At 72.5% G+C, this 56,563-nt stretch carries 51 protein-coding genes and 1 pseudogene; 29 read left to right on the top strand and 23 right to left on the bottom strand.

Annotated features, from left to right (window positions below):
• Positions 1-245 precede the first annotated feature (245 nt).
• The 3 genes from ACH4F2_RS13730 to ACH4F2_RS13720 are packed head-to-tail and all read left to right on the top strand — an operon-like array spanning position 246 to position 3,814.
• The gene (locus ACH4F2_RS13730; RefSeq protein ID WP_398132915.1) at positions 246-527 is read left to right on the top strand and encodes a hypothetical protein; all 282 of its coding nucleotides are present in this window, start codon (positions 246-248) and stop codon (positions 525-527) included.
• Complete coding sequence (locus tag ACH4F2_RS13725) at positions 524-1,276, top strand: ABC transporter ATP-binding protein (RefSeq protein ID WP_398132914.1); 753 nt, start codon at positions 524-526, stop codon at positions 1,274-1,276. The genes ACH4F2_RS13730 and ACH4F2_RS13725 overlap by 4 nt, the downstream gene beginning before the upstream one ends.
• A 3-nt stretch (positions 1,277-1,279) precedes the next feature.
• Complete coding sequence (locus tag ACH4F2_RS13720) at positions 1,280-3,814, top strand: FtsX-like permease family protein (RefSeq protein ID WP_398132913.1); 2,535 nt, start codon at positions 1,280-1,282, stop codon at positions 3,812-3,814.
• 192 nt (positions 3,815-4,006) lie between these two features.
• On the opposite strand, the gene ACH4F2_RS13715 is transcribed toward ACH4F2_RS13720, so the two are convergent.
• The 4 genes from ACH4F2_RS13715 to ACH4F2_RS13700 all read right to left on the bottom strand — a co-directional run bounded on the left by ACH4F2_RS13715 (position 4,007) and on the right by ACH4F2_RS13700 (position 7,720).
• A complete protein-coding gene (locus tag ACH4F2_RS13715) occupies positions 4,007-4,606 on the bottom strand; it encodes a hypothetical protein (RefSeq protein ID WP_398132912.1) in 600 nt (199 codons plus the stop codon).
• 155 nt (positions 4,607-4,761) lie between these two features.
• The gene (locus ACH4F2_RS13710) at positions 4,762-5,271 is read right to left on the bottom strand and encodes a hypothetical protein (RefSeq protein ID WP_398132911.1); all 510 of its coding nucleotides are present in this window, start codon (positions 5,269-5,271) and stop codon (positions 4,762-4,764) included.
• Positions 5,272-5,357: 86 nt separating this feature from the next.
• Positions 5,358-6,380, bottom strand: coding sequence for a hemolysin family protein (locus tag ACH4F2_RS13705; RefSeq protein WP_398132910.1), 1,023 nt, complete (start codon positions 6,378-6,380; stop codon positions 5,358-5,360).
• Complete coding sequence (locus tag ACH4F2_RS13700) at positions 6,377-7,720, bottom strand: hemolysin family protein (protein WP_398132909.1); 1,344 nt, start codon at positions 7,718-7,720, stop codon at positions 6,377-6,379. The genes ACH4F2_RS13705 and ACH4F2_RS13700 overlap by 4 nt, the downstream gene beginning before the upstream one ends.
• Positions 7,721-8,072: 352 nt before the next feature.
• Here ACH4F2_RS13700 and ACH4F2_RS13695 point away from each other — a divergent pair, with 352 nt between their 5' ends.
• Positions 8,073-8,558 (top strand): tellurite resistance TerB family protein, encoded by a 486-nt coding sequence (locus tag ACH4F2_RS13695; protein ID WP_398132908.1) that lies wholly within the window; start codon positions 8,073-8,075, stop codon positions 8,556-8,558.
• Between the two features lie 83 nt (positions 8,559-8,641).
• Positions 8,642-8,908, top strand: a complete 267-nt coding sequence (locus ACH4F2_RS13690) for a twin-arginine translocase TatA/TatE family subunit (protein WP_398132907.1) — start codon at positions 8,642-8,644, stop codon at positions 8,906-8,908.
• A 36-nt stretch (positions 8,909-8,944) separates the two neighbouring features.
• Here the strand turns inward: ACH4F2_RS13690 and ACH4F2_RS13685 are convergent, their stop codons facing one another.
• Positions 8,945-10,678, bottom strand: a complete 1,734-nt coding sequence (locus ACH4F2_RS13685; RefSeq protein WP_398132906.1) for a right-handed parallel beta-helix repeat-containing protein — start codon at positions 10,676-10,678, stop codon at positions 8,945-8,947.
• A gap of 191 nt (positions 10,679-10,869) precedes the next feature.
• Between ACH4F2_RS13685 and ACH4F2_RS13680 the strand changes: the two genes are divergently transcribed.
• Complete coding sequence (locus ACH4F2_RS13680; protein WP_398132905.1) at positions 10,870-11,241, top strand: DUF6479 family protein; 372 nt, start codon at positions 10,870-10,872, stop codon at positions 11,239-11,241.
• Positions 11,242-11,457: 216 nt separating this feature from the next.
• Here the strand turns inward: ACH4F2_RS13680 and ACH4F2_RS13675 are convergent, their stop codons facing one another.
• Complete coding sequence (locus tag ACH4F2_RS13675; RefSeq protein WP_398132904.1) at positions 11,458-13,128, bottom strand: glycoside hydrolase family 13 protein; 1,671 nt, start codon at positions 13,126-13,128, stop codon at positions 11,458-11,460.
• A 91-nt stretch (positions 13,129-13,219) separates the two neighbouring features.
• Positions 13,220-14,200, bottom strand: coding sequence for a nucleoside hydrolase (locus tag ACH4F2_RS13670; RefSeq protein ID WP_398132903.1), 981 nt, complete (start codon positions 14,198-14,200; stop codon positions 13,220-13,222).
• A gap of 609 nt (positions 14,201-14,809) precedes the next feature.
• Between ACH4F2_RS13670 and ACH4F2_RS13665 the strand changes: the two genes are divergently transcribed.
• Positions 14,810-15,580, top strand: a complete 771-nt coding sequence (locus tag ACH4F2_RS13665; protein WP_398132902.1) for a hypothetical protein — start codon at positions 14,810-14,812, stop codon at positions 15,578-15,580.
• 33 nt (positions 15,581-15,613) lie between these two features.
• Here ACH4F2_RS13665 and ACH4F2_RS13660 read toward each other — a convergent pair whose 3' ends face one another.
• Together ACH4F2_RS13660 and ACH4F2_RS13655 are read right to left on the bottom strand one after the other, a co-directional pair.
• Entirely contained in the window at positions 15,614-16,333 is a 720-nt protein-coding gene (locus tag ACH4F2_RS13660) for a GAF and ANTAR domain-containing protein (RefSeq protein WP_398132901.1), read from the bottom strand.
• Between the two features lie 98 nt (positions 16,334-16,431).
• Complete coding sequence (locus tag ACH4F2_RS13655) at positions 16,432-17,790, bottom strand: helix-turn-helix domain-containing protein (RefSeq protein WP_398132900.1); 1,359 nt, start codon at positions 17,788-17,790, stop codon at positions 16,432-16,434.
• A 134-nt stretch (positions 17,791-17,924) separates the two neighbouring features.
• On the opposite strand from ACH4F2_RS13655, the gene ACH4F2_RS13650 reads away from it, so the two are divergent.
• Entirely contained in the window at positions 17,925-18,131 is a 207-nt protein-coding gene (locus ACH4F2_RS13650) for a hypothetical protein (protein WP_398132899.1), read from the top strand.
• Between the two features lie 249 nt (positions 18,132-18,380).
• On the opposite strand, the gene ACH4F2_RS13645 is transcribed toward ACH4F2_RS13650, so the two are convergent.
• Positions 18,381-19,457: a hypothetical protein gene (locus ACH4F2_RS13645; protein WP_398132898.1), complete on the bottom strand. Its 1,077-nt coding sequence runs from the start codon at positions 19,455-19,457 to the stop codon at positions 18,381-18,383.
• A gap of 63 nt (positions 19,458-19,520) precedes the next feature.
• On the bottom strand, positions 19,521-20,702 hold the full coding sequence (locus ACH4F2_RS13640; protein WP_398133087.1) for a PP2C family protein-serine/threonine phosphatase: 1,182 nt from the start codon (positions 20,700-20,702) through the stop codon (positions 19,521-19,523).
• 127 nt (positions 20,703-20,829) lie between these two features.
• Here ACH4F2_RS13640 and ACH4F2_RS13635 point away from each other — a divergent pair, with 127 nt between their 5' ends.
• The 3 genes from ACH4F2_RS13635 (at position 20,830) to ACH4F2_RS13625 (ending at position 23,543) form a co-directional block, all read left to right on the top strand.
• On the top strand, positions 20,830-21,297 hold the full coding sequence (locus tag ACH4F2_RS13635; RefSeq protein ID WP_398132897.1) for a hypothetical protein: 468 nt from the start codon (positions 20,830-20,832) through the stop codon (positions 21,295-21,297).
• Positions 21,298-21,434: 137 nt separating this feature from the next.
• Entirely contained in the window at positions 21,435-22,361 is a 927-nt protein-coding gene (locus ACH4F2_RS13630; RefSeq protein ID WP_398132896.1) for a hypothetical protein, read from the top strand.
• A 168-nt stretch (positions 22,362-22,529) separates the two neighbouring features.
• On the top strand, positions 22,530-23,543 hold the full coding sequence (locus ACH4F2_RS13625; protein WP_398132895.1) for an endonuclease/exonuclease/phosphatase family protein: 1,014 nt from the start codon (positions 22,530-22,532) through the stop codon (positions 23,541-23,543).
• Between the two features lie 25 nt (positions 23,544-23,568).
• Here ACH4F2_RS13625 and ACH4F2_RS13620 read toward each other — a convergent pair whose 3' ends face one another.
• Complete coding sequence (locus tag ACH4F2_RS13620; protein ID WP_398132894.1) at positions 23,569-25,659, bottom strand: PhoX family protein; 2,091 nt, start codon at positions 25,657-25,659, stop codon at positions 23,569-23,571.
• Between the two features lie 265 nt (positions 25,660-25,924).
• On the opposite strand from ACH4F2_RS13620, the gene ACH4F2_RS13615 reads away from it, so the two are divergent.
• The 4 genes from ACH4F2_RS13615 to ACH4F2_RS13600 all read left to right on the top strand — a co-directional run bounded on the left by ACH4F2_RS13615 (position 25,925) and on the right by ACH4F2_RS13600 (position 30,667).
• Positions 25,925-27,394: a VWA domain-containing protein gene (locus tag ACH4F2_RS13615; protein WP_398132893.1), complete on the top strand. Its 1,470-nt coding sequence runs from the start codon at positions 25,925-25,927 to the stop codon at positions 27,392-27,394.
• Between the two features lie 133 nt (positions 27,395-27,527).
• On the top strand, positions 27,528-29,144 hold the full coding sequence (metG, locus tag ACH4F2_RS13610; protein ID WP_398132892.1) for a methionine--tRNA ligase: 1,617 nt from the start codon (positions 27,528-27,530) through the stop codon (positions 29,142-29,144).
• Between the two features lie 106 nt (positions 29,145-29,250).
• Entirely contained in the window at positions 29,251-29,616 is a 366-nt protein-coding gene (locus ACH4F2_RS13605) for a PH domain-containing protein (protein WP_398132891.1), read from the top strand.
• Positions 29,617-29,719: 103 nt separating this feature from the next.
• On the top strand, positions 29,720-30,667 hold the full coding sequence (locus tag ACH4F2_RS13600; RefSeq protein WP_398132890.1) for a hypothetical protein: 948 nt from the start codon (positions 29,720-29,722) through the stop codon (positions 30,665-30,667).
• Positions 30,668-30,706: 39 nt separating this feature from the next.
• Here the strand turns inward: ACH4F2_RS13600 and ACH4F2_RS13595 are convergent, their stop codons facing one another.
• Both ACH4F2_RS13595 and ACH4F2_RS13590 read right to left on the bottom strand, forming a co-directional pair.
• Positions 30,707-30,919, bottom strand: coding sequence for a DUF397 domain-containing protein (locus ACH4F2_RS13595; protein ID WP_398132889.1), 213 nt, complete (start codon positions 30,917-30,919; stop codon positions 30,707-30,709).
• A pseudogene (locus ACH4F2_RS13590) lies at positions 30,916-31,101 on the bottom strand (Scr1 family TA system antitoxin-like transcriptional regulator); the annotation flags it as partial. The gene ACH4F2_RS13595 and the pseudogene ACH4F2_RS13590, both read right to left, overlap by 4 nt.
• 185 nt (positions 31,102-31,286) lie before the next feature.
• Here ACH4F2_RS13590 and ACH4F2_RS13585 point away from each other — a divergent pair.
• Complete coding sequence (locus ACH4F2_RS13585; protein ID WP_398132888.1) at positions 31,287-31,892, top strand: Uma2 family endonuclease; 606 nt, start codon at positions 31,287-31,289, stop codon at positions 31,890-31,892.
• Positions 31,893-31,958: 66 nt separating this feature from the next.
• Here the strand turns inward: ACH4F2_RS13585 and aspS are convergent, their stop codons facing one another.
• Positions 31,959-33,722: an aspartate--tRNA ligase gene (gene aspS, locus ACH4F2_RS13580; protein WP_398132887.1), complete on the bottom strand. Its 1,764-nt coding sequence runs from the start codon at positions 33,720-33,722 to the stop codon at positions 31,959-31,961.
• A gap of 180 nt (positions 33,723-33,902) precedes the next feature.
• On the opposite strand from aspS, the gene ACH4F2_RS13575 reads away from it, so the two are divergent.
• The gene (locus ACH4F2_RS13575) at positions 33,903-36,071 is read left to right on the top strand and encodes a SpoIIE family protein phosphatase (RefSeq protein WP_398132886.1); all 2,169 of its coding nucleotides are present in this window, start codon (positions 33,903-33,905) and stop codon (positions 36,069-36,071) included.
• Here the strand turns inward: ACH4F2_RS13575 and ACH4F2_RS13570 are convergent.
• Positions 35,999-37,087 (bottom strand): AI-2E family transporter, encoded by a 1,089-nt coding sequence (locus tag ACH4F2_RS13570; protein ID WP_398132885.1) that lies wholly within the window; start codon positions 37,085-37,087, stop codon positions 35,999-36,001. The genes ACH4F2_RS13575 and ACH4F2_RS13570 overlap by 73 nt on opposite strands.
• 209 nt (positions 37,088-37,296) lie before the next feature.
• Between ACH4F2_RS13570 and ACH4F2_RS13565 the strand changes: the two genes are divergently transcribed.
• Genes ACH4F2_RS13565 through ACH4F2_RS13555 form a run of 3 tightly spaced genes read left to right on the top strand, consistent with a single transcriptional unit; the run spans position 37,297 to position 39,636 of the window.
• Positions 37,297-37,734 carry a GntR family transcriptional regulator gene (locus ACH4F2_RS13565; protein WP_398132884.1) on the top strand — a complete coding sequence of 146 codons (438 nt, stop codon included), beginning with the start codon at positions 37,297-37,299 and terminating at the stop codon, positions 37,732-37,734.
• Positions 37,735-37,738: 4 nt separating this feature from the next.
• Positions 37,739-38,668, top strand: a complete 930-nt coding sequence (locus ACH4F2_RS13560; RefSeq protein WP_398133086.1) for an ABC transporter ATP-binding protein — start codon at positions 37,739-37,741, stop codon at positions 38,666-38,668.
• Positions 38,665-39,636: an ABC transporter permease gene (locus ACH4F2_RS13555; protein ID WP_398132883.1), complete on the top strand. Its 972-nt coding sequence runs from the start codon at positions 38,665-38,667 to the stop codon at positions 39,634-39,636. The genes ACH4F2_RS13560 and ACH4F2_RS13555 overlap by 4 nt, the downstream gene beginning before the upstream one ends.
• A 299-nt stretch (positions 39,637-39,935) precedes the next feature.
• Here ACH4F2_RS13555 and ACH4F2_RS13550 read toward each other — a convergent pair whose 3' ends face one another.
• Together ACH4F2_RS13550 and ACH4F2_RS13545 are read right to left on the bottom strand one after the other, a co-directional pair.
• Positions 39,936-40,907 carry a pirin family protein gene (locus tag ACH4F2_RS13550; protein WP_398132882.1) on the bottom strand — a complete coding sequence of 324 codons (972 nt, stop codon included), beginning with the start codon at positions 40,905-40,907 and terminating at the stop codon, positions 39,936-39,938.
• Between the two features lie 146 nt (positions 40,908-41,053).
• Entirely contained in the window at positions 41,054-41,521 is a 468-nt protein-coding gene (locus tag ACH4F2_RS13545) for an SseB family protein (protein WP_053134171.1), read from the bottom strand.
• Between the two features lie 162 nt (positions 41,522-41,683).
• On the opposite strand from ACH4F2_RS13545, the gene ACH4F2_RS13540 reads away from it, so the two are divergent.
• From ACH4F2_RS13540 to ACH4F2_RS13520, 5 genes are all read left to right on the top strand, one after another.
• Complete coding sequence (locus ACH4F2_RS13540; protein WP_398132881.1) at positions 41,684-43,510, top strand: acyl-CoA dehydrogenase; 1,827 nt, start codon at positions 41,684-41,686, stop codon at positions 43,508-43,510.
• A gap of 98 nt (positions 43,511-43,608) precedes the next feature.
• The gene (locus ACH4F2_RS13535; protein ID WP_398132880.1) at positions 43,609-44,907 is read left to right on the top strand and encodes a M18 family aminopeptidase; all 1,299 of its coding nucleotides are present in this window, start codon (positions 43,609-43,611) and stop codon (positions 44,905-44,907) included.
• A gap of 124 nt (positions 44,908-45,031) precedes the next feature.
• Positions 45,032-45,283, top strand: a complete 252-nt coding sequence (locus tag ACH4F2_RS13530) for a DUF6458 family protein (protein WP_398132879.1) — start codon at positions 45,032-45,034, stop codon at positions 45,281-45,283.
• Positions 45,284-45,435: 152 nt separating this feature from the next.
• Entirely contained in the window at positions 45,436-45,930 is a 495-nt protein-coding gene (locus ACH4F2_RS13525) for an LURP-one-related/scramblase family protein (RefSeq protein WP_398132878.1), read from the top strand.
• Between the two features lie 216 nt (positions 45,931-46,146).
• The gene (locus ACH4F2_RS13520) at positions 46,147-48,744 is read left to right on the top strand and encodes a peptidoglycan recognition protein (RefSeq protein WP_398132877.1); all 2,598 of its coding nucleotides are present in this window, start codon (positions 46,147-46,149) and stop codon (positions 48,742-48,744) included.
• A gap of 102 nt (positions 48,745-48,846) precedes the next feature.
• Here the strand turns inward: ACH4F2_RS13520 and ACH4F2_RS13515 are convergent, their stop codons facing one another.
• Positions 48,847-49,641 (bottom strand): carbon-nitrogen family hydrolase, encoded by a 795-nt coding sequence (locus ACH4F2_RS13515; protein ID WP_398132876.1) that lies wholly within the window; start codon positions 49,639-49,641, stop codon positions 48,847-48,849.
• 196 nt (positions 49,642-49,837) lie between these two features.
• Between ACH4F2_RS13515 and ACH4F2_RS13510 the strand changes: the two genes are divergently transcribed.
• Positions 49,838-50,662, top strand: coding sequence for a maleylpyruvate isomerase family mycothiol-dependent enzyme (locus tag ACH4F2_RS13510; RefSeq protein WP_398132875.1), 825 nt, complete (start codon positions 49,838-49,840; stop codon positions 50,660-50,662).
• 106 nt (positions 50,663-50,768) lie between these two features.
• Here the strand turns inward: ACH4F2_RS13510 and ACH4F2_RS13505 are convergent, their stop codons facing one another.
• Positions 50,769-52,097, bottom strand: a complete 1,329-nt coding sequence (locus ACH4F2_RS13505) for a nitrate/nitrite transporter (protein ID WP_398132874.1) — start codon at positions 52,095-52,097, stop codon at positions 50,769-50,771.
• Positions 52,094-52,744 carry a GntR family transcriptional regulator gene (locus tag ACH4F2_RS13500; RefSeq protein WP_398132873.1) on the bottom strand — a complete coding sequence of 217 codons (651 nt, stop codon included), beginning with the start codon at positions 52,742-52,744 and terminating at the stop codon, positions 52,094-52,096. The genes ACH4F2_RS13505 and ACH4F2_RS13500 overlap by 4 nt, the downstream gene beginning before the upstream one ends.
• Positions 52,745-52,953: 209 nt before the next feature.
• Here ACH4F2_RS13500 and ACH4F2_RS13495 point away from each other — a divergent pair, with 209 nt between their 5' ends.
• The 3 genes from ACH4F2_RS13495 (at position 52,954) to ACH4F2_RS13485 (ending at position 55,408) form a co-directional block, all read left to right on the top strand.
• Entirely contained in the window at positions 52,954-53,898 is a 945-nt protein-coding gene (locus tag ACH4F2_RS13495; RefSeq protein WP_398132872.1) for a D-alanyl-D-alanine carboxypeptidase family protein, read from the top strand.
• Between the two features lie 176 nt (positions 53,899-54,074).
• Positions 54,075-54,422 carry a GntR family transcriptional regulator gene (locus ACH4F2_RS13490; protein WP_398132871.1) on the top strand — a complete coding sequence of 116 codons (348 nt, stop codon included), beginning with the start codon at positions 54,075-54,077 and terminating at the stop codon, positions 54,420-54,422.
• Positions 54,419-55,408: a DUF1648 domain-containing protein gene (locus ACH4F2_RS13485; protein ID WP_398132870.1), complete on the top strand. Its 990-nt coding sequence runs from the start codon at positions 54,419-54,421 to the stop codon at positions 55,406-55,408. The genes ACH4F2_RS13490 and ACH4F2_RS13485 overlap by 4 nt, the downstream gene beginning before the upstream one ends.
• Before the next feature lie 66 nt (positions 55,409-55,474).
• Here ACH4F2_RS13485 and ACH4F2_RS13480 read toward each other — a convergent pair whose 3' ends face one another.
• Both ACH4F2_RS13480 and ACH4F2_RS13475 read right to left on the bottom strand, forming a co-directional pair.
• Positions 55,475-56,104, bottom strand: coding sequence for a hypothetical protein (locus ACH4F2_RS13480; RefSeq protein WP_398132869.1), 630 nt, complete (start codon positions 56,102-56,104; stop codon positions 55,475-55,477).
• 201 nt (positions 56,105-56,305) lie between these two features.
• A partial coding sequence (locus ACH4F2_RS13475) for a 2-oxo acid dehydrogenase subunit E2 (protein WP_398132868.1) occupies positions 56,306-56,563 on the bottom strand: 258 nt, incomplete at its 5' end.

Below are 56,563 nucleotides of genomic sequence, written 5' to 3'. Positions count from 1 at the left end.
CCGGCCCGGTCGGCCGGAGGCGGAACGGGCCGCCGGAGGAGGACGCCCGGGAGAGGGGGAAGAGGAGGGACCGGCCGGGCGGGGCGCGGCAGGACGGGCGGGGCGGGCAAGGACGGGCCGGACCGGGCAAGGCGGGACGGGACCAGCAGGACCGGGCAGGGCGCGGGACGGAAGGTACAGCCTGCTGTACCTCGAACCGGGCGGCCCACGGGATCGGCCGGAGGGTGCCGGGGTCCCTAGCGTCGGTGACGTACCGAGCGAAGCCCACGGAGGACGCCGCGATGACGCACCAGGACCCGTACCGCCTGAGCACACCCCCGCCCCGCACGCCCGAGCGGGGCCCGGACGCCGTCTCCCGCGGGGAGGTCCTCCGTACGCTGCTGTGGGCCGTCGTCGTGGTCAGCGCGGTCGCCAACATGGCCGCCTCCCTGGCCGGTGCCCCCACCGCGGTGCACCTGGCCAGCGGTGTGGTCACCGTCCTCGCCGCCGGAACGCTCGTCGTGCGCGGTCTGCGGGGGCGTCGATGAGCACCGCGGTCACGACGGCCACCGCGCGCCGGGCGCCCGCCATCGCGCTGGCGAACGTCGCCAGAACGTTCCCGGGGGACGTACGGGCCCTCGACGACGTGTCGCTCACCGTGGAGCACGGCACGTTCCTCGCCGTGATGGGGCCCTCGGGGTCCGGCAAGAGCACCCTGATGCACTGCGCCGCCGGGCTGGACTCCCCCACGTCGGGCAGTGTCCGCATCGACGGGCGGGAGATCTCCGGGCTGGACGAGACCCGCCGCACCGAACTGCGCCGCGAGCACGTCGGCTTCGTCTTCCAGGCGTACAACCTGATCCCCTCGCTCAGCGTCGAGGACAACATCACGCTGCCGCTGCGCCTGGCCGGCCGGCGCCCTGACCGGGACTGGCTGCGCTCGCTGACCGAGCGGGTCGGGCTCGCCGACCGGCTGTCGCACCGGCCGGCGGAGCTGTCCGGCGGGCAGCAGCAGCGGGCCGCCGTCGTACGGGCGCTGGTGGCGAGGCCCGCCGTCGTGTTCGCCGACGAGCCGACCGGCGCGCTGGACCTGCGCAGCGCCCACCAGGTGCTTGACCTGCTGCGCGCACTCGTCGACGACCTGGGCCAGACGGTGGTGATGGTCACCCACGACCCGGCCGCCGCGGCCCGCGCGCACCGGGCGCTGGTGATGGCCGACGGCCGGGTGGTGGAGGCGATGGAGCGTCCGACCGCGCCGCGACTGGCCGAGCGGCTCGTCGCGTTGGCGGAGCGGTAGACCATGCTGCACCTTGCCTGGCGGATGGCCGCCCACCGGATCACCGCGCTGCTCGCCGTGGCGTGCGCGGTTCTGGGCGGCGCGGCGCTGATCACCACCACCGGTGTGCTGGCCGAGTCGGGGCTCCGCTCCCAGCTGCCGCCCGGGCGGCTCGGTGGCGCGGACGTCGTGGTCGCGGCCGATCAGGAGTTCCACCCGAGCGGGGACCTGCCGATCGCGCTGCCCGAGCGCGCCACGGTCCCGGACCGGCTCGTCGACCGGCTGGCCGCCCTGCCCGGAGTCACCGCGGCCGTCGGTGACATCGGCTTCCCGGCGGCGCTGGTCGACGCGCGCGGACAGGTCGTGGCGTCCGCCGAGGACCCGAGGACGGCGGGTCACGGCTGGTCGACGACGAAGCTGCTGGCGGACCCGCGCGTGGCGGGCCGGGCGCCCTCGGCCACGGACGAGGTAGCCGTGGACGCGGCGGCGGGCGTCGCGGTGGGCGAGTGGGTCCAGGTCGTGGCGAACGGCCGCCCCGCCGCCCCGTACCGGGTCTCCGCGCTGGTCGACGCCCCTGGTGCGGGCGTCTACTTCGCGGACGGGACGGCCGCGCGCCTGGCCGGGCGGGACGGTGAGGGCGACGGACCGCGCGCCGGGACCGTCGACCTGATCGGCCTGCGCGTCGACGACGGTGCCGGGGAGCGGGTCGCCTCGGCGGCCCGCGAAGCGGTGTCGGGCACCGGGCTGGAGGTCGTCACCGGCGCGGACCGGGGGGAGGCCGTGTCGCCCGGCGTGGGTTCGGCGCGCTCGCTGCTGATCCTGCTCGCCGGGTCGCTCGCCGGGATCGTGCTGCTGATCACCGGGTTCGTCGTCGCGGGCGCGCTGGGCGTGACGATCGCCGGACAGCGCCGCGACCTGGCGCTGATGCGGGCGGTCGGGGCGACCCCGAAGCAGATCCGCCGCCTGGCCGCCGCGCAGACGACGGTCGTCGCGGCGGTGGCCCTGGTGCCGGGCGTCGCGGTCGGCTACCTGCTGGCGGACCGGTTCCGGCAGGTACTGGCGGAACGCGGGGTACTGCCGCAGGAGCTCCCCCTCACGGTCGGCCCGCTGCCCGCGCTCGCCACCCTCCTCCTGATGGCCGGGGCGGTGCGGCTCTCGGCCCGCTGCGCGGCCTGGCGCACCTCCCGCATGCCGGCCACCGAGGCGGTCGCCGAGTCGCGCAGCGAGCCGCGCACCCCGTCACCGGTGCGGACCCGCGCCGGTCTGCTGCTGATGCTCGGCGCGGGCGTGATGTCCGCGGCACCGCTGCTGTCCCGGACCGTCATCGGGGCCTCGGCCACGTCCATCGCGGGCATCCTCGCCGCGATCGGCCTGGCGCTGTCCGGCCCCGCGCTGGTGAAGCGCGCGGGCGAGGCGGCCGTACGGCAGCTGCGGCCCGGGGTCGCGGCCCCGACCTGGCTGGCGCTGTCCAACGTACGCGCCTACGCCTTGCGCCTGTCAGGCGTGGTCAGCCCGCTGGCCATGGCGGTCGTGTTCGTCCTGACGTACACGTTCGCGCAGACGACGGTGCTGGCCGCGACCTCCGAGGACACCCGCACCGGCACGCTCTCCCAGTACGAGGTGAGCGCGCCGGGCCTGGGCGGGCTGCCCGAGGGCACGCCGGCCGCCGTGCGGGACGTGCCGGGCGTGCGGGCGGCGGCGCCCGTCGGGACGACCACGGTGGTGTGGGAGTACGAGCAGTTCGGCGAGCCCGCGGCCGAGTCCGCCTCGGCGATGATCCTCACCCCGGACGCCCGGGACGTCGTCGACCTCGGCGTCACGGACGGCGGCCTCGACCGGCTCACCGGTGCCACGGTCGCCGTCAGCGGCGAGGCGGCGCGCGCCCGCGGTACCGGGGTCGGGGAGCGGGTGCGGCTGGTGCTCGGCGACGGGGCGCGGGTCGACGCCGAGGTCGTCGCCGTGTACGACCGGGGCCTGGGCTTCGGCCCGGTCGTCCTCTCCCGTGAGCTGGCCGCCGGACACACCACGACCGGCCTCGACCAGAGCGTCCTGGTCCGCACCGACGGCACGTCCGCGGCCGGGCAGGGCCTGACCGCGCTGGCCGCCGACCGTACGGGCCTCGTCGTGTCGGGCACCGGCCCGGACGCCACCGGTGCGGACACGCCTCCCGAGGTGTGGGTCAACCTGGCCACCATCGTGGTGCTGCTCGGCTATCTGCTGCTGAGCATCGCCAACAAGCTGGTCGCCGCCACCGCCCAGCGCCGCGCCGAGATCGCCGCCCTGCGCCTGGTCGGCACGACGCCACGCCAGATCCGCGCGATGATGCGCCGAGAGGCCGCCGTCATCGCCGCCGCGGCGCTCGTCTGCGGGCTGCTCCTGTCCGCCCTCCCCCTCGCCCTCCTGGGCCAGGGCTTCCTCGGCCGCCCCTGGCCGGCGGGCCCCGCCTGGCTGCTCCCGGCGGTGGCGGCCACGGTCACGCTGACGTCCTTCCTCACCGTCGAACTGCCCACCCGGCACGCCCTGCGCACCCCGCCGGCGGACGCGCTGCGGGCGGCCTGAGGGAGGGAAGGCGGAACGGCCGGTGACGCGGGCCCATCACCGTGGTCGGGGCCGGTGACGCGGACCACCACCGTGGCCGGGGCCGGAGACGCGGACCACCACCGTGGTCGGGGCCGGTGACGCCGGCCCTCACCGTGGTCGCGGGGCGGGTCCGGGCCGCCCGTGGGGCCGCTGCGGCGGCCGGAGGAGCGGTCAGATGCAGGACCCCTCCTTCTCCACGGTGTCGGGCCGGATGCAGGACGTCCCGGCGGCGTACTCGCCGCTGCGGTCGTAGACCTGGAGGACCGCCGTCTCGTCGATCTCCCACCAGGCCGCGAGCGCCTCGGCCACGTACTGGCTCTGCTTTTCCAGACCCAGCATCTTGTCCCGCTCCGCCGGGTCGCCGCTGTCGATGGCCTCGTAGTCGACGGTCGGGTGGTCGGAGCCGGCCTCCAGGGCCGGATAGGCCAGTTTGCGCTCGTAGCCCCGCCACCCCTTGAGGTGCCGGACGGCGTTCTTCTGCTCGGTGGTCCCGTGCTCGGTGACGAACTCCTTGAACTGCTCGAAGGTGCCGGGGGTGTCGGCGATCTCCGCGAGCGACAGGGTGACCTTCCGCGGCTCGGGGCCGGATGTCTCCTCGGTGACGGGCTTCGGTGAGCCGGCCGAGGCGGACGCGGTCGCGCTGGGGCCGGCCGTCGAAGCGGCCTCCGGAGAGGGGGTGCCGTCACCACACCCGCCCAGCATCGCGACGAGTGCGCTCACCACGACGACGCCGCGTACGGGCGTCGCCCCGTTCTTCCTCCTGCTGCTCACGTACACAACCTCCGCTGAGTGCCGGAGGGCTTGCCGACAGGCGTCACCGCAGGCAGGGCACCCTCACGTGAATGACGCGTGATCGTACCTGCGGGCACGCCGAGCGGGAGCCGCCAGGGCCACGGGGACACGGGCACCGGGCACCGGGCACCGGGTCAGTCGGTGGCCGCCGTCCACCGGCGGAGCAGTGCCAGTCGCTGGTCCCTGGTCGGGGCGACGTCCTCGGGCTCGTCGCGGCGCCAGGTGAGCAGTTCGTCGACGGGGGTGGCGCCGGAGGTGAGGCGGGTGAGGAGGGTGCGGGAGAGGTCGTACTCGTCGGGGGTGTGGATGCCGCCGGGGGCGGCGGCCAGGGCGGTCGCCTCGACCGTGCCGTCGCCCTCGGTCTCCACCCGTACGGTGAAGGCCGGGGGGAGTTCGCCGTCGCCCGTCACCATGGCGTAGACCGAGTCGAACGCCATCGAGGCCAGCCGCCGCGCGGTGGACCGCACGGCGACGTCCTGGACGTCGAGCCCGCGGACGTCGTCCCAGGCCCAGAAGCGGCCCTGGCCGAGCCCGAGGGTCTCGACCCCGTCCTTGGTCAGGCGCACTCCGGACGCCGTGCCGGTGGGCTCGGCACCCACGTACACGGCGTCCTCGGTGATCCAGAACAGGCCGACCATGGCCATGAGCGCCTCCCGCAGCGGTGTCGGTGCCGGTGCCGGCGCCGTTGTCGCTGTGGGAGACGCCCGTGGTCGTGCGGGAGTTCCCGGGATCAGGCCACCGGTGTCGTCGGCCCCACCAGTTCCGTCAGGACGTCCTCCATCGTCACGAAGCCCAGGACGGCGCCCGTCTCGCCGGTGACGGCGGCCAGGTGGCTGTCCTCGGTGCGCAGGGCGGTGAGGGTGTCGTCGAGCGGGGTGTCGATGCGGACCCGCGTGACCCGGTGCAGGGCCGCGCGCGGGAAGGGGCGGTCGCGGTCGGTCAGGCCCAGCGTGTCCTTGATGTGCAGGTAGCCCAGCACGGTGCCGCCGGGGCCGGTGACCGGGAAGCGGGAGTAGCCCGCCTCGGCGGCCACGCGCTCCAGTTCCGCCGGGGTGACGGTGTGGCTGACGGTGCGCATCTTCTGGGCCGGTACCAGGATCTCGCCGACCGGGCGGGTGCCCAGTTCCAGCGCGTCGCGCAGCCGTTCGCCGTCGGCCGGGGTGAGGAGTCCGGCCTCGCTTGCGTCGACGACCATGCGGGCCAGCTGGTCGTCGGTGAAGACGGCCTCCACCTCGTCCTTCGGCTCCACCCGCAGCAGCTTGAGGAGCGTGTTGGCGAAGGCGTTGATGCCGAAGACGAACGGCTTCAGGGCCCGGGTGAGGGCGACCAGCGGCGGGCCGAGGACCAGCGCGGTGGTCGCCGGGGCGGCCAGCGCGATGTTCTTCGGGATCATCTCGCCGATCAGCATGTGGAGGTAGGTGGCGAGTGCCAGCGCGATCGCGAAGGCGATCGGGTGGACCAGCGCGTGCGGCATGTGGACCGCCTCGAACGCCGGCTCCATCAGGTGCGCGATGGCCGGTTCCGCGACCGCGCCGAGCACCAGCGAGGAGACGGTGATGCCGAGCTGGGCCGTGGCCATCATCGCGGAGATGTGTTCCAGGCCCCACAGGGTCATCCGGGCGCGCTTGTCGCCCGTCTTCGCGCGCGGCTCGATCTGGCTGCGGCGTACGGAGATCATGGCGAACTCGGCGCCGACGAAGAACGCGTTGGTCAACAGCGTCAGGGCGCCGATGAGGAGCTGTACGGCGGTCATCGGGCCACCTCCGGCGTCCGGCCGGCGGCGGACGGGACCGGCGCGGGCGCGGTGACCCGCAGGCGGTCGGCGCGGTGGTGGTCGACGTCGAGGACGTCCAGGCGCCAGCCGTCCAGGTCGACGACGTCGCCCTTGGCGGGGATGCGCGCCAGGTGGGTGGCGACCAGGCCGGCCAGGGTCTCGTACGGTCCGTCCGGCGCGCTCAGGCCGATGCGCTCCAGGTGGTCCAGGCGGAGCGAGCCGTCGGCCTCCCAGGCCGCGCGGCCGTCGGCCCCGGCGGGGGCGGGCAGCAGGTCCGGTATCTCGACCGGGTCGTGCTCGTCGCGCACCTCGCCGACGACCTCCTCCACGATGTCCTCGACGGTCGCCACGCCCGCCGTACCGCCGTACTCGTCGATGACGACGGCCATGGTGCGCGTGGCGCGCATGCGCTCCAGCAGCCGGTCGGCGGGCAGGCTGTCCGGCACCAGGAGCGGCGCGGTGGCCAGCTCGGTGACGGGGGTGGACCTGCGCCGGTCCGGCTCCAGGGCCAGGACGTCGCGGATGTGCACGGTGCCGATGACCTCGTCCAGGCTGTCCTGGTAGACCGGGAAGCGGGAGAGGCCGGTGGCGTGCGAGAGGTTCGCGGCGTCGGCGGCGGTGGCCTGGGCCTCCAGGGCCTTGACGTCCACGCGCGGGGTCATGACGTTCTCCGCGGTCAGCTCGCTCAGGTGCAGGGTGCGGACGAACAGCTCGGCCGAGTCGGCCTCCAGGGCGCCCTCGGCGGCCGAGTGCTGGGCCAGGGCGACCAGTTCCTCGGCGCTGCGGGCGGACGCCAGCTCCTCGGCCGGTTCCAGGCCGAAGCGGCGTACGAATCGGTTCGCCGTGTCGTTCAGGTGCCGGATGAAGGGGCCGAACGCGGTGGTGAAGCCGCGCTGCGGTCCCGCGACGACCTTCGACACGGCCAGCGGGCGGGAGATCGCCCAGTTCTTGGGAACCAGCTCGCCGACGACCATCAGGACGACGGTGGAGACGACCACGCCGAGCACGGTCGCCACCGTCGGGGCGGCACCGCCCAGGCCGATCGCCCGCAGCGGGCCGCGCAGCAGCACCGCGAGGGACGGCTCGGCCAGCATGCCGATGACCAGCGAGGTGACGGTGATGCCGAGCTGGGCGCCGGAGAGCTGGAGGGTCAGGGACCGTACGGCCTTCAGGGCGCCGTCGGCGCCGCGCTCGCCGGACTCGGCGGCACGTTCCAGGTCACCGCGCTCGACGGTGGTGAGGGAGAACTCGGCCGCGACGAAGAGGGCGCAGGCCAGGGTGAGGAGGAGGGCCAGCAGGAGCAGCAGGACCTCGGTCACCGTGCCACCCCGCTTCCCTCACGCACATGCGGCTCACGCGCATACAGGGGGGACTGCGGGCCGGCCATGGCACGGCCGGTACTGGGAGGCTCCATTACGGAACGGGACTCCTTAACGGGGTCGGCGGGCGCCGGTACCAGCCGGCCGCCCGGGGTTTTCCCTCTCATGGTAAAGGACGGGCAAAAGCATGGGGAGTCCTCGATCGCTCTTTGACCCCCGAGCCTCTACTCGCCTGTAGAGAACGGCCGGACAGCTCCGGTTGTTCCCCGTGCGAACGCGAAGCCGGACGGCAGGCCTGATAACTTCTACATGAGTGTAGAAGTTGCACTCTCCCGACCCGTACGGAGTGTTCATGGCCCTGTGGGACCGCTTCAAGGAGTCCGCGTCGCAGATGCAGACGCAGCTCGTGGCGAAGAAGAACGACCTCAAGAGCGGCGCCTTCCGCGACGCGAGCATGGCCATGTGCGCACTGGTCGCCGCTGCCGGGGGCACCTCCCACGCATCAAGCAGCGGGGGAGGGACCGTGGACGCGGCGGAGCGCCGGCGCGTGGCCCAGCTGATCGGGACCAACGAGGTGCTGCGGAACTTCCCCGCCGACGACCTGCGCCGCCGCTTCGAGGCCAACCTGGACAAGCTGACCGCCGACTTCGCCTTCGGCAAGGTCAGCGTCCTCCAGGAGATCGCCAAGGCGAGGAAGAAGCCCGCCGAGGCCCGGGCCGTGGTGCAGATCGGCATCGTGATCGGCGGCGCCGACGGGGACTTCGACAAGGACGAGCGGGCCGTCGTCCGCGAGGCGTGCTTCACCCTGGATCTGCCGCCCCAGGAGTTCGACCTCTGATCCCTTCGCCGCCACCGGCCATGCCGTAGATTCCGTGCGGGCCCGTGCCGCGGGCTCGCACCGTACGTTCACCAGGGAGCGCCGTGTTCGGACTGAGCGAACTCGCGATCATTCTCATCGTCGTCATTGCCGTCCTCGCCGCCAGGAAGCTCCCCGAGCTGACCCGCTCGGCCGGCAAGTCGGCCCGCATCCTCAAGGCCGAGGCCCGCGCGATGAAGGACGAGGAGCGTACGCCGCCCGAGGACCGGAAGGCCCCCCGGATCATCCAGGGCGAGGCGGTCCGCCGCGAGGACACCGGGGACGGCGGCCTCCGCACGGCTCCCGGCGCCCGGGGCGCCTCCCAGGACTGACGGCGCTTCGTCGGTCTCCCGCGCAGGCAGCTGAAGTCAGCCGTCGTTGTCCCGCCAGCGCCCGCCGCTCGGGGCCGAGTCGAAGCGGGTCGCCGCCGAGGCGTTGCCGCTGAAGTCGTTTCCGGAGACCCGGCCGCCGGTCCAGGTGGCCTCGTGCGCGATCCACAGGGCGTGGGTCTGGGTGCGCGGGTGCCCGTCGTCCCGGACACGGTTGCCGTGCACGTACGGGTGGGCCACCGCGGCGGCGGCGGTGAGGCCGGTGCGCGGCGCCGGGCGGTCCGGGAGGCGGTAGGCGGCGCCGGGCGCGGGGGTGCCGTCGGGCCACGCCGTTTCCGCGCCGGGGCGTGCGGGGGCGAGGGTGAGCTCGGTGGCGGTGTTGTCGGTGACCACGGCGGTGAGCACTGTCGTCACTGCCGTGCCGTCCTCGGCCGTGACCACGCCCCTGTCCTCGGCCGTGACACCGCCCGCACCCTCAGCCGTGACCACGCCCGCACCCTCGGCCGTGTCCTCGGTGTTCGGGTCGCCGATCGTCAGCTTCTTGCCGCGGTGGCCGCCGGGAAGCCAGTCGGCGTTCTCGTCGGTCAGGGACAGCGGCCCGCAGTGAACGCCCTCGCCGCTGCCGCGCGCCCAGGGCGCGGCGCGGCGGCCGTTGCCGCGGATCCGGTTGCCGAAGATCGCCGGCTCGTGCAGCGGGGCGTCGACGCGGATGCCGTCCAGGGCGTTGTCGTGGACGTCGTTGGACTCCAGGACGATGTCCGTGGCGGGCTCCTGGTCGCCGCCGGCCAGGTTGTGCTGCCAGTACCCGTACCGCCCGTTGTTGCTGACGCGGTTGCCGCGGAAGGCGTACGGACCCGGGGTGTTGCCGAGCGCGATCCCGTCGCCCACGTTGCCGTCGATCACGCACCCGGTGACGATGCCGCCGCGCCCGCCGACGCTCGTCGTGCCCTGCGCCGACACGTCGAACCCGGCGACGTGGTTGCCGAGCATCGTGCAGCCGGTGACCAGCAGGCCGTCGGCGCCCCAGTCGGAGATGCCGTAGCGGTTGCCCTCGGTGTGGCAGGCGGTGACGCGGATGCCGCGGGGCGGAACCCAGTCGTCCTGCTGGAGTTCGAGGAAGATGCCGTTGGTGCCGTTGCCGTTGGCGGTGCAGTCGGTGACCGCCGTGCGTTCGACCGGGCCCCAGCCGCCCACTCCGATCCCGATGCCCGCGCCGCCCATCTCCTCGCCGGGGTCCTGCCGTCCGCACCGCTCGGCCAGCACGCCCTCGACGACGGTGTCCTGGAGGAAGTCGCACCCGAAGCCGGTGGCGGCGGTGTCGTGGATGTACAGGTCGGTGAAGCGCCCGCGCAGCACGTACTGGAGGCCGAGGCCCTTGGCCAGCACCTCGTACTCCTCGGTCTCCACCCGGGAGCCGTCGATCTCGAAGTGGGCGAAGGTGACGTCGGCGATGTGGTTGTCCCGCCCGGCGCCGTGCTGGGCGGTGGTGAACCAGGCCAGCGGCACCGGCCGGGTCGGGGCGCCCGGGTTGCACAGCACGAAGCAGGTGGCGCCGCGTCCGGCGCCGATCAGTGAGACGCCGCTGCGCCAGAGCACGGGCCGGTCCCGGACGACGTACCGCCCGGCGGGCACGCGCACGGTGCGCGGCCGCCCGTCGGCGGCGGTGGCGTCGCCCAGGGCGTCCACCAGCTTCTGCAGTGCCGGCCGGTCGTCGGCGGTGCCGTCCCCGACCAGGCCGTACTCGTGGGCGTCGGCCGTCAACGGCACGGTCATGGGAGTGCTCCTTCCACCGGTGACGCGGGGCCGTGTGCGGGCGGCGGGCCGGGCGCCGGCGCCGCCGCGCTGCCGGACGGGTACCAGGCACCGGCTCCTCTCAATCAGGACGGGCCCACTCGCGGAGCCTCCAGAAGGACCACTCGGACATTCCTGGCGCTTTATCTCATTTGGGGGTACATAATCAGAACATGAGTACGGCAACGTATGAACTGCTGGCCGCGTCCTCGCACGCGCTCAACGTGACGATCGCCTTCATCGGCGGGCTGGTCATCGCCGGCGCGCTGATCTGGGCCGTACGCATGGGCATGCGGGTCATGGAACGTGAACCCGAACGCCCCCACGCCGACGAGCACGGCAAACTTCCCGCAACCGGCGCCGTCCACGAGGAACGGGAGATGCGGGAACCCGACGAGATCCCGCTGAACACGGACGGAAGCCCACGGCTCATGCCGTACGAACTCCACCACTCGGGCAGCCGCCGGGGCCAGGACCAGGTCCGCCGCCGCTGGCTGCCGGGGTCGAGCGGCTCCTTCGGCGGCGGCGGACCCGGGCACGTCTGACCCGGGCACGTCTGACCCGGGCGGCCCCCGCACCGGGCCCGGCATCGGGCCCGGCATCCACCTCCCCGACCGTTTCGGCGTCCGCATCGAGGCCGTCGTGACCTGCACGGAGGACGGGGGCCGCCGGTTCGGCACCGCCTCGCGGGAACTGGCGGTCGTGAACCGGCCCCCTCCCCTCCGGCCCCACACAATCCCCCGTGCGCTTCCTCCTACCGCCTACAGCGCCAGCCACACCGTCGTGTCCGGGCCCAGACGGCCGTCGTCCAGCGGTGCGCTGCTCAGCAGCACCTCCCCGGCCGGCAGGTCGACCGTCGAGCCGGAGAGGTTGGTGACACACCGCCAGCCGTCGGAGCGGTCGAACCGCAGGACCCCGGCCGGGACATCGTCCGACCAGGTCAGCGACTCGCCGTCGAGCAGCTTGCGGCGCAGGCGCAGGGCCGTGCGGTACAGCTCCAGCGTCGAGCCCGCCACCCCGTCCTGGGCCTCGACGGCGTACGCCGCGAAGTCCGGCGGCTGCGGCAGCCACGCCGCGCCCGCCCCGAAACCGTACGACGGCCCGTCCGTCGCCCACGGCAACGGCACCCGGCATCCGTCGCGGCCCTTGCGGACGTGCCCGGTCTGCTCCCAGATCGGGTCCTGGAGGACCTCGGTGGGCAGGTCGGCCACCTCGGGCAGGCCCAGCTCCTCGCCCTGGTAGACGTACGCCGAGCCGGGCAGCGCCAGCATCAGCAGCGTCGCCGCGCGCGCCCGGCGCAGGCCGGCCCGCACGTCGACGGCCGGGGCGTGCCCGCCGGACAGCAGCCAGGCGTCGGTGTCGGTGCCCGGCGGGAGGGCCAGGCGGGTGGCGTGCCGGACCACGTCGTGGTTGGACAGCACCCAGGTCGCCGAGGCGCCGGCGGCGTGGGCGTCTGCCAGTGAGCCGGTGATGACCTCGCGCAGCTCCGCCGCGTCCCAGCCTGCCTGGAGGTACTCGAAGTTGAAGGCCTGGCCCAGCTCGTCCGGGCGGGCGTACAGCGCGCGCCGGGCGCCCGGGACCCAGGCCTCGGCCACCGCCATCCGGGGCGGGGTGTAGGCGTCGAGGATCTTGCGCCAGTCGCGGTAGACCTCGTGGACGTCGTCGCGGTCGTAGAACGGGTGGGTGCCGGGGGCGAACTCCGCGAGCGCCGCCTCGCTGCTCAGCTCGGGGGAGCCGAGGTCGCGCAGCGGCTCGGTCAGGTCCTTGACCAGCGCGTGCGCCACGTCGACGCGGAAGCCGTCGACGCCCCGGTCGCACCAGAACTTCAGCGTGGTGCGGAAGTCGGTGCGGACCTGCTCGTTCTCCCAGTTCAGGTCGGGCTGCTCGGGGGTGAAGAGGTGGAGGTACCACTGCCCGTCGGGCACCCGCCGCCAGGCGCTGCCGCCGAAGACGGACTGCCAGTCGGTGGGCGGTAGCTCGCCCTGCGCGCCGCGGCCGTCGCGGAAGACGTAGCGGTCGCGGGCGGCGGAGCCCGGGCCCGCGGTCAGGGCCTCCTGGAACCACGCGTGGCGGTGCGAGGTGTGGTTGGGGACCAGGTCGACGATGACCTTGAGACCCAGGCGGTGGGCCTCGGCTGCCATGGCGTCGAAGTCGTCCAGGGTGCCCAGGCGCGGGTCGACGTCGCGGTAGTCGTCGACGTCGTAGCCGCCGTCGGCCAGCTCGGACGGGTAGAACGGGCTGAGCCACAGGGCGTCCACGCCGAGCGCGGCCAGGTGCGTCAGGCGCTGGGTGATGCCGCGCAGGTCACCGAGCCCGTCGCCGTCGGCGTCGGCGAAGCTGCGGGGGTAGATCTGGTAGATGACGGCCTGCCGCCACCAGTTGGGGTCCTTGGACGACAGGTCGGGCGTGCGGGTGGTGCTGCGTACGGTCACGCGGTCTCCTTCGCGATGCGTGCGGGCGACACGAACAGATCTGTCCACATCACCCGAAAAGCGAACCCGTACGCCCGCGACGCGCCGGTGGCTACACGCCCGTGCGCTCGACCGCCCCCAGGTACAGCCGCACGTACCGGGCCACGTCCACGTCCAGAGCCACGTCCACCAGCGGCTGTTCCCGCAGGTCCCCGTGGAGCTCGGACTCGCCGACGCGGGCCCGCCGGTCGACCAGGGTCTGGCCGCGGGCCGGGCCGGGGGCCAGGGACACCTCGACGGGCAGCCGGTGCGTGGTCAGGCCCGCCGGGTCGATCACCGCGCAGACCGCGCCCGCGTCGCCGAGGCCGCCGCCGGGGTCGGACTCGTCGGTGGCCGGGCCGCGGTGGGCGAGCAGCTCACCGGCGAGCCGGGTGCCGGGCTCGGTGCTCGCGCGCAGACGGCGTACGTCCGGACCGGGGACGATCACCCGCTCGAAGACGTCGAGCCCGTACATGGTGACCGGGACCCCGGCGGTGAGCAGGATCGCCGCCGCCTCCGGGTCGTGCCAGACGTTGAACTCGGCGACCGGCGTCGCGTTCCCGGTGGCCACCGCGCCGCCCATGAACACGATCCGCTCGATGTTCCGGGTGACCTCCGGGTGGGTGCGCAGCAGCAGCGCGATGTTGGTCGCCGGAGCGGTGGGGACCAGGGTGACCGGGCGCGGGGAGGCGAGGATCTCCCGGCGCAGCAGCGTCACCGCGTCCACGTCGACGGGGGCGCGGGTGGGGGCGGGCAGGCCGAGGTCGCCCATGCCGTCGTGCCCGTGCACGTGCCGGGCGGTGCGCACGCCCTCGATCAGCGGACGCTCTGCGCCCCGGGCCACGGGGACGTCCGGGGCGCCGGCCTGCTCCAGCACGGTCAGGGTGTTCCGTACGACGCCCTCCACGTCGGTGTTCCCGGCCACGCAGGTGACCGCGCGCAGGTCCAGCGCCGGGTGGCGGACCGCCAGCAGCAGAGCCAGCGCGTCATCGATACCGGTGTCGCAGTCGATGATCACCGGGATGGGCTGCTGCGGGTCGGACGCGGTCGTCACGCGGGGCTCCTCGGGCTCGGTGGGGGGCGCGGACTCCGGCGACCCTACGCGGGCCCACACGCACTCCACAGCCCGGGACCACACGCCCGGACCCGGCCGGCGATCCGCCGATCGCCGCCGCAGCTCCGGGCCGCCGGCCGTGCCCACAGACGTACGTCCCACAGGCCTGTGTCCACCCGGTCGCCGCCCGCCTCCAGCGCGCCGGCCACCGCCGGGGACGTCGCCATCCGCGTCGCCCGGCCGCGGGCTCCGAGGCCCGCCCGCTCCGGCCCAGCAACCCCGACAGCCCGCGCTCCAGCCCGGCGGCCCCGGCAGCACAACCCGCGCTCCAGCCCGGCGACCCCGGCAGCACAACCCGCGCTCCAGCCCGGCGACCCCGGCAGCACAACCCGCGCTCCGGCCCGGCGACCCCGACGCGCAGCCGTGATCGACGGCCCGACGCACGAGGCCGTGCGGGTCCGGTCCCCCGTGCCTCACCTCCCGCGCCACACCCGCCGGGCCTCACCCGGACGGCCCCGCAAGCTGGTGGTGGGGCGGGGGCGGTGGTGCCGTGGAGGGTGCGACCGGACCCGCACGCACCGGTCGCCCGGCCTTCAGGAGGCACCCCGGATGCAGCACGCCGCCCCCGCCGCCCGCCCCGTACTCGCCGCCGCGCTCTCGGCGGCGCTGACGCTGACGGCGGCGGCCTGCTCCGCCGGCGGGCGGGGGACGGACCGGCCGGCCGGCCCCGTGCCGGCGACCGCGCAGTCCCCGGCCGCGCTTCCGTCGCCCGCCGTGCCGCCCGCGCTCACCCGGGGGCAGGCGCGGGCCGCCCTGATCACGGAGGCCGACCTGGGGGACGGGTGGGAGCCGACGCGGGGTGCCGCGACCTGGCGGGACGAGGTGCTCAAGGCCACCGCCGAGCCGCCCGACTGCCGACGGCTGCTGGACGTCCTCTACACCGAGGAACTGTTCGGCACCACCGTCGGCCCGCGCGCCACCGCCGCCCTGGACGACGCGGCCGGCGGAGCCCAGCTGCACTACCGGATCAGCTCGCACCGCGCGGCCGACATCGACCGGGCGCTGGCCTGGCTCGCGACGCTGCCGGACACCTGCGGGCGGTTCACGGCCCGGGCCGCGCGCGGTGCCACCCGGGACGTCCGGGTCACCGGCGGGACGCCGCCGGAGGCGGGGGACGCCCGGCAGGGCCTGCGGGTGACGGTGAGCGCCGGGGCTGCCGTCCTCACCCTGGACATCGTCGCCGTACGCGTCGGCGACGACGCGATCAGCCTCACCAGCGGCGGCCTCGGCGAACCGGCCGACGACGCCACCCGGGCGGCCGTCGAGGCGGGAACGCGGCGGCTGACGGAGGTCCGGCGGCAGGGGCGGGCGCTGGTCTGACCGACGGACGGGGCGCGGGGCGGGCGATGAGCCCTAGTGGTCGCGGTCGAGGCGTCGCCGGTGCGTGAGTACGTCGCAGGCCACGTCGTGGGCGGTGCGGTCGCGGGCGAACGCGTCGGCGCGCAGCCGGGCCAGGGCCTCGTCGGCACCGACCCCCAGCTGGGCCATGATCATGCCGACGGCCTGGTAGACCTCGTCATGGTCACCGGCCAGCTCGTCCAGCCAGGTCTCCTCCCCGCGCGGCAGCGCCATCAGCGCCACCGTCATGACGCCGGCCACGAGCCTCGCCGCGTGCAGCTGCGGGCCGGTCAGCCCGCCGGGGGTTTCCCGGTAGAGGTCGAGGGTGCCCAGGCACACGGCGTCGCTGCCCAGCGGCAGGGCGTAGACCGCCCGTACGCCTACGGCCGTGGCCTGCTGGGCGAAGACGGGCCACCGGCCGGCGTCCGCGCCCGCCGTCAGGTCGCAGGCGAGCACCGGAGCGCCCGACTCGGCGGCACTCACGCAGGGACCGTCACCCAGCGTGGTCTGGATCTCCGCCAGGTACGACGCCCGGTCACCGCTGGCACACAGCCGTACCGGCACGCCGTCGCAGCGCAGCGACGCGCTCGCGCCGGTCACCGGCAGCAGCCGGACGGCCGTGTCGCACAGCCGCCCCGGCACCTCGCCCGGCGGGGCGCCCCGCACTTCCCCGGCGATCACCTCGGCGGCGCCCGCCCCCTCGGAGAACCACCCGGGTTCGTCGCTGGGCCGCACGCGCACCGCCTCCTTCACTCACGCGGGCGGAGGCTCGACTACCCGTGCCCGACCGGGGGAAACCCGGGCTGCCGCCTCAGTGCGCTGCCCGGGATCCGCTACAGCGGCGGCTGTGCGGGCGCCGGTCCCAGGGTGGTCGTGCCGGGTGCCGTGCGGTGCCCGAGGCCGGTGCGGTAGGCGTCGAGGGCCGCCTCCACCCGGCCGGTGCGGCGCAGCAGGTCGCCCAGGAGCCGGCACAGGTCGGCCAGGTCGCCGGCGGCTCCGGCCCGTTCCAGCAGACTCAGGGCGCGGACGTAGTGCTCCTCGGCGGCCTCGGTGTCCCGGGCGTCCTCGGCGATGATGCCGAGCAGCCGGTGCGCGCCCGCCGAGTGCACGGCGCCGCGTTCGGAGGAGAGGTCGTCCAGGACGCCGTGCAGCAGTTCGGCGGCCTCGGCGGACTTGCCGCGTCGGTGCAGTACGTCGGCCAGTTCGACGGCGACCTGGCTGCTGTACAGGGCGGCGCGGGTGGCGGAGAGCATGCCGAGGGCCTTGCGCATCTCCTCCTCGGCGCGCGGGAGTTCGCCGTTCTGGGCGCAGACGTAGCCGCGCATCCAGTGGCAGTTGGCCAGCTCGGTGCGGAGTTGCAGCGTGCGGTAGAGCTCGGCCGCCTTGGCGAGCGAGGCGTCGGCCTCGGCGAGGCGGCCGTCGGCGAGCAGGGTGCGGGCGACGGAGCGGTGCATTCGGGCCACCAGGGCGGGGTCGCCGGCGCTGGGGGCGAGGGAGAGGGCGAGTTCGGCGGCCTGGGCGGCGCGCGCGTGCGCGCCCATGTCCATGTACGGGCCGATGGCGCTGGCGTAGAGCAGCAGCAGTGCGTCGGGGTCGTGCAGGCCACCGCGGTTCAGCTCGTCGAGGGTGGACTCGAGGAGGTAGACGGCGTAACGGAGTTCACCGGCGAGGTAGTGGGCGAGGGCGCGGCCGCGCAGGGCGGGGACCCGGGCGGGCAGCGGAGCCCCCGCGTCGGCGAGGCACTCCTCGGCCCGCTCGAAGTACCGGCGTCCGGTGACCAGTTCGCCGGTCTCCACCGCGCACTCCCCGAGGCCGAGCAGCGCGGCGGCCCGCTCCTCGGCCAGTTCGTACTCCTCGGCCTCGGCGAGCAGCTCGGCGTACTGTCCGGCCGCCTCTTCGGCGCCCTCGGTGGCGAGCGCGCGCCGCGCCTCGGTGAGCCTGAGCCGCAGGTCGGTGGCGAGCCGTGCCGGGCGTCCGGTGGCCAGCTCCTCGTAGCCGACGCCGAGCCGCTCGGCGAGATGCCGCAGCGCCTCGTCGGAGGGGCGGACGCGGCCGGCCTCCAGGGTGGAGATGTAGGCGGGTGTGTACGCCGGTTCCGCGAGCTGACGCTGGGTCATGCCGCGTTCGGCCCGCAGCCGCTGCACCCGGCGTCCGATGGTCACCCGGTCGTCACGGTCGTCGCGGTCGCCCACTGCCGACTCCCCCTGTGGCTCTTGCCGTTCGACTCCGACGGCTCTAGGTTAATCCGCGGATTAAGCGCGCTTAACAGCGCTGACAGCGCTGACAGCGCTCGGCGCAGTCCCCGTACGATTCCGCAGAGGACACCGTGCCCGTACGCACCCGCACCGCCGAACGTTACGCCAGAGCCCTCGCCGCCGCTGTCGCCGCCGTGGCCTGCCTGCTGCTGGCCGCGAACGCGGGACCGACGGACACGGCGCACTCACCGGCGCCGGCGCCGGTACCGGAGCCGGTCGGGGACACGGTGGGGGACACCGCCCCGGTCATGGGCTCACTGGCCACGGTGGACCGCTAGCGGCGCGGACCGGTCGCGAACCCGTCGCGATCCGGGAACGGGACTGCCGCGCGTGCACGGGCTGCCGCGCGCCCGAGGCGACCGCGCACGCCCGAAGCCACCACACGTCCCCGAAGCCACCACACGTGCCCGAAGCGACCGCGCACGCCCGAAGCCACCGCGCGCATGCCCGAAGCCACTGCCAGGTGCACGAGGTGGCCGTCAGCCCTGTGCACGAGACGGCCGTCAGCCCTGTGCACGAGGTGGCCGTCAGCCCTGGGTCTGCAACCGGCTCAGCTCCCGCTGCACATGGTCCAGCGCGCCCTCGCGCGGGCCGGGCACCCGGCCACGCAGCGCGACGAGCGCCGCGCCCAGTTCGCGGGCCGGCCCGGCGTCGCGGACCTGCCCCCACTGGTGATGGGCCCGGTCGACGGCCGCCTCCACGGCGGGCGCCTGCGGCGGCTGCCCGGCGACCAGCCGGGCCTCGGCCACCGTCAGCCAGGCCCGGCAGCTGCGCGCCGGGTCCCCCGCGAACATCGCCAGGTCGGCCCGGACCTCCGTCCAGTGCAGCGCGTCCTCGGACACGGGCCCGTGCGCGTGGGCGGCGGCGCGCTCGTGCCGGGCGGCGAGCGCGTCGGCGTCCGCGTGCCGCCCGGACTGCACGGCGGCGGCGATGACCGCGTGCGGGTCGCCCGCCACCGGCCCGGGCGCCGCCAGCACCAGGTCCGCACCGGCGGGCCCGCCGCCCACGCCCTCGGCCGCGCCGCGGGCCAGTGCCTGCTCGTGCAGCTGGTCCGGGGGCGGCCGGTGCCCGCTGCGCAGGATCGTCGCGACGGCCCGCATGTACGCCGGGGTGGCCACCGTCCGCCGCGAGGGCGGCGGCGCGACGCGGCCGTAGACGGCGTTGTTGCGCCCGGAGTCCAGCGGATTGGCCCGCAGCCACTGCCAGGTCTCCTGGTCGGCGTGCAGGTCGAGCAGGAGCGTCGTCGCGCCGCTCGGCCGCAGCCGCAGTTCCTCGCGGATCCAGTGCCAGGGCAGGGCGGTGTAGCGGACGGTCGCCGGTGTGGTGCGGGCCAGCGCCAGATGCGGCAGGCGCTGGCGGCGGTCCAGCTGGAGCTGGCCCGCGACGTAGACGGTCAGCGGTCCGGGGGCGGCCGCGGCGGCACGCAGCCGGGTCAGGACGGCCTGCGGCTCCAGCGGGTCGGCGAGTTCGACCACGTTCGCGGTGTCGGTGCCGGAGAGCACGGCGGGCGGCACGGCCGCGAGCACGGGGAGCACGGAGGCGGCGTCCACCAGGCACCCCCGGCCCACGGGCGACGCCGCGAGCAGCAGCACGGTTCCGGGCATGTCCCTCCCCCTGTCGATCACGTACGGCAGCACCGTAACCGGTGCGGCTGCGAAGCGGGGCACTCAGCCGCCCGTGGGCTCTCCCCGCCGCCTCACCGCGAAGACCGTGGTGTCGTCGACGAGCCGCCCCAGGCAGTGCCGCAGCGTGCCGTCCCGTACGAGCGTCACCAGCCGCGACGGCGCGGCGTTCGAGGGGTCGGCGGCGACGGCGCGGGCGATGTCGTCGGCGTGCCGGTAGAAGCATCCGTCGGGATCGCGGGCCTCCGTCACCCCGTCGGTGACCAGCAGGAGCGTCTCGTCGGCGGTGAGGGCCAGCCGGCGCACCGGCGGCCCCGGTGAACCGGGGAGGAGGTCGCTCATGCCCAGCGGCAGTCCGCCGACGGCCGGCAGGGCCCGTACGCCGCCGGGTCCGACCGCCAGCGGGGGTTCGTGGCCGAAGACGACGGCGTCCACGGCGTCGGGCAGGTCCTCGGAGAAGCCGATCAGCACGGCGGTGGCGAAGCGGTCGCCGTCGGACCGGCCGAGGGCCGCGGTGTGCGTGCGGTGGCGCCGCATACGGGTCTCCAGGTGCTCGGCGACCGTCCCGAGGTCCGGCTCGTGGTAGGCGGCCTCACGGAAGCTGCCGAGCAGCGCGGCCGCCGCCTCCACCGCGCCCAGACCCTTGCCCTGCACGTCGCCGACCAGGACGCGGGTGCCGTTCGGGCCGGGCTGGATGTCGTAGAAGTCGCCGCCGACGCGGGCGTCGGAGTCCGCGGAGAGGTAGACGGCGGCGTGGTCGAGGCCGCCGAAGCCCACCGGCAGGGGCCGCAGCACGGTGCGCCGGGTGGTGTCGGCGATGTCCCGCATGTGCAGCATGCGCTGCTCGCCGCCGACCCGGAGAGCGGCGGCCACCACGGCGATGGATCCGCCGAGGGCGACGAGGATCAGGCCGGGCACCCCGGTCTCGGCGCGGTGCTGCCAGACGGTGTCGGCGAGGACGTAGACGACGAGGGCGACCACCGCGTACACGGCCGTAGCCCGTACGCCGCAGATCGCGGCGGCGACGCCGGGTACGAGCACCGTCCAGGAGATGATCTCGAACGCGCCGGTCGTGGTGTCGGCCGCGATGATGCCGATGAGCAGCAGCAGGGGGAACAGCCAGGCGAAGCTGTGGCCGCGGAAGCTGAGCAGTTCGTGCCGGGACACGGCGTCGCCCCGGCCGGCGGCCTGGACGAGCCGGCCGAGCAGCCGCCACCGGCCGCGCACCGGCCTGCGGTTGCGACCCCTCACGGAGCCAGCGAAACACGCGCCCCCACGGCCCGCATCCTGACTTGCCGACCGGCCTGCCCAGGTGTGCCCTGGTAGTCGGGGGCGAGGCGAGAGGAGTGCGCTCATGGCTCACGCGGTACCGACACGCGGCACATCCACCGGAGCGTCCCCCGGGACGGGGCCGCGCGGGCGTACGAGGACGCCCGACGTCTTCGGCGAGCGGACCCACCGGGTGGCGCGGTGGGCGGTGCCCGTCGCGGCCGGGCTGGTCTACGGCTACTGGGCCGCGTCCGTCCGCCGCTTCGGCGGCCCCGTCACCGGCTGGAACCTGCTGTTCGGCTTCCTGACCGCGCTCGCGTTCATCGTGCTCTGCGCCGTGGTCCGGGCCGTGGCCCGGCGGCTGCCGCGCGAGGGCCACGCGGCACTGTGGGGCGCGTTCGCGGGCAGCGCGGTGGGCTTCCTGTACTCGGGGAGCGGCGTGGCCATGTTCACGTGCGTGCTCGTGTCCCTGCTGGTCGCGGCGGCGGTGTTCGGGGCGTTGTTCTACCGCTACTACACCCACGAGGACGCGCAGGGGCACCGCGTCACCTGACGGTCCGCGCCCTCACCCGGCCTTCGACCGGGGCCGGGACGGTGACAGCCGGGCAGGGGGCACGTTCGGCTCGTCCCGGAGGGCCATATGCAGTCACGCCGGTCGCCCGTCCCGCTCCCGGAGCTTTCCCTGGAAGGGTGTCCCCACGTTTCCGGAGCGCCCTGTCGGCCGTCCTGCTCGCCCTCGCCTGCCTGGCCGTGCCGTGCGGCACAGTGGCGGGCTGGGCGGTGTACGGGCTGGCCGACACCGGACGGTACGTCGCCGCCATGGCACCGCTCGCCGGTGATCCGGACGTACGGAACGTGGTCGCCGACGCGGTGGGCGACGGGGTCGTGGACGAGGTCGCGGCCGGCCCGCTGAACGGCACCGTGCGGCTCTTCGCGCAGGACGCCGCACGGTCGTTCACCCGGACCGAGGCCTTCCGCGAGGGCTGGGACGCGGCCAACCGCACCGTCCACGACACCGTGCTGCGCGCCCTGCGGGACGAACGGGCCCACGGGCGTGCCGTCACCGTCGACCTGGCGCCGGTCACCGCCCGCGTCAAGGAGCGGCTCACCGAGGACAACGTGCCGTTCGCGCGGCGCATCCCGGTCCGGCACACCGCGGTCACCGTGCTCCCGGCCCGCGAGACGGACCGGCTCAGGAAGGGCTACCACGTGCTCGACGTCGCCGCCTTCTGGCTACCGATCGCGGCCGTCGTCTTCGCGCTCACCGGCATCGCCGTCGCCGCCCGCCGCCGGCGCGCCGTCGCCGCCGCCGGGATCGGCACCGCCCTCGGCGGGGCGCTGCTCGCCCTCGCCGTCGTGGTCGGCCGCCGGTTCACCGTCGCGGAACTCCCCGACGCGGTGGAGGGCGCGGTGGACGGCCCCGCCGCGGGCGCCGTCTACGACGCCCTCACCGAGACCCTTCGCACGGCCTCCTGGCTGCTGGTCGGCCTCGGCCTCACGGTCGCCCTGGCCTCCTGGCTCACCGGCCGGTACGGACATCTGCTGCGGCGCCGCCGGGCACCCGCGGGGACCCCCGTCGACCCGACACCACCCCGGCCGACACGGACCCGCCGCTGAGCCACCCGGCACGTACCCCCGCGCCGCGGCGTCTCCGATCCGCCCGGCTCCCGGGGCCGCGGTCCAGGGGGCTGCGGTACCGGGACCGTCCGGCGCACAACTTTCCGCCCGTCGAGCCCGTCTTTGAGTAAGGATTCGGGCAGCGCACCGCGAGCGGAAGGCCGGGACTTGGACACCGACACGGCGACCGGTGAGTGGACGGACTCCCACGCCCGGCGGGCGGGCCGCCGGGCCGGGCGACGGTTCGGGGCCTGGTGCGCGGGGCTGCTGTTCGTGGGAGTGAGCGTCGTCGTCGGCTGCCGCCTCGCCGACAGCGACGGCGTCACCCCCGTACCGCAGCTGCTGGCCTTCCTGCCGTGGCTGCTCGTGCCGACCGGCGCCGGGCTGCTCCTGACGCTGCTCACCCGGTGGTGGACCGGCGCGGTGTGGGGGATCGCGCTGCTCGGGCTGCTGGCGTGGTTCATCGAGCCGTACGGCAAGACGGGCGACCCCGTCGGGCTGCCCGTCGCCGACCTGCGGGTGCTGACCTCGAACGTCGAGTTCGGTCAGGGCACCGGCGAGCTGATCTCAGCCGTGCGCCGCGAGAAGCCCGACCTCGTGTTCGTACAGGAGTGCGAATACACGTGCGACGCGGCGCTGCGGCGCGACCTCGCCGCCGACTACCCCCACCGGCAGGCCGTCGAGGGCGGCGGCTCCGAGGGGTCCGTCATCCTGAGCGCCTTCCCTCTCAAGCCCACCCCCGGCGTCCCCGGCACCATGGGCATGCCCGGCGCCGTCGCCGACGTGCGCGGCCACGCCGTACGGCTCCAGCTCGCCCACCCGATGCCGCCGCTGCCGGACCAGGTCGGCCTGTGGCGCGAGGAGCTGGACGCACTGCGCGACGCCGCCGCCGAGGCCGAGGAGAGCGGGACCCCCACCGTCCTCGCCGGCGACTTCAACGCCTCCCAGGACCACGCCGCGTTCCGCCGCATCCTCGACACGGGGCTGCGCGACGCGGCCCGGGTGGCCGGGGCCGACCGGACGGTCACCTGGCCGGCCCGGACCGCCCCGGCGTTCGGCGTGCAGATCGACCACGTCCTGGTGTCGGAGGACTTCACCACGCACCGCGCCAGGTTCCTGGACCTGGCCGACACCGACCACCGAGCACTCGTCGTCGACCTCACGCTGCACAGGGCCGGCTGACACCGGCCCCGCTCGCGAAGGGTGCTCAGACGCCGATGTCGCGGCCGTCCGCGCGCCACACCGCCACGACCGCCGGGCGCACGTACGTGCCCGGCCCGTCGGGCCAGGTGCTGGCCGGCTCCTCCACGGAGGCACCGTCGACCTCGCCCGGGTGCTGCACGGCGACCAGCACGCGCCGGTCCTGGATGAGCGGGCCGCAGGTCTCCGCGCCGTTCGGCACGGTCAGGAACTGCTTCAGCTCACCGCGCCGGTCGCCCTTCGTCGCGACGCCGAACAGGCCGTCGTGGGTGCCGAGCGCGTTGCCGTCGGTGGACAGCCACAGGTTGCCGTGGTCGTCGAAGGCGACGTTGTCGGGGCAGGAGATCGGGCTGACCCGGTCCTTGGGGAAGCCCGCGAAGTAGGTCGCCGGGTCCTCCGGGTCACCGGCGACGAGGAACAGCGACCAGGCGAAGGCGGTGGCGTCGGCCCGGTTCCAGCGCTCGGTCAGCTCCAGGACGTGGCCGTGCTTGTTGCCGCCCCGCGGGTTGGCCTCGTCCGGGCCCGCGTACCCGGACTTGCCGCGGTTGGAGTTGTTGGTGAGGGCGACGTACACCTTGCCGGTCGTCGGCGACGGCTCGATGTCCTCGGGACGGTCCATCTTCGTGGCGCCGACCTTGTCACCGGCGAGCCGCGTGAAGACGCAGACCTCCTCGGCGGTCATGCCGTCGACGTGCGAGACGGCACCGTCCTCGGTGGCGGTGACCAGCGGGATCCACGTACCGCCGCCGTCGAACTCGCCGTCGGCCGGCAGCTTGCCCGTGCCGTCGATCTCGATCGCCGGGGAGTCGCCGCTGAGCCTGGCGACGTAGAGGGTGCCCTCGTCGAGCAGCGACAGGTTGTGCTCGCGCGCCCAGCGGCTGCTGCCGTGCCGCATCCGCTTGCTGCCGACGAACTTGTAGAAGTAGTCGAACCGCTCGTCGTCGCCGGTGTAGACGACCGGGCGCCCGTCGTGGGTCAGCCGCACGGTCGCGCCCTCGTGCTTGAAGCGGCCGAGCAGCGTGTGCTTGCGGGGCGTGGAGTCGGGGTCGTACGGGTCCAGCTCGACGACGTACCCGAAGCGGTGCACCTCGTTCGGCTCCTGGGCGACGTCGAAGCGCTTGTCGAACCGCTCCCACTTGCGCTCGGTGGCGCCGGTGCCGATTCCGTAGCGCTTGTCGGTGGCCCGGCTGCTGTTGGCGAAGTACTGGTTGAAGTTCTCCTCGCCGTGCAGCGTCGTGCCCCACGGTGTGGTGCCGCCGGCACAGTTGTTGAGGGTGCCGAGCACCTTGCGGCCACTGCGGTCGGCGGAGGTCCTCACCAGGTCGGAACCGGCGGCGGGCCCGGTCAGCCGGAACTCGGTCGTCGCGGTGATACGGCGGTTGAGGCGGTGCCGGGAGACGGGTGTCAGCTTCCCGCTGCGGCGCTCCTCCTCCACCACCACGGCGGACAGCCCGTGCGCGGCCCAGGCGATCTCGACCTGCTCGCGGGTCGGGTTGTCGGGGTCGTAACCGCGGAACATGAGCACCTCGTCGGTGTACTCGTGGTTGGCGACGAGAATCTGCCGGCCGTGCTCACCGCGCAGCGGCAGCAGCGCGAGGAAGTCGTTGTTGTAGCCGAACTGACCGGCCTGGGCCCGGGCGGTCTGGTTCTCCGGGTCGAAGGCGGGCGCCCCGCGCAGGATCGGCTCGCCCCAACGGATCACGACGTCCTGCCGGTACCCCTCCGGGACGGTGACGGCATCGTCGGTGTTGGGGGCGACGGGCGTGAACCGCAGCCCGCGCGCACCCTGCGTTTTCGACGGTTTCCCGTGCCCCGCACCGTGCCCCTTCCCGGCGGCCGGCGCGGCCTGCGCCGACGGCGCCCCCGCCACGCCCACGGCCCCGGCGCCCGTCGCGGCGACGGTGACGACGGCCGCGGCGCGCATCATGGAACGGCGGCTGAGCGCGCCGGCGATGACGTCACCGGCGTACTCGTTCGAGCTGGTGTTGGGCACCTCGTGGAAACAGGCGTCACCACACCGGAAACGGCAGGTCATGGCGGACCGGCCGCCCGGATGCGAACCGGACGGCGTTCCGATCAACGGCAGCAGCTTGCGCACTGTGTTCTCCCCTGAGAAGCCCTTGGATGCCCTTGGTGTCAGCGCGACCGTAGGTGCACATACGTGCGGGAGACGGGCGCCACGGTGAACGACGGGTGAATCCACGGAAGCCGGAGGGGAATTACGGCGGCGTCTCGATCGCTCCTTGACGCGCCCGTGCTTTCGTGGCAGACCCTGCACAAGATCACAAGCCGGGGCCGCTAACCTTACGTGTCCGTCCTGGCCAGGGATTGACGGGCATCAACTCACGCGAAGGGTTGCGCACATGGGCATTCTCACTCTCCTGCGGAACGCGTTCGGCCGGTCACGCAAAGAACGGGCCGCCCAGGCGGAGGGTGTGACGCAGGAGACGGCACCGCCGGCCATCGCGCCGGAGCCGAAGCTCCCGTCCCAGCCCACCGCACCCACGGAGCCGGTCGAGGCCCCGGAGCAGACGGAGGCCGCCGAACCCGCGCCGGAGACGGTCCAGGTCCCCGAGCCCCGCACGGAGGCCCCCTCCGACGAGCACGAACTCGTCAAGGCGGCCTTCGCCAACGTCACGGTCCCGAAGCCGACGGAGTCCCCGGACGAGACGTCGGACAGGCAGCCCCCGACCGCCCCGGAGCCCGAGCCGAAGCCCGAGGCCCAGCCGGAACCGGAGACAAAGGCCGCCCCGGAGCCGGAGCCGAAGCCCGAGGTCCAGCCGGAACCGCACACCCAGCCGGAACCGGAGACAAAGGCCGCCCCGGAACCGGAACCCGCAGCCGCCGACGGCGAACAGCCCCCTCCGGGGCCACCCGCACCCGACAACGAACCTCGCACGGGTGGTGCGGCCCGGGCCCAAGACGAAGCCGAGCCCGGGCCCACCCCCGAGCCGGCCGCCACCGAGGCCGAGTCGACCTCCAGGCCGGAGGCCCCCGCCGCGGCCGAGCCGGCCCCTGAGCCGGCCACCACCGAGACCGAGCCCACCCCCGAGCCGGCCCCCGCCAAGGCCGAGCCAACCCCTGAGCCGGCCGCCACCGAGGCCGAGCCAACCCCCGAGCCGGCCGCCACCGAGGCCGAGTCGACCTCCAGGCCGGAGGCCCCCGCCGCGAAACCGGCGACACCCGCCGCCCGTCTCCGCTCCCGCGCCCCCGGCCTCGCCACCGCCTACAAGGCCGCCGCCGCCACCCTCAAGAAGCACAACCTCACCGGCACCCGCGCCAAGGTCCACCTCGTCCTGGACCGCTCCGCCTCCATGCGCCCGTACTACAAGGACGGCTCCGCCCAGGCTCTCGCCGAGCAGACCCTCGCCCTCGCCGCCCACCTGGACCCCGAGGCCACGGTCCACGTCACGTTCTTCTCCACGGAGGTGGACGGCACCGGCGATCTCACCCTCACCGACCACGAGGGCAGGATCGACGAGCTGCACGGCGCCCTCGGCCGCATGGGCCGCACCAGCTACCACGCCGCCGTGGAAGCCGTCCTCGCCCACCACGAGAAGGAGGCCCCCGGCACTCCCGCCCTGGTGGTCTTCCAGACGGACGGCGCCCCCGACGCCAAGACCCCAGCCACCCAGTCCCTCACGGACGCGGCGGCCGGCCACCCGCACGTCCACTTCTCCTTCGTCGCCTTCGGCGACCCGGAGAGCAAGGCCTTCGACTACCTCCGCAAGCTCAAAACGGGCAACGCATCCCATTTCCTCGCCGGCGAGACCCCGAAGGAGCTCACCGACAAGGAGCTCTACGAGGGCGTACTGGCCGCCTGGCGCCCGTAGGACATCCAGACACCGGAACCGCACCGGAACCGCACCGGAACCGCCCGGCGGGGGGCGGACAGGGGAGGTCACCCCTGTCCGCCCCCCGAAACGCGTGTGAGCCGATCACCACCGGACCAGTAGGATTTCGCCCATGGCGGCCACTGGAACCGAGAAGCAGGGGGCGAAGGCGTATTACGTCTCGACCCCCATCTACTACGTCAACGACGCTCCTCACCTGGGCCACGCCTATACGACCGTCGCAGGCGACGTGCTCTCCCGCTGGCACCGCCAGCGCGGCGAGAAGGTGTGGTACCTCACCGGCACGGACGAGCACGGTCAGAAGATCATGCGCACGGCCGAGGCGAACGGGGTCACCCCGCAGGCCTGGGCCGACAAGCTCGTCACCGAGGCCTGGAAGCCCCTGTGGGAACACCTCGACATCGCGAACGACGACTTCATCCGCACCACGCAGAAGCGGCACACCGACCGCGTCCAGGAGTTCGTGCAGGACCTGTACGACAAGGACGAGATCTACAAGGGCGGCTACGAGGGCCCGTACTGCGTGGGCTGCGAGGAGTACAAGCTCCCCGGCGAGCTGCTCGACGGCGAGGGCGAGTACGCGGGCCAGAAGCTGTGCCCGATCCACAAGAAGCCGGTGGAGATCCTCAGCGAGGAGAACTACTTCTTCAAGCTGAGCGCGTACAGCGAGAAGCTGCTCGCCCACTACGAGGCCAACCCGGGCTTCATCCAGCCCGAGTCCGCGCGCAACGAGGTCGTGAACTTCGTCCGCCAGGGCCTCCAGGACCTCTCCATCTCCCGCTCGACCTTCGACTGGGGCGTGCCGGTCCCCTGGGACGACAAGCACGTCATCTACGTGTGGGTCGACGCCCTGCTGAACTACGCCACGGCGGTCGGCTACAACGAGAACCCCGAGAAGTTCGAGTCGACGTTCCCCGCCGACGTCCACCTGGTCGGCAAGGACATCCTCCGCTTCCACGCGATCATCTGGCCGGCGATGCTGATGGCGCAGGGCCTGCCCCTGCCCGGCAAGGTCGCCGCGAACGGCTGGCTGATGGTCGGCGGCGAGAAGATGTCGAAATCCAACCTGACGGGCATCAAGCCGCAGGACCTGACCACGCACTTCGGCGTGGACGCGTACCGCTGGTACTTCCTGCGCGCGATCGCGTTCGGCCAGGACGGCTCGTTCTCCTGGGAGGACTTCTCCGCCCGCTACACCAGCGAGCTGGCCAACGACTACGGCAACCTCGCCTCCCGCGTGGCGGCCATGGTCGGCAAGTACTTCGGCGGCGAGCTGCCGGCCTCGGCGGCCGACGGGGACGCGGAGCAGGCGATCCACGACGGCCTGGCCAAGGCCGTCACGGAGGCCGACCGGAAGATCGGCGAGGAGCTGGACTTCCAGGGCGGCATCCTGGCGGTCTTCGACTTCGTGAAGCAGGTGAACGGCTACATCACGGAGCAGGAGCCCTGGAAGGTCGCCAAGGACGACTCGCCGGAGGGCAAGGCCCGCCTGGCGACGATCCTCTACACGGCCGCGGAGTCCCTCCGCGCGGTGGCGGTCCTCCTGAACCCGATCATGCCGGACACCTCCCAGAAGCTCTGGGACTCCCTGGGCGCCGAGGCGTCCCTGGGCGCCCTCGCGGACCAGAAGGTCCAGGAGGCGGCGGACTGGGGCCGGCTGCCGGCCGGTGTGACGGTCACCAAGGGCGCGGTGCTCTTCCCTCGTCTCGAGGAGAAGCCGACCGCGTAACGCGCTCGCTACAGCACGGGGCCCGGGAGAGGGCGGACCTTCTCCCGGGCCCCGCGCTTTGCGAGGATCGAACACACAGCCATCTCGCTCACGTGGGGGACCAGCCATGGCACTGTTCGGCAACGCGCACAGCATCAACCCGGCCAAGGCGCAGCAGGACTACGCGCGCCTGCTCGGCCACGGCGAGCAGATCCACGCCGCGTACCTGCTGATCCGCGACACCATCCTCTTCACCGACCGGCGCCTGATCCTGATCGACAAACAGGGCCTCACCGGCAAGAAGACGGAGTACCACTCGATCCCGTACCGCAGCATCACGCACTTCGCGGTCGAGACGGCCGGCCACTTCGATCTCGACGCCGAACTGAAGATCTGGCTCTCGAGCTCCGACACCCCCATCGAGAAGACCTTCACCAAGGGCGTCGACATCTACGAGGTCCAGGCACTCCTGACCCAGTTCGTGGCCCGCTGACGCGAGCACATGCCCCGGAGCAAACGCTTCTCCTGTCCCCGAACGAGTGAATGCTCCGGCATATGCCGAACGCTCCTGCCATGACCGCGCTTGATTGGCGCTCATGGTCAAAGCAACACACGAGGCCTCTCACCGGCTCTTCCAGGAGCACCCGGAGGCTCTCGCGCCCGTCTTCGAGGCACTGGGGCTTCCGCCGCCCTCGAAGGACGACTTCGACGAGCTCTCCCCCGACGCCACCGAGATCCGGCCGATGGAGCGCCGTGTGGACACGGTGCTCAGGTTCGCGCCCGACATGGGGGAGAACTTCGTGCTCGCCCTGGAGTCACAGAGCAAGAAGGACCCCGACAAGGCGAGGAGCTGGGCGTACTACGTCGCGTACCTGTGCGCGAAGTACGACCTGCCGGTCGTACTGGTGGCGGTCTGCCGGGACCGTGCCACAGCGGCGTGGGCCGCAGGGCCCTTCGAATGCGGCGTGGCCTCCTGGCCGACCCAGACCACTCGGCCGATCGTCCTGGGACCCCAGACGGTCCCGGAGGTGACCGACGAGGCGACGGTGGCCCGGCGCCCCGCCCTGGCGGTGCTCTGCGCCATCGTCCACAGCGAGAGCCGCCGCGCGCCCGCCATACTGGAAGCCGTTGCCCGCGGGCTGTTGTCCTTCGAGCCGGACATCACGAAGTACTGGTTCGAGATGGTGGAGGTCGGTCTGGAATCCACTCCGACCAGGGAGAACTGGAGAAAGCTGATGCAGGACGTCATCACCCACTTCCCGGGACACCGGACGCTGTTCGAGGAGAGGTACCTCGAGGCCAGGGCCGAAGGAGAGGCCGAGGGCGAGGCCCGCGGTGAGGCCCGCGGTGAAGCCAAGGGCGTCCTGCGGGTACTGGAGGTGCGTGGTCTCGTGATCACTGACGCCGTCCGTGAACGCATCCTCACGTGCTCCGACCTCACCGTCCTCAACGACTGGCTCGACCGCGCCGGCACAGTAGGGCGAGCGGAGGACCTGTTCGCCCCGGAGACGGGCCACCCGGAGCTCCCGGAAGACGCCCCCTGAGCCAGGAGCTACGGGGCAAGCTCAGTGCCCCTTCACGACTCAGCTGTCCGAGACGTGCGCCACGAAGCCCTCCCAAGCCTCCGACCCGAGGGCGAGGCGAGGGCTTGCGTCGCGGTGCTTGGAGTCGCGGACGTGGATGGTGCCGGGGGTGGTCGCCACCTCGACGCAGGAGTCGCCGTCGGGGCCACTGCTGTAGGTGCTCTTGAACCACGCCAGTGCGGAGGCGTCACCGGCGAGGGGCTTGTGGTTCATGTGTCTCCCAGCAGTTGCTCGATGAAGGCCAGCGACTCCCCTGGCGGGAAAGCCTGCGCCCGGATGGTGCCATACCGCAGCTCAAGGATGCGAAGCTGTCTCGGATCGTGCGTCGGGCGGCCATTGAACGCCCCGTCGGAGCGTCCCACCGCCGTGCCGTCCTCGAACTTCAGGACTTCGATCCCCGCCGGCCGCCCACGAGTTCCGGCAACCCCCCTCCAGACCTGCGACGGCTGCGACCGCGCCTTCCGCGCCACGGACCCCGGCCGCTGCCGCGACTGCCGAACCGACCACCCGGAGGACGCCTAGCATGAAGGCGACGATCCTTGCCCGAGCCCGTGGGCACACACGACGAGGAGCGAGCGCCATGACCATCGCACCCGACAACGCGCAGCAGGGCGCCTCCCACCAGTACCGGGCCATGCGCGACTTCGTTCAGTCCTCGGACGACACACTGCCGGGCAAGTTCGAGATCACCAAGGAAGGGATCGTCCACGACACGATGTCGCCCAGCGGTCGGCACGAGCTGACCACACTGCGGCTCCGGAAGCGCCTGGAAAAGGTGATGCCGGAAGAGATCGTGGCGCACACCGGTGAGCCGGACGTGGAGGACGAACCCGAAGGCGTCATGCGGCGGCCCGACCTGATGGTGATCGCCGAGGAGGACATGGACGTCGAGGGGTCGTTCGACCCCCGGTCGCTCATCGCTGCCGTCGAGGTCGTCTCCCGTTCCAACCCGGGCAACGACTGGGTGGGCAAGGTGCGCGACTACCCCCTGCTCGGCATCCCCGTCTACGCGGTCTTCGACCCCCGCACGGGCACCGGCGCCGTGTTCACGGACATCCACGTCACCCCCGACGGCCCCCGCTACGCCACCCGCAAGGACTTCGTCTACGGCGAGGACGTCACCATCGCCGGCTGGACCATCTCGACCCAGAACCTGCCGCTCTACCAGGGCGAGGACCAGGTGTGACGACGGCGAGGGGCCCGGAACCGCTCCACGGTTCCGAGCCCCTCGCTGCGGTACTGCCGCCGCAGGTTACTTCGGCTGCGGCTTGCGCACCGTCAGGTGCAGCTCCCTCAGCCGGGTCTCGTCCAGCTCGGTGGGCGCACCCATCATCAGGTCCTGGGCGTTGCCGTTGAGCGGGAAGGCGATCGTCTCGCGGATGTTGGGCTCGTCGGCGAGCAGCATGACGATGCGGTCGACGCCCGGGGCGATGCCACCGTGCGGCGGGGCGCCGAAACGGAGCGCGCGCAGCATGCCGGCGAACTCGCGCTCGACGGTCTCCGCGTCGTAGCCCGCGATCGCGAAGGCCTTGAGCATGATGTCGGGCTCGTGGTTCCGGATCGCGCCGGAGGACAGCTCGACGCCGTTGCAGACGATGTCGTACTGCCAGGCGAGGATGTCCAGCGGGTCCTGGTTCTCCAGGGCGTCCATGCCGCCCTGCGGCATCGAGAAGGGGTTGTGGGAGAAGTCGATCCTCCCCGTCTCCTCGTCCTTCTCGTACATCGGGAAGTCGACGATCCAGCAGAAGCGGAAGACGTTCTCCTCGAAGTGCCCGGCGCGCTTGGCGGCCTCGACCCGCACCGCGCCCATGATCTTCGAGACCTCGTCGAACTCACCCGCGCCGAAGAACACCGCGTGCCCGGGGGCGAGCGAGAGCCGCTTGGTCAGCTCCGCGACGTTCTCCTCGGTGAGGAACTTCGCGATCGGACCGGACAGCTGGCCGTCCTCGCCGACGCGGACCCAGGCCAGACCCTTGGCACCCTGCGTGACGGCGTAGTCGCCGAGCTGGTCGAAGAACTTGCGGGACTGGGAGGCGACGTCCGGCACCGGCAGCGCGCGGACGTGCTTGCCCGCGAAGGCCTTGAACTCCGAGCCCTCGAAGACGTCGGTGATGTCGACGAGCTCCAGCTTGGCGCGCAGGTCCGGCTTGTCGGAGCCGTACTTCAGCATCGCCTCGCGGAACGGGATGCGCGGGAAGGGCGAGGTGACCTCGCGGCCGTTGCCGAACTCCGTGAACAGCTCCGTCATCAGCCGCTCGACCGGCTGGAAGACGTCCTCCTGCTCGACGAAGCTCATCTCGACGTCGAGCTGGTAGAACTCGCCCGGCGAGCGGTCGGCGCGGGCGTCCTCGTCGCGGAAGCAGGGCGCGATCTGGAAGTACCGGTCGAAGCCGGAGATCATCAGCAGCTGCTTGAACTGCTGCGGCGCCTGCGGGAGGGCGTAGAAGCGGCCCGCGTGCAGACGGGAGGGCACGACGAAGTCGCGGGCGCCCTCGGGAGACGTGGCGGTGAGGATGGGCGTCGCCATCTCGTTGAAGCCGAGCGCCACCATCTTGCTGCGGATGGAGGAGATGACCGCCGTGCGCAGCATGATGTTGCGGTGCATGCGCTCGCGGCGCAGGTCCAGGAAGCGGTACTCCAGACGCCGCTCCTCGTTGACCCCGTCCTCGGCGTTGATGGTGAAGGGGAGCGGCTGGGCGGCGCCGAGCAGCTCGACCTCGCCCACCTCGACCTCGACCTCGCCCGTGGGCAGGTCGGGGTTGACGTTGTCGGCGCCCCGGGAGACGACCTTGCCGTCGACACGAACGGTCGATTCCTTGGTCAGCTTGTCCAGCGCCTCGTACGCCTCGGTGCCGGGACGGGCGACGAGCTGCGTGATGCCGTAGTGATCGCGCAGATCGATGAAGAGGATGCCGCCCAGGTCGCGCCGATTGTGCAGCCAGCCACTCAGCCGGACGTCGGTGCCGACGTCAGAGGAGCGGAGCTCGCCGCAGGTGTGGGACCTGTACCGATGCATCGTCGTTCATCCAGCCTTCGGGGATCGGGGATGGTGTTCCGCGTTTCACGTGAAACAACCCCAGCGTGAAACAACCCCCAGCGTACCGGCCGGGCACGGCTGTCCTCCTCCCCATTGACGCGACCCGGGCCCGGGGTCGACCGGTGGCAGTGTCCGATCACCTCTTCCTACAGTGGATGAATGCGCACTGGTGATCCCCTGCCCGAGGCGGGTGACGTCCTTGCCGCTCTCGCGACCGGTCTGTGGCACTGGGACACCGCCGCGGGAGAGGTCACCGTGGACGCGGAGGCGGCCCGCCTGTTCGGGCTGCCCGCGGAACGGTCGGTCTTCACCGAGGCCCAGGTACGGGCCCGGCTGCACCCGGTGGACTGGAACGAGATCACCGGGGTGGTCCGGCTCGCCGTCGCCGAGAGCACCCTCGCCGAGGTCCGGATCCGCATCATGGACGAACGGGGCCACGTCGTCCGCATCGTGCGCAGCCGCTCCAAGCCGCGCTTCGACCCCGTGCGCAAGACGTACGAGCTGATCGGCACCCTCCAGGAGGTCGCCGAGCCGACACCCGGCACGCCCGCCGGGCGCAGCGCGGTCACCGGTGACTGGCGCCGCTCGCGGGAGGCGTTCCTGCTGGACGCGGGCCGGGCACTGGCCGAGGCGCGGTCCACCGAGGAGGTGCTGCGGGTCGCGGCGGGCCTGTCGATGCCGGGGTTCTCCCCGGACGGGCTGGCGGTCTTCGGGGTGTCGGGTGACCGGCTGACGGTCATCGGCCACCACGGGCAGCCGTACAACGACATGAACCCGTTCGTGAACATGCCGCTGGAGACGGACTATCCGGCCGCCGAGGTGGTCCGCACCGGCCGTGCCGTCTACCTCTCCTCCCCCGAGCAGTACCGGTCCCGCTACCCCCTCACCTGGCCCCTCGCCGAACGCTTCGGCCGCCGCTCCTGGGCCTTCCTGCCGCTGACCGTGGCGGGCCGCCCGATGGGCGCCTGGATGGCGGCCTTCACCTATCCGGTCGGGTTCACGCCGGACGAACGGTCGGTGCTGACCACCGTGGCGCGGATGCTGGCGCAGGCCCTGACCCGGGCGAGCGCCGCCGAGACCCAGCGGGAGCTGACCGACGGACTGCAGCGCACCATGCTGCCCGTGCTCGGGCCGGAGATCCCCGGCATGGGCGTCGCCGCCCGCTACGTCCCCACCGGCGGCGGCCTCCAGGTCGGCGGCGACTGGTACGACATGATCCAGTTGCCCGGGGACCGCTTCGCCCTGGTCATCGGCGACGTGCAGGGACACGACGTACGCGCGGCGGGGCTGATGGGCCAGCTGCGCATCGCGCTGCGCGCCTACGCCGCCGAGGGACACCGCCCCGACGCGGTACTCTCCCGCGCCTCCCACTTCTTCCACGGCCTCGCCCAGTCCGACGACGACCCCGGCGACATGCGCTTCGCGACCTGCTACTACGCGGAGGTCGACCCCGCGACCGGCACCGTGGAGAGCGCCCGCGCCGGGCACCTGGACCCGGTCGTACGCATGGCGGACGGGACGGCGCTGATCCTCGCCACGGCGGGCGGGCTGCCCCTCGGCATCGACCCGGACTCCGACTACCCGACCACGCGGCTCGCCCTGGAGCCCGGGGACACCCTGATGATGTGCACCGACGGCCTGGTCGAGACCGGGGGCCACGACCTGCAGACCGGCTGGCACCGGCTCCGCGTGATCCTGGAGGAGCACGACGGCGGCCTGGAGGAGCTGGCCGACGCGCTGGTCCAGGCCGTCCACGGGCCCTCCTCCCACCACACCACCGGCCCGCTGGCCGACCGTCGGGAGGACGACATCGCCCTGCTGCTGCTGTGCCGGCAGGGCGAGGGCTGCGGCTGCGGCGAGAGCACCGTGGCCGTGGCCCCGGTGCGCCGCACGATGCTGACGGTCGCGCAGGCCGAGCCCGCGCGGATCGCCACCGCCCGGCAGCACCTGCGCGACCTGCTGCACGACTGGCCCAGCGAGGAGCAGCGGGACGCGGCGGTGCTCCTGCTCTCCGAGATGCTGACCAACGTCCTGGTGCACACCGACGCCGACGCCCTCCTGGTCGCCGAGGTCGCCGGGGAGCCTGGCGAGCGGCGGATCCGGGTGGAGGTCACCGACAGCGGCGACGACCTGCCGCACAAACGCCGGCCGGGAGAGATGGCGTCCTCCGGACGCGGCCTGATACTGATCGAACTGCTGGCGGACGCGTGGGGCGTCGCCCCGCGCGGCGAGGGCAAGAGCATCTGGTACGAGGTCTACGAGTCCACGGATCCGGACGAGGGCCCCGCGGACGGCGGCGGCCCCGCCGGCGGCCCCGAGACCGCGTAACGCGCCTGGAGCTCGTGCACGACCCCGAACGCCGCGGCCGTGAGGGGAACGGCGAGCAGCATCCCGAGGATGCCCGCCACCGAAGCCCCCGCGGTGAGCGCCAGCAGCACGACGGCCGGGTGCATCTGTACGGTCCGGCTCTGGATCACCGGCTGGAGCACGTGCCCTTCCAGCACCTGCACCGCCAGGACCACCCCGAGGGCCCACAGCGCGATGGCGAACCCCCGGTCGGCCAGCGCGACGAGCACGGCGACGGCTCCGGAGATGAACGCGCCCAGGTAGGGGATGTAGGCGCCGACGAAGACCAGCGCGCCGAGCCCGACGGCACCGGGGACGCGCAGGACGAGCAGGCCGACGGTGATGCAGGCGGCGTCGATGAGGGCGATGAGGGTGGTGCCCCGCATGAAGCCCTCGACGGCCCCGAAGGCCCGCCGGGACATCGCCTCGACCATGTCGGCGCCGCCGGGCGGGGCGACGGCGCGCACCGTGCCGACGGCCCGGTCGGAGTCGCGCAGGAAGAAGAAGACGAGCAGCAGGGCGAGCACGGCCATGGCGAGCATCTCGCCGACGACGCTGATGCCGGTGACCACGCCCGAGGCGGCCGTACCGCCGAACCTGCCCAGCAGCTCGCGCGCGTTGGACGCGACGTCGTCCAGCGAGGTCCCGGCCGCCCCGAAGTGGTCGGCGATGCCCTGCGCCGCGTCCCGGAGGGAGGCGATGATCTGGTCCCCGGTCTCGATGAGCGCGGACACCACGATGTACACGGCCCCGCCGACCACGGCCACGACGGCGACGCAGGTGAGCCCGGCGGCCAGCGACCGCTGCACGTGCGCCTTCACCAGCCGCCGGTGCAGCGGCCTGAGCAGGGCGGTGCCGAGCAGCGCGAGCAGCGCCGGCGTCACCGCGGTGCGGAACTCGACGCAGAGCCGGATCGCGACGTAGACGACACCACTGGCGAGCAGGACGACGGCGCACCAGGCGGCGAACCGACGGACCGGACCGGGGAGCAGCTGCACGCCCCCAGCCGATCACGCGACGGGCGGGCTGTCCTGCGCGGACGGCCCGCTCGGGTGACGCGGTGTCAGGCCTGGGCCCCGGCCTCCGACATGCCGTGCACCGCCGGGACGCGGCCGGTGGCTGAAATCCTGCCCAGGAAGCCCCTCCGATTGCTGTTGACAACCACTCGCGAACCCCTCCATCATCATTCCACTAATCAAGTAGTGAAATGGTGGTGGTGATCGTGGAGTTCCGCATCAACCGGCGGAACGGAGTCCCCGCCTTCCAGCAGATCGTGCAGCAGACCAAGCAGGCCCTGCGGCTGGGCGTACTGGTTCCGGGCGATCGGCTGCCGACCGCCAAGGAGGTCGCCGAAGTCAGCGCGGTCAACCCGAACACCACCCTCAAGGCGTACCGCGAGCTGGAGCGTGAGGGCCTGGTCGAACCGCGACCCGGCCAGGGCACGTTCGTACGCCGCACACTGGCCCGCCCCTCGGCAAGTACCGACTCACCGCTGTACGGGGAGCTGGTGGCGTGGGTGTCCCGGGCGGCCGAGGCGGGTCTGGAGCAGGAGGACGTGGCCGCGTTGGTCGCCTCGGCCATGGAGAAGCAGTACGCCGCCGGTAGCGAGACGGCGGCCACGGCAACTAGGAGCACTGGTGAGTGACGGTATGTACGCGGGGGAGTCGGCACTTGAGGCGCACGGCCTGGGGATGCGCTACCGGCGGGGATGGGCACTGAAGGACTGTTCCTTCCGGCTCCCGGCGGGACGGATCTGCGGGCTGGTCGGCCCCAACGGGGCGGGCAAGACCACGCTGCTGAGCATCATGGCCCACGTCCTGGAGCCGACGCAGGGCACGCTCAGCGTGTTCGGCGCGGCACCGGGCACGGTGGACTCGGGGCGCACCTCGTTCCTCGCCCAGGAGAAGCCCCTGTTCCGCCGGTTCACCGTGGCCGAGACCCTGCGGCTGGGGCAGGAACTGAACCCCGGCTGGGACCAGCGCGCCGCCGAGGACATCGTCCGCGCGGGCAATGTGCCCCTCGACGCGAAGATCGGCACCCTGTCCGGCGGCCAGCGCACCCGCGTCGCCCTGGCCGTCGCCCTCGGCAAGCGCCCCGACCTGCTGCTGCTCGACGAGCCGATGTCGGACCTCGACCCGGTCGCGCGCAAGGAACTGACAGGCACCCTCCTCGCCGAGACCGCCGAGCACGGCACCACCGTCCTGATGTCCACCCACGTCCTGGCCGAACTGGAGAACGTGTGCGACTACCTCGTCGTCCTCTCCGACGGCGGAGTACGCCTCGCCGGAGACGTGGACGAGCTGCTGTCCGTACACACCATGGTCACCGGCACCAAGGACGGCGAGGGCCTGCCCGCCTCCCTCGCGCTTCACCCCCTCGTCGAGTCCCGGATCAGCGGACGGCAGTTCACCGCCCTGATCCGTCCCGACGGCCCGGCCACCGGCCCCTGGGAGACGGACAGCCCGAGCACGGAGGAACTCCTGCTCGCCTATCTCCGCTCACCCGACGCACCACCTCTGATCACCCCCACCGCCCAGGTCCGGGACCAGGCGTACAACACCCGGACGGTGGCAGCATGAGCTCTCTCACCAGCACCTCGACGACGACCAGGTCCACGGCCCCGGGCACCACGGGCACGGGCCGGCTCCCCCGACTCCCCCAGCCCCTCAAGGGCATGACCTGGCTGGTCTGGCGCCAGCACCGGGCCGCGTTCTGGACCGTCCTCGGCGCCTCCGCGCTCGCCGTGGCGTGCATCGCCTTCCAGCGCTCCCAGCTGCAGATCGACGGGTACACCCACATATCCACGGGACTCCGGCTGGTACCGATCCTGCTCGGTGTCTTCCTCGGTGCCCCGCTGTTCGCCGGCGACCTGGAGAACGGCACCGCCAAGCTGGTCGTCACCCAGTCCGTGAGCCGGACCCGCTGGCTGACCACGAAACTGGCCCTGACCGCGCTGGTGGTCGTGGTGAGCACGGTCGCGCTGTCGGTCGCGTTCGGCTGGTGGTGGAGCCTCTACAAGTCCGAGGTCACGGCCACGGAGTGGATCTCCGAATCCACCTTCGACAACACGGGACCCGTGCCCGTCGCCCTCGCCCTCCTCTCCGTCTTCGGCGGGGTGGCGATCGGTGTGGTGCTGCGCCGCACGCTGATGGCCATGGTGGTCACCCTCGGTTTCACCGTCGTCGTCCAGCTCGTCTGGTCCCACTTCCGGCTGTCGCTCGGCGACGTCGTCACGAGCACGACGAGCAGGGCCTCGGCCGAAACCCCGGTCCAGACGTTGCCCACAGGCGCGCACCGGATGGACGGGTCGACCCCGTACCTCACCGGCGACGGGAAACTCCTCGGCTGGGGCACCTGTGCGGACGCGCAGACGGAACAGGCGCATGAGCTGTGCCTGCAGAAGGCCGATGTCGTGGGCTGGTCGGTCGACTACCTGCCGATCTCCCAGATGAACGGCATGCAGTGGTTCGGCGCCTCGATCCTGCTGGCCCTGACGGCCGCCGTCACGGTGTTCCTCTTCTTCTGGGGCCGTAAGCGCCTCGCCTGAGACCCGTCCCCGGTCCGTGCGGGAGCTCGGACGGCTCGGGCGTATCGAGCCAACTGACGCACCCGACACACCGCCGCACACCCCCGGCACCCCACGTCAGCGGGCACGGCCCCGCCCCCGATGCCGTCGCGCGTCAGTACCGGGCGGGGCCGTGGGTGTGGCTCGTACGCGACTCACCTGCGGGTGCCGTCGACCTCGTCGGACCCGCCCCACTGAGGCGACCAGGAAGGCGGCGGCAAGCGCGGAACGAGCCCTCCCGTGTCCGGGCCGGGCTCGTCCGCGTGTAGCTCCAGCGAGCCCTACAGCCCGGCCTCCGACATGCCGTGCACCGCCGGGACGGTGCCGAGCCGGCCCTTCTGGAAGTCCTCGAAGGCCTGCTGGAGCTCGTCCCGGGTGTTCATGACGAACGGCCCGTAGTGCGCCATCGGCTCCCGGATCGGCTGCCCGCCCAGCAGCACGACCTCCAGGTCGGGCGTGTGCGAGTCCTGCTGCTCGTCCGCGCGGACGGTCAGCGAACCGCCGGCGCCGAAGACGGCGGTCTGTCCCAGGTGGACCGGCCGCCGCTCGGCACCCACGGACCCGCGCCCGGCCATCACGTACGCCAGGCCGTTGAAGTCCTCCCGCCAGGGCAGGGTCACCTCGGCGCCCGGAGCCAGCGTCGCGTGGACCATCGTGATCGGCGTGTGCGTGATCCCGGGGCCCTCGTGACCGCCCAGCTCACCGGCGATGACACGCAGCAGCGCGCCGCCGTCCGGGGAGGTGAGCAACTGGACGCTGCCGCTGCGGATGTCCTGGTAGCGCGGGGCCATCATCTTGTCCCTGGCCGGGAGGTTCACCCAGAGCTGGAGGCCGTGGAACAGCCCGCCGGACATGACCAGCTGCTCCGGCGGCGCCTCGATGTGCAGGAGACCTGAACCGGCCGTCATCCACTGGGTGTCGCCGTTGGTGATGGTGCCGCCACCGCCGTTGGAGTCCTGGTGGTCGAATATGCCGTCGACGATGTAGGTGACGGTCTCGAAGCCGCGGTGCGGGTGCCAGGGCGTGCCCTTCGGCTCCCCGGGCGCGTACTCCACCTCACCCATCTGGTCCATCATGATGAACGGGTCGAGATGGCGGTAGTTGATCCCGGCGAACGCGCGGCGCACCGGGAAGCCCTCGCCCTCGAAACCGCTGGGCGCGGTCGTGACGGTGAGCACGGGACGCGCGACGGCGTCGGCGGGTGCGGATACGCGGGGCAGCGTCAACGGGTTCTCGACGGTCACTGCAGGCATGTCGGTACCTCCTCGGGTACACCCAATTTAGTTGAGCGTTGAACTTTCTGCCACCTCAAACAGAGAAAGCCCGGAGGGCATTCCCTCCGGGCCCCCCGGGCTCGCACAGCGGCGGCACCTGTCAGCCGTCTGCGCGGCGATGGCGCCTAGCCGTACATGCGGCGCATCGCGAAATCGACCATCTGTTCGACCGCCTTCGCGTCGAACACCATCCGGTGCTCGCCCTCCATGTCCAGCACGAAGCCGTAGCCGGTCGGCAGCAGGTCGATCACCTCGGCCCCGGTGATCACGAAGTACTTCGACTCCTTGCCCGCGTACCGGCGCAGTTCCTTGAGGCCGGTGAACATCGGGATCACCGGCTGCTGGGTGTTGTGCAGCGCGAGGAAACCGGGGTTGTCGCCGCGCGGGCAGTAGACCTTCGAGGTCGCGAAGATCTGCTGGAAGTCCTCGGCGGACATCTGGCCGGTGGTGAAGGCGCGCACCGCGTCCGCGAGCGAGGGCGGGGACGGCTCGGGGTACAGCGGCGGCTGCTGCCCGTATCCGCCGGACATCGGCTGCTGCGGCGGGGCGTACTGCTGCTGCTGAGGACCCGCGGTCTGGTCGTAGCCGTACATGCCGCACAGAGTAACGAGTAACGAGTCACAGATGTCCGGCTCGGGGTTGCTTCTTATTACCGGCGGGTAGCATCATCGTAGCTACTACTCGGTACGTGTAGTTGGTATGTGTACAGATGCGAGGAGTCAGTGCCTCGCCGATCTCTCAACGGAGCCGTCGCCATGGGGCACTACAAGCCGAATCTCCGGGACATCGAGTTCAACCTCTTCGAGGTGCTCGGCCGTGACAAGGTTTACGGCACCGGCCCGTTCGCGGAGATGGACACGGACACCGCCAAGAGCGTCCTGGAGGAGCTGACCCGCCTCTCGCAGAACGAGCTGGCCGAGTCCTTCGCCGACGCCGACCGCAACCCGCCGGTCTTCGACCCGGAGACCAACACCGCGCCGGTCCCGGCGTCCTTCAAGAAGAGCTACCAGGCCTTCATGGACTCCGAGTACTGGCGGCTCGGCCTGCCCGAGGAGATCGGCGGCACCACCTCGCCCCGCTCCCTGATCTGGGCCTACGCGGAGCTGATCCTCGGCGCCAACCCGGCCGTGTGGATGTACTCCTCCGGCCCGGCGTTCGCGGGCATCCTCTTCGAGGAGGGCAACGAGGCGCAGAAGCACATCGCGTCCTTCGCCGTCGAGAAGCAGTGGGGCTCCACCATGGTCCTCACCGAGCCGGACGCCGGCTCGGACGTCGGCGCCGGCCGCACCAAGGCGGTCCAGCAGGAGGACGGCTCCTGGCACATCGAGGGCGTCAAGCGCTTCATCACGTCCGGCGAGCACGACATGTCGGAGAACATCCTCCACTACGTCCTCGCCCGCCCCGAGGGCGCGGGCCCCGGCACCAAGGGCCTGTCCCTCTTCCTCGTCCCGAAGTACGAGTTCGACTTCGAGACCGGCGAGCTCGGCGAGCGCAACGGCGTCTACGCCACCAACGTCGAGCACAAGATGGGCCTCAAGGCCTCCAACACCTGCGAGATGACCTTCGGCGACCGCCACCCCGCCAAGGGCTGGCTGATCGGCGACAAGCACGACGGCATCCGCCAGATGTTCCGCATCATCGAGTTCGCGCGGATGATGGTCGGCACGAAGGCGATCTCCACCCTCTCCACGGGCTACCTCAACGCCCTGGAGTACGCCAAGGAGCGCGTCCAGGGACCCGACCTGGCCAACTTCATGGACAAGACGGCCCCCAAGGTCACCATCACGCACCACCCGGACGTCCGCCGCTCCCTCATGACGCAGAAGGCGTACGCCGAGGGCATGCGCGCACTCGTGATGTACACCGCATCCGTCCAGGACGAGATCCAGGTCAAGGAGGCGAACGGCGAGGACGCCGCCACCGAGCACGCCCTCAACGACCTGCTCCTGCCGATCGTCAAGGGCTACGGCTCCGAGAAGGCCTACGAGCAGCTCGCCCAGTCCCTGCAGACCTTCGGCGGCTCCGGCTTCCTGCAGGAGTACCCGATCGAGCAGTACATCCGCGACGCCAAGATCGACACCCTGTACGAGGGCACCACGGCGATCCAGGGGCAGGACTTCTTCTTCCGGAAGATCGTCCGCAACCAGGGCGCTGCGCTGAACTCGCTCGCCGAGGACATCAAGAAGTTCCTCGCCCTCGGCACCGGCGGCGAGGAGCTGTCCGGCGCCCGCGAGCACCTGGCCAAGGCCGCCGTCGAGCTGGAGGCCATCGTCGGCCTCATGCTCACCGACCTCGCCGCCACCGAGCAGGACGTCAAGAACATCTACAAGGTCGGGCTCAACACCACCCGCCTCCTCCTGGCCTCCGGTGACGTGATCGTCGGCTACCTGCTCCTCAAGGGCGCCGCCATCGCCGCCGAGAAGCTGCCGACCGCCTCCGCCAAGGACGTGGCCTTCTACACCGGCAAGATCGCCGCCGCGAAGTTCTTCGCCGCGAACGTCCTGCCCGGCGTCACCATGGCCCGCAAAATCGCCCAGGGCGTCGAGCTGGACCTGATGGAGCTGGACGAGGCGGCGTTCTAGCCCACCGGGGCCCGGTCTCCACACTCCCCTCACACCCTCACGAGGGCCCGCTCCCGCCATACGGGAAGCGGGCCCTCGCACGTCGTTAAGGTGAACCCATGAGCGCACCCACCCGCTTCGACCGCGGCCACACCGACGACCTGATGTCCTTCCTCGCGGCCGGCCCCACGCCGTACCACGCCGTGGCGAGTGCCGCCGAGCGGCTGGAGAAGGCGGGCTTCCGGCAGGTCGCGGAGACGGACGCCTGGGAAGGGACGAGCGGCGGCAGGTACGTGCTGCGCGGCGGTGCGATCGTGGCCTGGTACGTCCCCGAGGGCGCCGCGCCGCACACCCCCTTCCGGATCGTCGGCGCGCACACCGACTCGCCCAACCTGCGCGTGAAGCCCCGCCCGGACAGCGGAGCGCACGGCTGGCGCCAGGTCGCCGTGGAGATCTACGGCGGCCCCCTGATGAACTCCTGGCTGGACCGCGACCTGGGCCTGGCCGGCCGCCTGACCCTGCGCGACGGCACGACCCGCCTCGTCAACATCGACCGCCCGCTGCTGCGCGTCCCGCAACTCGCCATCCACATGGACCGCAACGTGTCCGCGGAGGGCCTCAAGCTCGACAAGCAGCGCCACCTCCAGCCCGTCTGGGGCCTCGGCGACACCGTCAGCGACGGTGACCTGATCGCCTTCCTGGAGGACGAGACGGGGCTCGCCCGCGGCGAGGTCACCGGCTGGGACCTGATGACCCACTCCGTGGAACCCCCGGCCTACCTGGGCCGCGACAAGGAGCTGGTGGCCGGTCCCCGCATGGACAACCTCCTGTCCGTGCACGCCGGGGTGGCCGCCCTGGCCGCGGTCTCGGCCTCCGGCGCGGACCTCCCGTACATCCCGGTGCTGGCCGCCTTCGACCACGAGGAGACCGGCTCCCAGTCGGACACGGGCGCGGACGGCCCGCTCCTCGGCAGCGTGCTGGAGCGCTCGGTGTTCGCGCGCGGCGGCTCGTACGAGGACCGGGCCCGTGCCTTCGCCGGCACGGTCTGCCTGTCCTCGGACACCGGCCACGCCGTCCACCCCAACTACGCGGAGCGGCACGACCCGACGCACCAGCCGCGCGTCAACGGCGGCCCCATCCTCAAGGTCAACGTCAACAACCGCTACGCCACGGACGGTTCGGGGCGTGCCGTGTTCGCCGCCGCCTGCGAGAAGGCGAACGTCCCGTTCCAGACGTTCGTCTCCAACAACTCCATGCCGTGCGGCACGACCATCGGCCCGATCACCGCGGCCCGGCACGGCATCAGCACCGTGGACATCGGCGCGGCCATCCTCTCGATGCACAGCGCCCGGGAGCTGTGCGGCGCCGACGACCCGTACCTGCTGGCGAACGCGCTGGTGGCGTTCCTGGAGGGCTGATCCCGCGCGCACTCCCGGCCGGAACACCCGTGTGTCGCATGGGTGTTCCGGCCGGGGGTACCCGCACGGAACCGGATCGGCCGGAAACCCGGAACCGACCGGATCTGACAGGGAGGCAACACTCATGGGCCTCGGCGGGTGCATCATCCTCATCGCCGTGGGAGCCGTCCTCACGTTCGCGACCGACTGGGACATGCAGGGCGTCAACATCGACCTGGTCGGTGTCATCTTCATGATCGTCGGACTGATCGGTGTCGCGACGTTCAGCAGCATCGCCCGGCGCCGCCGCGTCGTGATGCCGCCGACGACCCCGGTCGTCGATGACCGGCCCCACCCCCACACGCGGGACGGGTACCACAACGGCTACGGCGCCTGACCGCCGCCACGGGTGTCAGGCGTGCGCGGCCGGCCACGGCAAGGACAGGAGCCGGACCGGCCGGCACGCGCGCCGCGGGTCCACGCCGCCGCACTCAGCCTGTCGGCCTACGTACCGCGTCCCCCGGCGCCCGGCGGGGAAGCGATCAGGTCATGAGATTCCTCGTGTACGACCGGCTCCTCGGCATCGGTGACGACTACTGGATCGAGGACGACAGCGGCAACAAGGCGTACCTCGTCGACGGCAAGGCGATGCGGCTGCGGGACACCTGGGAGCTGAAGGACACCCAGGGGCGTGTGCTCATCGACATCCATCAGAAGATGTTCACCCTGCGCGACACGATGGTGATCGAGCGGGGCGGTGAGCCCCTGGCGCGGATCAGGCGGAAGCGGCTGTCGCTGCTGCGCAACCACTACCTGGTCTCCCTGGCCGACGGTACCGAGCTGGACGTCAGCGGCAAGATCCTCGACCGGGAGTTCGCCGTCGAGTACGACGGTGAGCTGCTGGCCGTCGTCTCCCGGCGGTGGCTGACCCTCCGGGACACCTACGGTGTCGACGTCGTCCGGGACGACGCGGACCCGGCGCTGCTGATCGCGCTGACGGTGTGTGTGATCCACCTGGCGGAGAAGGAGCGGGGGGACGACTGACGGGCGGTGCGTGACGGAGCGGACGGGGATCACGGCACCCGGCCGTACGGCACCCGCCCCGCGCTCCGGCGCGCATGACGTCACGGGCAGCCTCTCTTCCCGCCCCGGCATAGGACGTTCGTTCGCGGATCAGTACCATGCGGTCGATCGTTCGTGTCATGTTCATACAGGGGTGGGGACAACTTGAGATTGAGACGTCGAGTACGCCGTACGGCCGTGGGCGCTGCCCTCGGTGTCACCGCGGTCCTGAGTTTCCAGAGCATCGCGGGCGGTGCCGCCGTCGGGACCGCGAACGAGACGGCGCACCACCCGAGCGTCTACAGCGCCGCCGGGCAGGAGTCCGCACCCGTCAAGAGCGAGGTGCACAGGCTGGCGCTCACCGACAAGGGAGCGGGAGAGGCCGTGCTGTCCCGGCGGGACACCGAGCGCTTCGCCCTCCTGGGTGTCTCCTGGACGGACCCCGCAGCGAAGCTCGCGGGCACCATCCAGGCGCGGGCCAGGAACGCCGAGACGGGTGAGTGGAGCGAGTGGAAGGACCTCGAGCCCTACCCGGCGATGCTCGACGGCCGCCGCGCGGGCGCGCGCGGTTCCACCGAGCCGGTCTGGGTCGAAGCCTCCGACGGCGCTGAGGTCCGCGTCAGCGACGGCGCCGCCCGCGGCACGCTGCCGGCCGGGCTCCGCCTCGACCTGGTCGACCCGGGCACCACCGAGGCCGATGGCACCTCCGGGAACCTGAACGCGGAGCCCGCCGCCTTCGCGCAGGACGTGCCGCCCACGACGCCCGGCCCGGCGTCCTCGGCGCCGCAGCCGGCCATCGTCTCCCGTGCCGACTGGGGCGCGGACGAGAGCCTGAACGACGAGGGCCCCGTCTACCTGCCGGACGGCAAGATCCGTGCCGCCTTCGTGCACCACACGACGGACGCGGAGTACGACTGCTCGGAGTCCGCCGCGGTGGTCCGGGCGATCCACGTCTACCACGTGAAGACCAACGGCTGGCGCGACCTCGGATACAACTTCCTCGTCGACAAGTGCGGCAAGATCTTCGAGGGTCGGCAGGGCGGCATCGACCAGCCGGTGATGGGAGCCCACACCTACGGCTGGAACTCCCAGTCGACGAGCGTCTCCTTCATCGGCGACTACACGGAGCAGACCGCCCCCAACGCGGCCCTGGTCTCGGCGTCGCGGGTGATCGCGTACAAGCTCGGCCAGTACGGCGTCGACCCGGCCGGCAAGGCCCTGCTGACCGCGGGCGCCACGCAGACGAACTACTTCCGTACGTCCTTCACCGCCGGTCAGAACTACACCTTCGACGCCGTCTCCGGGCACCGCAACGGCTACAACACCGAGTGCCCCGGCACCATGCTGTACCCGCAGCTGCCCACCATCCGCGGCTACGCGAGCGGCACCGTGGCGGGTCTCACCGTCACGTCGCTGGGCGGTGAGGCGGCCAAGGCGGGCAGCGGCTACCAGACGCCCGGCCAGGCCACGGTCAACTGGACCACGTCCACGCAGAACGGCCTGATCAGCAAGTTCGAGGTGCTGGTCGACGGCCAGGTCGCCGCCTGGAGCTGGGGTCACATCCGCACGTCGTCCGTCACGATCGAGGGATACGGCGCCCACGCGGTGGCCGTCCGCGCCACGCACACCTCGGGCAAGGTGACGACGTCCGCTCCGGTCACGGTCACCGTGCCCGGCCCGAAGACCTTCAAGCCGGTCACCCCGACCCGGCTGATGGACACCCGGTCCGGCCTGGGCGTGGCGAAGGCCAAGGTCGGCTCCGGCGACGAGGTGGTCCTGCAGGTCACCGGCAACGGCGTCGTCCCGTCCACCGGTGTCGGCGCGGTCGTCCTGAACGTCACCGCGACCAACCCGACGTCGACGAGTTACGTGTCCGTCTACCCGAACGGCACCGAGCGCACGTCCGCGTCGAACCTGAACTTCACCGCCGGCCGGACCATCCCCAACCTGGTGGTCGTCCCGGTCATCGACGGCAAGGTGCGGTTCTACAACCACGCCGGCACGGTCGACCTGCTCGCCGACGTCACGGGCTACTACACGACGGACGCCAGCGGCTCGACCCACGTCAACATCGGTCCGAAGCGGTTGATGGACACCCGCTACGGCACCGGCGTGCCGAAGGCGGCCGTCGGCCCGCAGGGCCAGGTCACGCTCCCCGTCGCCGGCGTCCAGGGCGTCCCGGCCGAAGGCGTCACGGCGGTGGTCCTGAACGTGACCGCCACCAACCCGACCTCGTCCTCGTACGTCTCGGTCTACCCGAACGGCACGATTCGCACCGCCGCCACGAACCTCAACTTCACCGCCGGCCAGACCATCCCCAACCTGGTGGTCGTCCCCGTCGTCAACGGCGAGGTGAACTTCTACAACCACGCCGGCACGGTCGACCTGATCGCCGACATCACCGGCTACTTCACCTCGGGGACCGAGGGTGCCTCGCACATCAACATCGGTCCGAAGCGGCTGATGGACACCCGCTACGGCACCGGCGTGCCGAAGGCGGCCGTCGGCCCGCAGGGCCAGGTCACGCTCCCCGTCGCCGGCGTCCAGGGCGTCCCGGCCGAAGGCGTCACGGCGGTGGTCCTGAACGTGACCGCCACCAACCCGACCTCGTCCTCGTACGTCTCGGTCTACCCGAACGGCACGACCCGCACCGCCGCCTCGAACCTCAACTTCACCGCCGGCCAGACCATCGCCAACCTGGTGGTCGTCCCGGTCGTGAACGGTGAGGTGAACTTCTACAACCAGTGGGGCTCGGTCGACCTGATCGCCGACATCACCGGCTACTTCACCAAGTGAGTCCCGCCTGACTCCGAGCGGTGAGTCACATCGGCTCCCAAGGCCTGCTTCCGGCCTTGGGAGCCGACGTCGTCCCACGGGCCGCAGACGCACCCGGCGGGCCTACCGCCGAGGTGTCTCCAGCCCCAGCACCCGGTCCCTGAGGGCCGGGAACTGTTCGCGGGTCCGCGCCACCTTCGCCGGGTCGAACTCCACCGTGAGGACCTCCTCGTCCGCGCCGGCCTCCGCCAGCACCTCGCCCCACGGATCGACCACGACCGAGTGACCGGCCTGCGGAACTCCGGCGTGCGTCCCGGCCGTTCCGCACGCGAGGACGAACGCCTGGTTCTCCACCGCCCGGGCCCGGGCGAGGAGCGTCCAGTGGGACCGGCGGCGTTCCGGCCAGCCCGCCGGGACGACGAGCGTCTCGGCACCGGCCTCGACAAGACCGCGGAAGAGTTCGGGGAAGCGGAGGTCGTAGCAGGTCGCCACGCCCAGGGTCGTCCCGGGCAGACGGACCGTCACCAGCTCGCGCCCCGCGCCCATCAGCACGGCCTCGCCCTTGTCGAAGCCGAACCGGTGGATCTTGCGGTAGGCGGCGGCCAGGTCACCGGAGGGGGAGAAGACGAGAGAGGTGTTGTAGAGCTGTCCGTCGGGAGCGCGCTCGGGGACGGACCCCGCGTGCAGCCACGCGCCGGCGTCGCTCGCCGCCTTCGCCATCGCCTCGTACGTCGGGCCCTCGAGCGGCTCTGCCTGCGCGTCGAAGTCCTCGAAGGCGAACGCGCCCGTGGTCCACAGCTCCGGCAGCACGACGAGATCGGCGCCCGCTTGTTCCCGTACCAGCGACGCCATCCGCCGGCGTCGCGCTTCGACGGATTCGCCCTCGTTCACGGCGATTTGGATCAAAGAGGCGCGCACGTTACCACCGTCCTGCCATTCGGGCCGTCCCCAAGGGTGTCCACACGGCCTACGATCGTCACACGAAAGCACTGCCGGGGTGCCGCACAGCAGCGTAACTTAGCGTCTCGATACGCCCACTGACCGCCGTCACCTCCCGCAGGCACCACCGCCGAAACAACCCGCCCGTGTACCGACCGCCGAGGGGTCCCGTTCCGTGAGTCTGCATCCCACCCTCCAGCCCTACGCCGACGCCTGGACTCACTCCATCGAGGCGATAACCGAGCTGGTCCAGCCGCTTGTGGAGGCAGAGTGGAACCGCCGCACCCCCTGCCCGGGCTGGTCGGTGCGCGACATCGTCTCCCACGTCATGGGTCTGGACTCCGAGATGCTCGGCGACCCGCGCCCCATCCACACGCTCCCGCGCGACCTCTTCCACGTCACCAACGACCACCAGCGCTACATGGAGATGCAGGTCGACGTCCGCCGCCACCACACGGCGCCGGAGATGACGTCCGAGCTGGAGTACATGATCATCCGGCGTAACCGGCAGCTGCGGAACGAGTCGCGGGACCCCGGCACCAAGGTGCGCGGCCCGCTCGGCACCGAGCTGACCCTGGAGGAGGCGATGCGCCGGCACGCGTTCGACGTGTGGGCGCACGAGCAGGACCTGCGCACGGCTCTCGGCCGTCCCGGCAACCTCGACTCTCCCGGCGCGCACGTCACCCGTGACGTCCTGCTCGCCGCACTGCCCGCCGTCGTCGCCGAACGCGCCGACGCGCCGCGCAGCTCCGCCGTCGTCTTCGACGTCCACGGCCCGGTCGAGTTCCTGCGCACGATCCGCGTCGACATCCAGGGCCGCGGCACCCTGGAGACGGCCCCCGCCCTCGGTCCCGCCGCCACCCTCACCCTCGACTGGGAGACCTACGTCCGCCTGGCCTGCGGCCGCGTGAGCCCGCAGGCGGCGGCGGACCGCATCAAGACGGAGGGCGATCCCGACCTGGCGGCGGCGATCCTGCGGAACTTCGTGGTCACCAAGTGACGTCGGCGAGAAGTGGGTTCAGCCCGTCCGGCGTCTAAGGACGAGACCGTTCGGGCCGAAGGCGGGGCCTGGGGGCGGCAGGCCCCGGCCAGGCCCGCACCCGCGCCTACACAGGCACGTGCACCGTCTCCACCCGGCTCGCCACAAGCCGCTCCCGCTCCCTGCGCGCCGCCCGCTTCCGCAGCCGCAGGATCTGCGTGACACCCAGCGCCTGCAGCACGAACACCGACGAGAAGGCGATCCCGTAGTCGTCCCCGGTCGCGTCCAGCAGCATCCCGACCGCGAACAACGTGGTCATCGACGCCACGAAACCGCCCATGTTCGTGATCCCGGACGCCGTCCCCTGCCGCTCCGGCGGATTCGCCGGCCGCGCGAAGTCGAAGCCGATCATCGACGCCGGCCCGCACGCGCCGAGCACGGTGCACAGCACGACGAGCAGCCACATCGGCGCACGGTCGGCCGGGTACGCGAGCGTCGCCGCCCACAGGAGCGCCGTCGCGCCCACCGTGCCGAGCGCCAGCGGCAGCCGGGCCGCGTGGTGCCGGGCGATGACCTGGCCGTAGACCAGACCGACCGTCATGTTGGACAGCACGACGAGGGTGAGCAGCCCGCCCGCCGTGGCCCGGGACAGACCCTGCGCCTCGACCAGGAACGGCATCCCCCACAGCAGCAGGAACACCATCGCCGGGAACTGGGTGGTGAAGTGCACCCACAGCCCGAGCCGCGTCCCCGGCTCCCGCCAGGACGTCGCGATCTGCCGCCGTACGTACGCGGCGCCCTGATGCGGCAGCGGCTCCGGCTCGTGCCCCTCGGGGTGGTCCTTCAGGAACAGCAGCAGCAGGACGAAGACGACCACGCCCGCCAGCGCGCTGCCCGCGAACGCCGCCGTCCAGCCGATGCCGTGCAGCAGCCGGGCCAGGACGAGGGTGGAGACCAGGTTGCCCGCCATGCCGACGAGGCCGGCGAGCTGGGCGACCATCGGCCCGCGCCGGGCGGGGAACCAGCGGGTGCCGAGCCGCAGCACGCTGATGAACGTCATCGCGTCCCCGCAGCCCAGCAGCGCCCGCGAGGCGAGCGCCATGCCGTACGACGGGGAGAAGGCGAAGCCCAGCTGCCCCACCGTGAACAGGACGACGCCGATGCCCAGCACCTTCTTGGTGCCGAGCCGGTCGACCAGCAGGCCGACGGGTATCTGCATACCGGCGTAGACCAGCAGCTGGAGGATGGAGAAGGTGGACAGGGCGGAGGCGCCCACGTGGAAGCGGTCGGCGGCGTCGAGGCCGGCCACACCCAGGGACGTACGGAAGATGACGGCGACGAAGTAGACGGAGACGCCCACGCTCCAGACGGCGATGGCGCGCCGGCCGCCTGGGGGTGCTCCCTTCGGGGGAGGATCTCCGGGCAGTGTGTTCCCGGCCGACGTGGCCGAACTCATCGGACCTCCCCCCGGGCCAGGTGCGAGAACCAGCCCACGTGCCGGTGGACCACACCGACGGCCGCCTCCGCGTCCCCGGCGCGCAGCGCTTCGAGGATCTCCTCGTGCTCGGCGAGGGTCTTGGCGATCCGGTCGGGGTGGGAGTGCATGACGGCGACGCCCATGCGCAGCTGGCGGTCGCGGAGCTGGTCGTAGAGGCGGGAGAGGATCTCGTTGCCGCCGCTGCGGACGATCTCGGCGTGGAAGCAGCGGTCGGTGACGGAGGCGGCGGCGAAGTCACCGGCGGCCGCCTGCTCCTTCTGCCGGTCGAGCAGTTCCGCCAGCCGCTCCACGAGGGCGGGCGGGGCGGGTACGGCCTTGCGCGCCGCGTGCTCCTCGACCAGCAGCCGGGTCTCCACCACGTCCGCGATCTCCTGCGCGGAGACGGGCAGGACCAGTGCGCCCTTCTTCGGGTAGAGCCGGATCAGCCCCTCGGCCTCCAGCCGGAGCAGCGCCTCGCGCACCGGTGTGCGGGAGACCCCCACGGCCTCGGCGAGCTCTCCCTCGGTGAGCAGCGTCCCACCCTCGTAGCGACGCTCGAGGACGCCCTGCTTGACGTGGGTGTAGACGCGGTCAGCCGCGGGGGGTTGCTTCACTGCCGTGGTCATGCCGACAGGATAGATACAACAGGGACGCAAGAAGAGCCCGGTCCAGCATGCGGACGTCCGGCCACTCGTCAGGAGGACGCGGTGAACCGCCCCGGCCACCGCGCGGGCCATCCGTGCTATTCACGTGTCGCACGGGCGCGGGCCGGGACCGCATCGACCACAACTCGGCCGCGCATCAGGGGAATTAAACCGAAACCGGGGTACTCGACTTGATAAACGTCATTCAGGGCATCTGCCTCCGCAGAGCCGTCACCGTCGCCCTGACCGGTGGCGCCGTACTCGCGACCGGAGTCCTCTCCACCGCGCCCGCACAGGCCGCCGGCACGCCCGCCCGGGCCGCCGCCGCACCCGCTCGGGCCGCCGCCGCGCCCTCGGTCGTCGCCAAGGGCGGCTTCGTGATGAACGACGCGACCGGCAGGTCGCTCTACACCAAGGCCGCGGACACCAAGCGCCCCACCGGTTCCACCACCAAGATCATGACCGCCAAGGTCGTGCTCTCGCAGCCGAAGCTGAACCTGGACGCCAAGGTCACGATCCAGATGGCGTACAGCGACTACATCGTGTCGAAGAACGCCTCCTCCGCACGCCTGATCGTCGGCGACAAGGTGACGGTCCGGCAGCTGCTGTACGGGCTGATGCTGCCGTCGGGCTGCGACGCCGCGTACGCGCTGGCCGACAAGTTCGGCTCGGGCAGGACGCGGGCGGCCCGGGTCAAGTCGTTCATCGGCAAGATGAACGCCACCGCCAAGAGCCTCGGCCTGAAGAACACGCACTTCGACTCGTTCGACGGCATCGGCAACGGAAGGAACCACTCCACGCCGCGCGACCTGACGACACTCGCGAGCAGTGCGATGAAGAGCTCCACCTTCCGCACGATCGTGAAGACGAAGAAGTACACGGCGAAGACCATCACCAAGAAGGGCGACACCCGCACGATGGCGCCCTGGACCAACACCAACACGCTGCTCGGCAGTTACAGCGGCGCGATCGGCGTGAAGACCGGGTCGGGCCCGGAGGCCAAGTACTGCCTGGTCTTCGCCGCGACGCGGAAGGGCAGGACCGTCATCGGCACCGTCCTGACCTCCTCGTCCTCGGCCCAGCGCGCCAAGGACGCGACGAAGCTCATGAACTACGGCTTCGCCGGGCTGGGCTGACACCCGCCCCGCCCCACCCGCCTCCCAACGGGCCCGTCGCCGCCGCGACGGGCCCGTTCTCTGCGCCGGCCCCTGCCCTGCTCCTCCCTTGCCCCTGCCCCTGCCTCTGCCCCTGTACCTGCCCCTGTACCTGTACCTGTACCGATGAAGCGCATGGTGATAGTTTCATTAGCACCATGCTGCTGAGTCTGGACACAAACGACACCCGCCCCCTGCACGAGCAGGTCGCCGGCGCCATCCGACGTGCCATCGCCGAGGGGGAGTGCGCCCCCGGGGACCGCCTGCCCTCGGCGCGCGACCTCTCCGACGCCCTGGACGTCAACGTCAACACCGTGCTGCGCGGCCTGCGCGGCCTGCGGGACGAGGGCCTGCTGGAGTTCCGCCGCGGCCGGGGAGTGACCGTGGCCGAGGGCGCCCGACCGCACTCCGGGCTTCAGATCCGCGTACGGGAGCTGATCGCCGAGGCGGCACGGCTGGGCTACAGCAGGACCGATGTCATCGACATGATCAAGGAGATGCCGTGAAAGACACGACAGTGGCGGTTCGGACGACGGCCGCGGTGTGGACGGTCGGTGTCACGGCGGTACTCGCCGGACTGCCGCTCGTGGCACGGGGGCGGCTGCCCGACCGGCTGGCGACGCACTGGGACCTGGACGGAGGAACCCCGGACGGCTCGATGCCCCTGTGGGCGGCCTCCCTCCTCCCGGCACTGATCTGGCTGGTGACGGCGGCGGCGGTCACCGTTCCGCTGATGCGGGCCGGCCCGTCGGCGGCACGCCCGTGGATCACCGCGACCCTGCTCCCCACCGGCATCATCCTGGCCGGCGCCCAGGCCGCCGTCGTCCGTGCCAACCTGGACCGCGCGGACTGGCACGAGGCCCGTCAGCCGACCGCGTGGGTCGTCGCGGTCCTCGTACTGGCCGCGCTCGCGGGAGTGGCCGGGTGGCTGGTCGTCACCCGGCGATCCAGCGCCTCGGGCCACGGCGGGACGCCCGGCGGCGACGCCCCCGCGCTGGACCTCCCTACGGGCCGGCGACTGGCGTGGTTCTCCCGGACCGCGAACCCCTGGCTCCAGCTGCTGGCGGCCGTGACCGGCCTGGTAGCCGTGGCCGCGCTCATAGTCCTGGCCGGCGGCCTGGCCTCCCCGGGCGGCCTGTGGACGCTGTTCGCCGGCAGCGCCGTCGTGTCCCTCGCCTGCGCACTGTTCTCCTCGGTGCAGGCGCGCGTCTCGGAGCGCGGTCTGGAGGTGTCCTTCGGCCCCCTCGGCTGGCCCGCTCGGCGCTGGACGCCCGGTGACATCGACACGGCGCGGGCCGAGATCCGCCGGCCCGCCCAGGTCGGCGGCTGGGGCTACCGCCTCAGCGGCCTCGGCACGACGGTGATGCTCCGCGCCGGGGAGTGCCTGGTCGTACGCGGCCGGGGCAGCCGTACGGACTTCGCGGTGAGCGTCGACGACGCGGAACGCGGTGCGGCCCTGCTCAACGCACTGCGCACGGGCCGGAGTTCCTGAGAGCGCGGCTCCCCGCGGCACCGCCCGGAGTGGGTGCCGCACGGAGCCGCGCTCCCGGCGATGCGGTCATCGGCCATGGGCACCACGATCACGGGGCCCAGCCCGCTCCCTGAGCGCCCGTGCGAACGCGTCCGGTGTATCGGCGGAGACGTAGACGGTGTCGACGTCCACGGCGTCGCCGTCGCCGAGTTCCATCGGCACCGGCGGGTCCAGGTGCAGCCGGACGCTGATCGTGCCGCCGAGGGAGCAGGCGACGGCGGCCGGCTCGGCGGGCACCCGGCGCAGGCCGCGGCCGGGGATGGTGCGCAGGCTGAGAGCGGCCGAGCGCACCGCCGGGCGCGGCAGGTCGAGGCTGCCCATGAATCCGGTGTGCAGGACGACCCGGGAGGCGGTGACCGTGTGGGGATTTCGGGTGAGCGCCGCCAGGACGCCGAAGCCGGTGAGGATGAGGGCGAGCTCCAGGAGCGCGTGGAACGGCCGGGCCGGCGGGGGCAGGATCGCGGAGACGAGGAAGGCCACCGGAATCTCGGTGAGCGTCAGGGCCAGAACCATGGTGCGCAGTTCGGCGGAGTGGCGTATCGCCGACGTCCCCGGCCCGTCATGGGCCGGCGGGCGGCGCGTGACGACGGCACGCAGGGACCGGTACAGGATGTGCGCCCGGTGACGCACGGGTGGCTTGGGGATCACCTTCGGCACGGCTCGTCAACCTCCTGGCGGGCTCGTCGGGCGGCCGGGAGGCCCCATGAACGATCCTCGCCGCCGAGATCGCCGGATCCCAGTGACATCCGTCATGGACGGGCCGGGAACGACGGAGCCGCGCGCCCCGGGTCGGGACGCGCGGCTCCGTCTGTCCTGCTCTACGTGCCCTGTCTGGTTGCCCTGTCTGGTTGCCCGGCTCTAGGTCCAGGTGAGCAGGCGCTTGGGCTGTTCGAGGACGGCCGCCACGTCGGCGAGGACCTTGGAGCCGAGTTCGCCGTCGACGAGGCGGTGGTCGAAGCTGAGCGCGAGGGTGGTGACCTGACGGGGTTTCACCTTGCCCTTGTGGACCCAGGGCTGGAGCTTGATCGCGCCGATCGCGAGGATGGCGGACTCGCCGGGGTTGAGGATGGGGGTGCCGGTGTCGACGCCGAAGACGCCGACGTTGGTGATGGTCAC

It is taken from the genome of Streptomyces sp. NPDC017890, from assembly GCF_044328675.1.
Taxonomy (GTDB): Bacteria; Actinomycetota; Actinomycetes; order Streptomycetales; family Streptomycetaceae; genus Streptomyces.
This window is presented reverse-complemented; position numbering and strand designations above follow the sequence as displayed.

Bases quoted from the DNA above. Each gene is read 5' to 3' on its own strand.
- ACH4F2_RS13725 (WP_398132914.1), top strand. From the start codon at position 524: ATGAGCACCGCGGTCACGACGGCCACCGCGCGCCGGGCGCCCGCCATC.
- ACH4F2_RS13720 (WP_398132913.1), top strand. From the start codon at position 1,280: ATGCTGCACCTTGCCTGGCGGATGGCCGCCCACCGGATCACCGCGCTG.
- ACH4F2_RS13710 (WP_398132911.1), bottom strand. From the start codon at position 5,271: ATGGCCATGGTCGGCCTGTTCTGGATCACCGAGGACGCCGTGTACGTG.
- ACH4F2_RS13705 (WP_398132910.1), bottom strand. From the start codon at position 6,380: ATGACCGCCGTACAGCTCCTCATCGGCGCCCTGACGCTGTTGACCAAC.
- ACH4F2_RS13695 (WP_398132908.1), top strand. From the start codon at position 8,073: ATGGCCCTGTGGGACCGCTTCAAGGAGTCCGCGTCGCAGATGCAGACG.
- ACH4F2_RS13685 (WP_398132906.1), bottom strand. From the start codon at position 10,678: ATGACCGTGCCGTTGACGGCCGACGCCCACGAGTACGGCCTGGTCGGG.
- ACH4F2_RS13680 (WP_398132905.1), top strand. From the start codon at position 10,870: ATGAGTACGGCAACGTATGAACTGCTGGCCGCGTCCTCGCACGCGCTC.
- ACH4F2_RS13665 (WP_398132902.1), top strand. From the start codon at position 14,810: ATGCAGCACGCCGCCCCCGCCGCCCGCCCCGTACTCGCCGCCGCGCTC.
- ACH4F2_RS13645 (WP_398132898.1), bottom strand. From the start codon at position 19,457: ATGCCCGGAACCGTGCTGCTGCTCGCGGCGTCGCCCGTGGGCCGGGGG.
- ACH4F2_RS13635 (WP_398132897.1), top strand. From the start codon at position 20,830: ATGGCTCACGCGGTACCGACACGCGGCACATCCACCGGAGCGTCCCCC.
- ACH4F2_RS13615 (WP_398132893.1), top strand. From the start codon at position 25,925: ATGGGCATTCTCACTCTCCTGCGGAACGCGTTCGGCCGGTCACGCAAA.
- metG (WP_398132892.1), top strand. From the start codon at position 27,528: ATGGCGGCCACTGGAACCGAGAAGCAGGGGGCGAAGGCGTATTACGTC.
- ACH4F2_RS13605 (WP_398132891.1), top strand. From the start codon at position 29,251: ATGGCACTGTTCGGCAACGCGCACAGCATCAACCCGGCCAAGGCGCAG.
- ACH4F2_RS13600 (WP_398132890.1), top strand. From the start codon at position 29,720: ATGGTCAAAGCAACACACGAGGCCTCTCACCGGCTCTTCCAGGAGCAC.
- ACH4F2_RS13595 (WP_398132889.1), bottom strand. From the start codon at position 30,919: ATGAACCACAAGCCCCTCGCCGGTGACGCCTCCGCACTGGCGTGGTTC.
- ACH4F2_RS13585 (WP_398132888.1), top strand. From the start codon at position 31,287: ATGACCATCGCACCCGACAACGCGCAGCAGGGCGCCTCCCACCAGTAC.
- aspS (WP_398132887.1), bottom strand. From the start codon at position 33,722: ATGCATCGGTACAGGTCCCACACCTGCGGCGAGCTCCGCTCCTCTGAC.
- ACH4F2_RS13575 (WP_398132886.1), top strand. From the start codon at position 33,903: ATGCGCACTGGTGATCCCCTGCCCGAGGCGGGTGACGTCCTTGCCGCT.
- ACH4F2_RS13565 (WP_398132884.1), top strand. From the start codon at position 37,297: ATGGTGGTGGTGATCGTGGAGTTCCGCATCAACCGGCGGAACGGAGTC.
- ACH4F2_RS13560 (WP_398133086.1), top strand. From the start codon at position 37,739: ATGTACGCGGGGGAGTCGGCACTTGAGGCGCACGGCCTGGGGATGCGC.
- ACH4F2_RS13555 (WP_398132883.1), top strand. From the start codon at position 38,665: ATGAGCTCTCTCACCAGCACCTCGACGACGACCAGGTCCACGGCCCCG.
- ACH4F2_RS13550 (WP_398132882.1), bottom strand. From the start codon at position 40,907: ATGCCTGCAGTGACCGTCGAGAACCCGTTGACGCTGCCCCGCGTATCC.
- ACH4F2_RS13545 (WP_053134171.1), bottom strand. From the start codon at position 41,521: ATGTACGGCTACGACCAGACCGCGGGTCCTCAGCAGCAGCAGTACGCC.
- ACH4F2_RS13540 (WP_398132881.1), top strand. From the start codon at position 41,684: ATGGGGCACTACAAGCCGAATCTCCGGGACATCGAGTTCAACCTCTTC.
- ACH4F2_RS13535 (WP_398132880.1), top strand. From the start codon at position 43,609: ATGAGCGCACCCACCCGCTTCGACCGCGGCCACACCGACGACCTGATG.
- ACH4F2_RS13530 (WP_398132879.1), top strand. From the start codon at position 45,032: ATGGGCCTCGGCGGGTGCATCATCCTCATCGCCGTGGGAGCCGTCCTC.
- ACH4F2_RS13525 (WP_398132878.1), top strand. From the start codon at position 45,436: ATGAGATTCCTCGTGTACGACCGGCTCCTCGGCATCGGTGACGACTAC.
- ACH4F2_RS13505 (WP_398132874.1), bottom strand. From the start codon at position 52,097: ATGAGTTCGGCCACGTCGGCCGGGAACACACTGCCCGGAGATCCTCCC.
- ACH4F2_RS13500 (WP_398132873.1), bottom strand. From the start codon at position 52,744: ATGACCACGGCAGTGAAGCAACCCCCCGCGGCTGACCGCGTCTACACC.
- ACH4F2_RS13490 (WP_398132871.1), top strand. From the start codon at position 54,075: ATGCTGCTGAGTCTGGACACAAACGACACCCGCCCCCTGCACGAGCAG.